The sequence below is a fragment of the Elusimicrobiaceae bacterium genome, assembly GCA_017520185.1.
GTDB lineage: Bacteria > Elusimicrobiota > Elusimicrobia > Elusimicrobiales > Elusimicrobiaceae > Avelusimicrobium.
Map to the genome: position 1 here is coordinate 1 of JAFXGO010000029.1, position 57,493 is coordinate 57,493.

The 57,493-nt window shown below is 42.1% G+C and carries 57 protein-coding genes, 1 tRNA gene and 3 pseudogenes (1 of these 61 cut by a window edge); 32 read left to right on the plus strand and 29 right to left on the minus strand.

Translation table 11 applies throughout. From position 1 onward, the window contains the following. On the plus strand, positions 1-271 hold a 271-nt coding region (gene rplS, locus IKL48_04025; protein MBR3603832.1), incomplete at its 5' end, for a 50S ribosomal protein L19. Between the two features lie 255 nt (positions 272-526). Here rplS and IKL48_04030 read toward each other — a convergent pair. The 14 genes and pseudogenes from IKL48_04030 to smpB all read right to left on the minus strand — a co-directional run bounded on the left by IKL48_04030 (position 527) and on the right by smpB (position 12,299). Then, positions 527-625: pseudogene (locus IKL48_04030) on the minus strand (prepilin-type N-terminal cleavage/methylation domain-containing protein). 120 nt (positions 626-745) lie between these two features. Further along, positions 746-2,935: an AsmA family protein gene (locus tag IKL48_04035; GenBank protein MBR3603833.1), complete on the minus strand. Its 2,190-nt coding sequence runs from the start codon at positions 2,933-2,935 to the stop codon at positions 746-748. Then, positions 2,919-3,479 (minus strand): epoxyqueuosine reductase QueH, encoded by a 561-nt coding sequence (locus IKL48_04040; GenBank protein MBR3603834.1) that lies wholly within the window; start codon positions 3,477-3,479, stop codon positions 2,919-2,921. The genes IKL48_04035 and IKL48_04040 overlap by 17 nt, the downstream gene beginning before the upstream one ends. 73 nt (positions 3,480-3,552) lie before the next feature. After that, the gene (locus tag IKL48_04045; protein MBR3603835.1) at positions 3,553-4,041 is read right to left on the minus strand and encodes a hypothetical protein; all 489 of its coding nucleotides are present in this window, start codon (positions 4,039-4,041) and stop codon (positions 3,553-3,555) included. A 115-nt stretch (positions 4,042-4,156) separates the two neighbouring features. Beyond that, positions 4,157-5,347, minus strand: a complete 1,191-nt coding sequence (locus IKL48_04050; protein ID MBR3603836.1) for a S1 RNA-binding domain-containing protein — start codon at positions 5,345-5,347, stop codon at positions 4,157-4,159. Between the two features lie 47 nt (positions 5,348-5,394). Continuing rightward, positions 5,395-5,988, minus strand: coding sequence for a 1-acyl-sn-glycerol-3-phosphate acyltransferase (locus IKL48_04055; protein ID MBR3603837.1), 594 nt, complete (start codon positions 5,986-5,988; stop codon positions 5,395-5,397). After that, positions 5,978-6,661: a (d)CMP kinase gene (locus tag IKL48_04060; protein ID MBR3603838.1), complete on the minus strand. Its 684-nt coding sequence runs from the start codon at positions 6,659-6,661 to the stop codon at positions 5,978-5,980. The genes IKL48_04055 and IKL48_04060 overlap by 11 nt, the downstream gene beginning before the upstream one ends. Further along, on the minus strand, positions 6,661-7,746 hold the full coding sequence (locus tag IKL48_04065; GenBank protein ID MBR3603839.1) for a PilT/PilU family type 4a pilus ATPase: 1,086 nt from the start codon (positions 7,744-7,746) through the stop codon (positions 6,661-6,663). Before IKL48_04065 ends, IKL48_04060 begins: the two co-directional genes overlap by 1 nt. 10 nt (positions 7,747-7,756) lie before the next feature. Beyond that, the gene (gene ftsZ / locus IKL48_04070; GenBank protein ID MBR3603840.1) at positions 7,757-8,911 is read right to left on the minus strand and encodes a cell division protein FtsZ; all 1,155 of its coding nucleotides are present in this window, start codon (positions 8,909-8,911) and stop codon (positions 7,757-7,759) included. Positions 8,912-8,930: 19 nt separating this feature from the next. Continuing rightward, the gene (gene ftsA / locus IKL48_04075) at positions 8,931-10,181 is read right to left on the minus strand and encodes a cell division protein FtsA (GenBank protein ID MBR3603841.1); all 1,251 of its coding nucleotides are present in this window, start codon (positions 10,179-10,181) and stop codon (positions 8,931-8,933) included. A gap of 43 nt (positions 10,182-10,224) precedes the next feature. Next, on the minus strand, positions 10,225-11,043 hold the full coding sequence (locus tag IKL48_04080; protein MBR3603842.1) for a hypothetical protein: 819 nt from the start codon (positions 11,041-11,043) through the stop codon (positions 10,225-10,227). 24 nt (positions 11,044-11,067) lie between these two features. After that, positions 11,068-11,150, minus strand: a tRNA-Leu gene (locus tag IKL48_04085). Between the two features lie 89 nt (positions 11,151-11,239). Next, positions 11,240-11,788, minus strand: a complete 549-nt coding sequence (gene pyrR, locus IKL48_04090) for a bifunctional pyr operon transcriptional regulator/uracil phosphoribosyltransferase PyrR (GenBank protein MBR3603843.1) — start codon at positions 11,786-11,788, stop codon at positions 11,240-11,242. A gap of 40 nt (positions 11,789-11,828) precedes the next feature. Then, positions 11,829-12,299: an SsrA-binding protein SmpB gene (gene smpB / locus IKL48_04095; GenBank protein ID MBR3603844.1), complete on the minus strand. Its 471-nt coding sequence runs from the start codon at positions 12,297-12,299 to the stop codon at positions 11,829-11,831. A gap of 146 nt (positions 12,300-12,445) precedes the next feature. Between smpB and IKL48_04100 the strand changes: the two genes are divergently transcribed. From IKL48_04100 to miaA, 14 genes are all read left to right on the plus strand, one after another. Next, a complete protein-coding gene (locus tag IKL48_04100; protein ID MBR3603845.1) occupies positions 12,446-13,429 on the plus strand; it encodes a MoxR family ATPase in 984 nt (327 codons plus the stop codon). 27 nt (positions 13,430-13,456) lie between these two features. Next, positions 13,457-14,347 (plus strand): DUF58 domain-containing protein, encoded by an 891-nt coding sequence (locus tag IKL48_04105; GenBank protein MBR3603846.1) that lies wholly within the window; start codon positions 13,457-13,459, stop codon positions 14,345-14,347. After that, complete coding sequence (locus tag IKL48_04110) at positions 14,344-15,261, plus strand: hypothetical protein (GenBank protein ID MBR3603847.1); 918 nt, start codon at positions 14,344-14,346, stop codon at positions 15,259-15,261. Before IKL48_04105 ends, IKL48_04110 begins: the two co-directional genes overlap by 4 nt. Continuing rightward, positions 15,254-16,384: a VWA domain-containing protein gene (locus tag IKL48_04115; GenBank protein ID MBR3603848.1), complete on the plus strand. Its 1,131-nt coding sequence runs from the start codon at positions 15,254-15,256 to the stop codon at positions 16,382-16,384. Before IKL48_04110 ends, IKL48_04115 begins: the two co-directional genes overlap by 8 nt. A 2-nt stretch (positions 16,385-16,386) precedes the next feature. Continuing rightward, positions 16,387-17,406, plus strand: a complete 1,020-nt coding sequence (locus tag IKL48_04120; GenBank protein ID MBR3603849.1) for a VWA domain-containing protein — start codon at positions 16,387-16,389, stop codon at positions 17,404-17,406. 15 nt (positions 17,407-17,421) lie between these two features. Beyond that, positions 17,422-18,081, plus strand: a complete 660-nt coding sequence (locus IKL48_04125; protein ID MBR3603850.1) for a tetratricopeptide repeat protein — start codon at positions 17,422-17,424, stop codon at positions 18,079-18,081. Positions 18,082-18,084: 3 nt separating this feature from the next. Then, a complete protein-coding gene (locus tag IKL48_04130; protein ID MBR3603851.1) occupies positions 18,085-19,917 on the plus strand; it encodes a protein BatD in 1,833 nt (610 codons plus the stop codon). Then, the gene (locus IKL48_04135; protein MBR3603852.1) at positions 19,914-20,633 is read left to right on the plus strand and encodes a tetratricopeptide repeat protein; all 720 of its coding nucleotides are present in this window, start codon (positions 19,914-19,916) and stop codon (positions 20,631-20,633) included. The genes IKL48_04130 and IKL48_04135 overlap by 4 nt, the downstream gene beginning before the upstream one ends. A gap of 11 nt (positions 20,634-20,644) precedes the next feature. Further along, the gene (locus IKL48_04140; protein MBR3603853.1) at positions 20,645-21,202 is read left to right on the plus strand and encodes a D-sedoheptulose 7-phosphate isomerase; all 558 of its coding nucleotides are present in this window, start codon (positions 20,645-20,647) and stop codon (positions 21,200-21,202) included. Between the two features lie 8 nt (positions 21,203-21,210). Continuing rightward, positions 21,211-21,657, plus strand: coding sequence for an RpiB/LacA/LacB family sugar-phosphate isomerase (locus tag IKL48_04145; protein ID MBR3603854.1), 447 nt, complete (start codon positions 21,211-21,213; stop codon positions 21,655-21,657). Positions 21,658-21,685: 28 nt separating this feature from the next. Beyond that, positions 21,686-23,350, plus strand: a complete 1,665-nt coding sequence (locus IKL48_04150) for a hypothetical protein (protein ID MBR3603855.1) — start codon at positions 21,686-21,688, stop codon at positions 23,348-23,350. Positions 23,351-23,394: 44 nt separating this feature from the next. Next, positions 23,395-24,624 carry a tRNA (N6-isopentenyl adenosine(37)-C2)-methylthiotransferase MiaB gene (gene miaB, locus IKL48_04155; GenBank protein ID MBR3603856.1) on the plus strand — a complete coding sequence of 410 codons (1,230 nt, stop codon included), beginning with the start codon at positions 23,395-23,397 and terminating at the stop codon, positions 24,622-24,624. A gap of 1 nt (position 24,625) precedes the next feature. Then, entirely contained in the window at positions 24,626-25,093 is a 468-nt protein-coding gene (locus IKL48_04160) for a PilZ domain-containing protein (GenBank protein ID MBR3603857.1), read from the plus strand. Between the two features lie 72 nt (positions 25,094-25,165). Beyond that, entirely contained in the window at positions 25,166-26,101 is a 936-nt protein-coding gene (miaA, locus tag IKL48_04165) for a tRNA (adenosine(37)-N6)-dimethylallyltransferase MiaA (protein MBR3603858.1), read from the plus strand. A 368-nt stretch (positions 26,102-26,469) separates the two neighbouring features. On the opposite strand, the pseudogene IKL48_04170 reads toward miaA, so the two are convergent. Beyond that, positions 26,470-26,577: pseudogene (locus tag IKL48_04170) on the minus strand (prepilin-type N-terminal cleavage/methylation domain-containing protein). A 133-nt stretch (positions 26,578-26,710) separates the two neighbouring features. Here IKL48_04170 and hflX point away from each other — a divergent pair. Further along, positions 26,711-27,955, plus strand: a complete 1,245-nt coding sequence (gene hflX / locus IKL48_04175; GenBank protein ID MBR3603859.1) for a GTPase HflX — start codon at positions 26,711-26,713, stop codon at positions 27,953-27,955. On the opposite strand, the gene IKL48_04180 is transcribed toward hflX, so the two are convergent. After that, complete coding sequence (locus IKL48_04180; protein MBR3603860.1) at positions 27,942-28,946, minus strand: trypsin-like serine protease; 1,005 nt, start codon at positions 28,944-28,946, stop codon at positions 27,942-27,944. The genes hflX and IKL48_04180 overlap by 14 nt on opposite strands. A gap of 118 nt (positions 28,947-29,064) precedes the next feature. Here IKL48_04180 and plsY point away from each other — a divergent pair, with 118 nt between their 5' ends. Genes plsY through IKL48_04195 form a run of 3 tightly spaced genes read left to right on the plus strand, consistent with a single transcriptional unit; the run spans position 29,065 to position 30,954 of the window. Beyond that, complete coding sequence (plsY, locus tag IKL48_04185; GenBank protein ID MBR3603861.1) at positions 29,065-29,691, plus strand: glycerol-3-phosphate 1-O-acyltransferase PlsY; 627 nt, start codon at positions 29,065-29,067, stop codon at positions 29,689-29,691. Continuing rightward, positions 29,678-30,682, plus strand: coding sequence for an NAD(P)-dependent glycerol-3-phosphate dehydrogenase (locus IKL48_04190; protein MBR3603862.1), 1,005 nt, complete (start codon positions 29,678-29,680; stop codon positions 30,680-30,682). Before plsY ends, IKL48_04190 begins: the two co-directional genes overlap by 14 nt. 8 nt (positions 30,683-30,690) lie before the next feature. Continuing rightward, entirely contained in the window at positions 30,691-30,954 is a 264-nt protein-coding gene (locus IKL48_04195; protein ID MBR3603863.1) for an integration host factor subunit beta, read from the plus strand. A 44-nt stretch (positions 30,955-30,998) separates the two neighbouring features. Here the strand turns inward: IKL48_04195 and IKL48_04200 are convergent, their stop codons facing one another. The 6 genes from IKL48_04200 to ileS are packed head-to-tail and all read right to left on the minus strand — an operon-like array spanning position 30,999 to position 38,426. Beyond that, positions 30,999-31,784 carry a hypothetical protein gene (locus IKL48_04200; protein ID MBR3603864.1) on the minus strand — a complete coding sequence of 262 codons (786 nt, stop codon included), beginning with the start codon at positions 31,782-31,784 and terminating at the stop codon, positions 30,999-31,001. Next, positions 31,756-32,175, minus strand: a complete 420-nt coding sequence (gene queF / locus IKL48_04205) for an NADPH-dependent 7-cyano-7-deazaguanine reductase QueF (GenBank protein MBR3603865.1) — start codon at positions 32,173-32,175, stop codon at positions 31,756-31,758. The genes IKL48_04200 and queF overlap by 29 nt, the downstream gene beginning before the upstream one ends. Next, positions 32,172-34,124 carry a cation-translocating P-type ATPase gene (locus IKL48_04210; protein MBR3603866.1) on the minus strand — a complete coding sequence of 651 codons (1,953 nt, stop codon included), beginning with the start codon at positions 34,122-34,124 and terminating at the stop codon, positions 32,172-32,174. Before IKL48_04210 ends, queF begins: the two co-directional genes overlap by 4 nt. Positions 34,125-34,130: 6 nt before the next feature. Further along, positions 34,131-35,123: a tetratricopeptide repeat protein gene (locus tag IKL48_04215; protein MBR3603867.1), complete on the minus strand. Its 993-nt coding sequence runs from the start codon at positions 35,121-35,123 to the stop codon at positions 34,131-34,133. After that, positions 35,120-35,614: a signal peptidase II gene (lspA, locus tag IKL48_04220; protein MBR3603868.1), complete on the minus strand. Its 495-nt coding sequence runs from the start codon at positions 35,612-35,614 to the stop codon at positions 35,120-35,122. The genes IKL48_04215 and lspA overlap by 4 nt, the downstream gene beginning before the upstream one ends. Further along, positions 35,607-38,426 carry an isoleucine--tRNA ligase gene (ileS, locus tag IKL48_04225; protein ID MBR3603869.1) on the minus strand — a complete coding sequence of 940 codons (2,820 nt, stop codon included), beginning with the start codon at positions 38,424-38,426 and terminating at the stop codon, positions 35,607-35,609. Before ileS ends, lspA begins: the two co-directional genes overlap by 8 nt. Positions 38,427-38,633: 207 nt before the next feature. On the opposite strand from ileS, the gene IKL48_04230 reads away from it, so the two are divergent. Next, entirely contained in the window at positions 38,634-39,947 is a 1,314-nt protein-coding gene (locus IKL48_04230) for a thymidine phosphorylase (protein MBR3603870.1), read from the plus strand. Positions 39,948-39,995: 48 nt separating this feature from the next. Here IKL48_04230 and IKL48_04235 read toward each other — a convergent pair whose 3' ends face one another. Continuing rightward, positions 39,996-40,583, minus strand: a complete 588-nt coding sequence (locus IKL48_04235; GenBank protein MBR3603871.1) for an ATP-dependent Clp protease proteolytic subunit — start codon at positions 40,581-40,583, stop codon at positions 39,996-39,998. 210 nt (positions 40,584-40,793) lie between these two features. Between IKL48_04235 and IKL48_04240 the strand changes: the two genes are divergently transcribed. Together IKL48_04240 and IKL48_04245 are read left to right on the plus strand one after the other, a co-directional pair. Then, positions 40,794-41,258: a hypothetical protein gene (locus tag IKL48_04240; GenBank protein MBR3603872.1), complete on the plus strand. Its 465-nt coding sequence runs from the start codon at positions 40,794-40,796 to the stop codon at positions 41,256-41,258. Between the two features lie 130 nt (positions 41,259-41,388). Then, positions 41,389-41,973, plus strand: coding sequence for a hypothetical protein (locus IKL48_04245; protein MBR3603873.1), 585 nt, complete (start codon positions 41,389-41,391; stop codon positions 41,971-41,973). A 52-nt stretch (positions 41,974-42,025) separates the two neighbouring features. Here IKL48_04245 and IKL48_04250 read toward each other — a convergent pair whose 3' ends face one another. After that, complete coding sequence (locus IKL48_04250) at positions 42,026-42,319, minus strand: hypothetical protein (GenBank protein MBR3603874.1); 294 nt, start codon at positions 42,317-42,319, stop codon at positions 42,026-42,028. A gap of 447 nt (positions 42,320-42,766) precedes the next feature. Between IKL48_04250 and IKL48_04255 the strand changes: the two genes are divergently transcribed. From IKL48_04255 to IKL48_04265, 3 genes are all read left to right on the plus strand, one after another. Next, positions 42,767-43,447 carry a helix-turn-helix transcriptional regulator gene (locus tag IKL48_04255; protein ID MBR3603875.1) on the plus strand — a complete coding sequence of 227 codons (681 nt, stop codon included), beginning with the start codon at positions 42,767-42,769 and terminating at the stop codon, positions 43,445-43,447. Positions 43,448-43,960: 513 nt separating this feature from the next. Next, a complete protein-coding gene (locus IKL48_04260) occupies positions 43,961-44,671 on the plus strand; it encodes a YggS family pyridoxal phosphate-dependent enzyme (GenBank protein ID MBR3603876.1) in 711 nt (236 codons plus the stop codon). Further along, the gene (locus tag IKL48_04265; GenBank protein MBR3603877.1) at positions 44,668-44,937 is read left to right on the plus strand and encodes a DUF167 domain-containing protein; all 270 of its coding nucleotides are present in this window, start codon (positions 44,668-44,670) and stop codon (positions 44,935-44,937) included. Before IKL48_04260 ends, IKL48_04265 begins: the two co-directional genes overlap by 4 nt. A gap of 428 nt (positions 44,938-45,365) precedes the next feature. Here the strand turns inward: IKL48_04265 and IKL48_04270 are convergent. The 3 genes and pseudogenes from IKL48_04270 to IKL48_04280 form a co-directional block, all read right to left on the minus strand. Next, positions 45,366-45,503: pseudogene (locus IKL48_04270) on the minus strand (prepilin-type N-terminal cleavage/methylation domain-containing protein). A gap of 98 nt (positions 45,504-45,601) precedes the next feature. Beyond that, positions 45,602-47,377: a glycoside hydrolase family 3 protein gene (locus IKL48_04275; GenBank protein ID MBR3603878.1), complete on the minus strand. Its 1,776-nt coding sequence runs from the start codon at positions 47,375-47,377 to the stop codon at positions 45,602-45,604. Between the two features lie 80 nt (positions 47,378-47,457). Beyond that, positions 47,458-49,209, minus strand: coding sequence for a threonine--tRNA ligase (locus tag IKL48_04280; GenBank protein ID MBR3603879.1), 1,752 nt, complete (start codon positions 49,207-49,209; stop codon positions 47,458-47,460). 80 nt (positions 49,210-49,289) lie between these two features. Here IKL48_04280 and IKL48_04285 point away from each other — a divergent pair, with 80 nt between their 5' ends. The 6 genes from IKL48_04285 (at position 49,290) to IKL48_04310 (ending at position 55,263) form a co-directional block, all read left to right on the plus strand. Beyond that, a complete protein-coding gene (locus IKL48_04285; GenBank protein MBR3603880.1) occupies positions 49,290-51,029 on the plus strand; it encodes a sulfatase-like hydrolase/transferase in 1,740 nt (579 codons plus the stop codon). Positions 51,030-51,118: 89 nt separating this feature from the next. After that, on the plus strand, positions 51,119-51,430 hold the full coding sequence (gene yajC, locus IKL48_04290) for a preprotein translocase subunit YajC (GenBank protein ID MBR3603881.1): 312 nt from the start codon (positions 51,119-51,121) through the stop codon (positions 51,428-51,430). Beyond that, entirely contained in the window at positions 51,430-52,845 is a 1,416-nt protein-coding gene (secD, locus tag IKL48_04295; protein ID MBR3603882.1) for a protein translocase subunit SecD, read from the plus strand. Before yajC ends, secD begins: the two co-directional genes overlap by 1 nt. Further along, positions 52,842-53,867: a protein translocase subunit SecF gene (secF, locus tag IKL48_04300; GenBank protein ID MBR3603883.1), complete on the plus strand. Its 1,026-nt coding sequence runs from the start codon at positions 52,842-52,844 to the stop codon at positions 53,865-53,867. Before secD ends, secF begins: the two co-directional genes overlap by 4 nt. Before the next feature lie 68 nt (positions 53,868-53,935). Continuing rightward, positions 53,936-54,571, plus strand: a complete 636-nt coding sequence (locus IKL48_04305) for a hypothetical protein (GenBank protein ID MBR3603884.1) — start codon at positions 53,936-53,938, stop codon at positions 54,569-54,571. Next, positions 54,571-55,263 (plus strand): lysophospholipid acyltransferase family protein, encoded by a 693-nt coding sequence (locus tag IKL48_04310; protein ID MBR3603885.1) that lies wholly within the window; start codon positions 54,571-54,573, stop codon positions 55,261-55,263. Before IKL48_04305 ends, IKL48_04310 begins: the two co-directional genes overlap by 1 nt. 36 nt (positions 55,264-55,299) lie before the next feature. Here the strand turns inward: IKL48_04310 and IKL48_04315 are convergent, their stop codons facing one another. Together IKL48_04315 and IKL48_04320 are read right to left on the minus strand one after the other, a co-directional pair. Further along, on the minus strand, positions 55,300-55,776 hold the full coding sequence (locus tag IKL48_04315) for a prepilin-type N-terminal cleavage/methylation domain-containing protein (GenBank protein MBR3603886.1): 477 nt from the start codon (positions 55,774-55,776) through the stop codon (positions 55,300-55,302). A 149-nt stretch (positions 55,777-55,925) separates the two neighbouring features. Further along, entirely contained in the window at positions 55,926-56,531 is a 606-nt protein-coding gene (locus IKL48_04320; protein MBR3603887.1) for a hypothetical protein, read from the minus strand. 55 nt (positions 56,532-56,586) lie between these two features. Between IKL48_04320 and IKL48_04325 the strand changes: the two genes are divergently transcribed. Continuing rightward, positions 56,587-57,493, plus strand: the 5' portion of a protein-coding gene (locus tag IKL48_04325) for an undecaprenyl/decaprenyl-phosphate alpha-N-acetylglucosaminyl 1-phosphate transferase (protein MBR3603888.1). It continues 122 nt past the right edge of the window; only the first 907 of its 1,029 coding nucleotides appear in the window; it begins with the start codon at positions 56,587-56,589; its stop codon lies beyond the right edge, outside the window.

Here is a 57,493-nt window from a genome sequence, read left to right on the forward strand (position 1 = left end):
GCAAGCTTTTGACGGCGTAGTTATTGCCCGCAAAGGCAGCGGCATCAGCGAAACTTTCACCGTACGCAAAACCTCTTTCGGTATCGGTGTGGAAAGAATTTTCCCCTTGCATTCCCCCCGCGTGGAAAGCATTGAAGTATTAAAACACGGCAAAGTAAGAAGAGCCAAACTCAACTTCTTGAAGAAGCTCTCCGGTAAAGCCGCTCGCTTGCAGGAAATTAAAAAACCGGTAGCCAAAGAAGCCGCCGCTCCTGCCGAAGAGGCCAAATAACTAGCCTTCGGGCCAATTATTTCCTCCAATTTAAAACCCCCGCATTAGCGGGGGTTTTTTGATGAATATTAGTAGGATATGTAAACCTAATCCATATAATAGCAAGTTTCACTGCCAAGTCCGCAGGTGACACAGGTTTGACCCGTTGCCGTATTTTTAAATCCTAATTCCTTACAAACAATAGGCATTCACAGCGGTACGAATGGTGGCCAAATTACTCCACGCTTCGGCAGTACGGATTTTCAGCACCGTTTTTTGATATTGCGGTAAGGCTACTGCTGATAAAATACCGACAATAAGCACAACTACCAACAACTCTATCAGCGTAAAACCGCCGACATTATGTTTAGACATTTTTTTTATATCCAAAACTCCTTTTTTTATTAACTTTTCTCGATAAAAAAAATTTAACAAAAAGAAACAATTCAAGAACTTTCACATTTTTCCAATGAAACAACGATCAATCAAAAAATTTTACTTATCATCACTTTCGTTCGTCTCTTTCTTCTTAAACAGAGAGCCAATACCGCTAAAAATCTTCTTTACCGAGCGGCTGACAAAATTACTCCCCACCCCTTGTGTCACTGTAGAAAACACAGATGAAGATAAATTCATCTTCCCTTCTGGAGAAGCCATTGTACCGCCAATATCTAATGTAAGCGGCATAATTCCCCCTTCATAGTGACGGCCGGGAGCGGCATTGACTTGCATATCCAAATTCTGGGTTTTAAAGTTCATCTCACCACGCAAATTAAACGAAAGCATATCTGACACAAAAGAGCCTCTTTCAATATCAGCAATACCATCATTAAACGTGATATCGGAGGCAAACTGCTCAAAGGCCCATCGTCCGTCTATTTTTTCGCTATCGTGTGGCATCATAATTTGTATTTCATTACCATTTTCATCCAATACCGTTTGCACCACCATATCGCCGGCACGCTCATCTTGAGTATTAGTCATATTATTACCGATGCTACTTAACACGCCAAAAACGTTTAAACTGTTTATTACATCGCTGACGACCTTTAAAGAGCTAAACATCACTTTAGTGACGGCATTGGCATTGGTGAGTTTATTCAAATCCTTAATTTCCCCCTGTCCCGCATGCAAAGACAGTTTTCCATATGCTTTGGAAAGGGCAGTTGTAATATGCTGCATATCCATTGCAAAATGAATATCTTTTCCATAAATAAACGGGGCATCCAAAGAAGAAATGTCTATATTTACTTTGGCATGAATCGGTGGAAAAACTACCGCACTGTCTTGCTTTTCTGTTTTTTGAGCGGTACTTTCTTTCTGCTGTTTGGGTGTGGGCAAAGCAAGACGGGCTGCTTTAAAGTTTGCCACAACCGTTATATCTTCCGGTGTTTTATCTACCGCCAAATCACCTTCAAAAGAGCCATCATTTAACAGTCCCGTAAATTTTTCTATCTTTAGTTTCTGCAAACTTTCCAAAACAATTTGAGTATTAAATTCTTTTAAAGTACCGACAATAGGCGCATATGCAGAGACGGATTTCAAAGAAATGTCTGCCTTAGCCTGTTGTTGTGTGGCTTGCGCCGCAGCCAACACTTCTCCGCCCAGTTGATAGGGTTGCAACAACGGCAAGGCTTGGGAAATAGAAGACAAGTTAAGTTTTGTCTCTGCATCAATGGCAAAATCAATTGCCTCCGACCACGAAAAATTACCCAGAAAAGAAATAAAAGAATCCAACGCGGAAAACTTAAATGCAGAAATATCTATACTCTCTTTTTCTAAATCAGCCGAAGCCTGCACATCTAAGGTAAATTTTTTAATAAGAAATTCTGCAATATCCGGAACCAAAAAATCGGCTATTTTTTGATTTACGTTTTTTCCTTCTAAAGTGAGTGTCATTTGAGGACGTTGGAAATTTTTTATTTTTCCTTCCAGTATCAACACGCCTCCTTCATGCTTAATAACCCCATGCTTCAGCCAAACTTCCGCCAATGTTAAATCCATTTTTTGCAGGTGGATTTTTGAGGTAAATCCCATTTCTATTTGTTGTAAGGGCAAATAAGCATTTTGATATAAAATATCGGCATTGATGCTGAGCGGAAAAAATTTATCAAAAGCAAAATCTTGTACAGAAACATACACATCGGACAATTCAACCTTTTCCCCCTTGTACTCATCGGAGAAGGAAAAAAATCCATCCTGAATGGTAAAATTGTTTAAACTAATGGAAGGAACCCAAACTTCTTTTTCTTCTTTTTCCTCTTTTTCTTTTGTTTCAGACGTGGCAGAAGAAGAAAATAATCCATCAAAATTAAAACTCCCGTCTGCATAACGGACAATTCGGGCCGATAATTGATCTAGTAAAACTGAATCTACCTGAATATGCCCTTTTAATAAATACCATAAATTCCAACGAATAAAAATTTCTTTAGCGGAGAACAAATCTTCCGTTTCCTGCATTTTCGACGAATGAGCCAAACGTACATCTTCCATCCCTATCCCCGAAAGGCGCAAAACCACCCGTTTCATTTCCACCGGTCTTCCGGCCAAGTCCGTCACTTTTTGTTGCAGGAAATTTTGTACAGGACGCAAAGGAACAATCCCCTTCAAAATTATTTCTGCATTTAACCATAATCCTCCGAGAATGGCTAATAAGATATATGCTCCGTTAAGAAACCTTTTCATTTCTCCCCCTCTTGCTATACACACAACCGCAATAAGTTTGATTGTACAGTTGCATTTGTTTGTTTACCTCTCGGCGCAAGTCTTCCAATCCCCCTTTGCGCCAGTTCGTTTCATCGTAAGGTATTGCTATCTTTTCGGCTGCTTTTTGGGCTTGCTCATTCACTTGGGCTAAATCTTTGTGGCGAGATATCCCCAAAACCGATGAAAAGGCCGTAAAACCGTTTTCTTTCGCATATTGCGCCGTACGTAGCAAGCGTAAATAAAAACACGCGCTACAGCGTTTTCCGCGCTCCGGTTCACATTCTAATCCTTTAATGGCTTCTTGCCATACCTCCGGCTCATAACCCAGATCCACAAAAGGCACCCCAAATTCTTCACACACTCTTTTATTTTCCAACAAGCGTGTTTGATATTCTTGCGCTTGGTCAATATTCGGGTTATAAAATAATACACTAAAAGAACGTCCTTGCAAGGCTAGTTTTTTAATTACACCGCAAGAACAGGGAGCACAGCAGGATAATAAGAGGAGTTTTTCATCGGACATAACTTAATTATAGCAGTTTCTTTTTAACATAAAAAAGCCGCCCCGAAAGGCGGCTTTTCAAAAAACTGTTATTTTACCAAGTACGAGCTAAAGTATATGTGGATACCAATTCTCCTTTAGCAGTCAACAAGTTCATTTTAATAATGAAACTTTGTGCCGTTTCAAAATTGCTACCGGTGTTCATCTGCCCCCAACCCAAACTCTTTCTATCAAACATCAGAATGTGGGAAGGAAAAGTTTCTTCTCCGTCATGCAATTTTGCTTCCACTTTCAATTTTCCATTAGCTCTGCTAAAAATAAGGTCATAAGAACCCATATTTAATTTTTCTTCCAAGCCGGCAATTTTTTGATAGGTTCCGACAAGATCAAATTCTTTTTGGGTATCTTTGCCTACTTCAAATTTGAAATTCTCTTTTTCTTGTGCAACACGTGCGTTCTCAGCAGCTTCAACTTCTGCATCAAAAACTCTATCAAATTTATCCGTTTCAACAAAAGGTTGGCGAGCAAAAAGCCCTAAACCGGCAAACATAAGAACAAATAACAACACTATTGTTTTTTTCATACTCTCTCCTTGAAACATTTTCTTACCATCCTAGTTAGTATAACAAAAAAAACATCTATATACAAGGCATAAAAAAGCCGCCCCGAAAGGCGGCTTTTCAATTACACTTCTAAACTTAGTTTTCTTCGGTCTCGGCTTCTTCGGTTTTGAAAGAATCTTCCAAGAGTTGACCCAAAGTCGGACGCGGGGCTTGTTTCAAGTACTGCGCCACCACTTTGCGGTTTTGAGCTTGGTCATATTTCTTAACGGAGAGGTTAACCGTAAAGGTTTCCGGATTGACACCCACCACCAAAGCAGTAATCACATCACCCACATTGGCCGTAAATTCGCGGCCCATTTCAAAGGGGCTGATAAAGGCTTTAGTATTGTTTTTACCGATGGTACATTCCACACCTTCTTCTTCGGAAATCTTTTCGATTTTAGCTTTAACGGAGCTCTTGTACGGATAGCGGCGTTTCAAAGCATCGGCCGGATTTAAGAAAAGTTGTTTCAAACCAAATTCGAGTCTCGGAGTTTCTTTGTCCAATTTTAATAATTTGGCTTTCAAGCGTTGACCGCGGCGGAAGTTGGCAATAGCGGTTTCGGGTTCTTTCCAAGCAATATTTTCTAAGGTGACGACACCTTCAATACCATGGAAGCGCAAGAATAAACGTTCCTTGTCTACTTTGGCTACAACAACGCGCAAGACATCACCTTCTTTAATTTGACCCAAAACTTCGGTGCGGCGCACGGCTTCATCTTCTTCCAAAACTTGTTTGCGAGAAACAATGAGTTTTTGTTTTTCTTTAGAAAATTCTACGATAACAGCTTTGATTTTGGCACCTACCGGCAAATAATGTTTGTAAGCGGTATGAAGTTCAGACAAAGAAAGAGGCATAAAGCCGCTAACGCCCAACACTTCCACAATATATCCGCCTTTTACCGTTTGCAAAATCACACCTTTTACACGTTCTTTGCTTTCATAAGCGGCCTTGCACAAGTCCCAGCCTTTCATTTCTAAGGCTTTTTTATGAGACAAGATAGAGTGTCTTTCATCGCTGCCGCGTTTTACGAGTACTGCAGAAACTTTTTCCCCCACGGCGGGCAAGGTTTTGCCGTCAAATTCAGAAACCAAGATGGCTCCTTCTTTTTTGGCACCGGTATCGACCAAAATATAATCACCAGAAATTTGTACAACCGTCACTTCCACAATCTCACGTTTATTCAACTGTTCAGATAAAGACTCTTGTTGAGCGATCAACTGGTCCATCGTCATTTCAGCTTCGTTGATCTCTTCCGTGGTTTTGATTTCTTCGTTCATTGTCATAAGTCCTTATTTACGCCACGCTTTTATGAGCAGGCGCGTTCCTCCGTTTAGATAGTAATTGAATTTATTTTGTCCATTATTTCACTGGCAAATTGTTTGTATTGGACCTTAGGTTCTAAGGTCGGATCCTGCTTTAAAATCATCGGTTCACCGAATTTGAGGCGAATTTTACGTACCCACGGCCAACCGAAAGTTCCTTCTATTTTTACGGGTAATACAGGAGCACCCGTTTTGTATACCAAAAATCCGATTCCGCTTTTAGGCTTTTGCGGTTTCCCTGTTTTGGAGCGTGTACCCTCTGGAAACATGACCACACTTTCTCCTCTGCTTAGAGCAGCGATGGCCCCTTCTAAAGCACCGAAGTCACCAATCGTACGTTTACGGTCAACAGAAATATAACCACAACGACGGAAAAACCAACCGAGCAAAGGTATTTCAAACAGTTCCTTCTTAGCCATAAAGCGAGAGTCACGCACCAACCCCGCAAAACCGCCAATGGCCGGAGGATCTGCATTGGATAAATGATTACCGGCAATGATCAACGCACCGGTTTTAGGAATATTTTCCAAACCTTCTACACGGAAATCATAAAAAACTTTAAAGAACACCCTTGCACTAGATTTTACCAAATTAAGAAGCATACTTGTTAATTTCCTTTAAAATTTCATCTATGACCTGAGGCATAGTCATGGTTGAAGTATCTATTTTTATAGCATCTTCAGCCGGTTTCAGCGGAGAAGCAGACCGCGTACTATCACGCAAATCACGCTCTTTAATAGAAGCCAAAATTTGGTCATAATCGGCCTCGTTTCCTTTGGCCAAGAGTTGTTTTACACGACGGTTGGCTCTTTCTTCAGCAGTCGCATCTAAATAAATTTTCACTTCCGCATCAGGAAAAACCACCGTACCGATATCACGTCCTTCCATGATAATTCCGCCATCGCGGCCGGCCTCTCTCATTTTTTCGGTTAAAACCGCACGCGCCGCCGCATGGGTGGACACTTTACTCGCCGTTTGAGCCACTTCGTCTAAATGAAGTTTTCCACCCAGATATTCGCCATCTACATACATTTTAAGCGTGGCATCAGGCTGGCGCTCAAAGGAGAATTGTATATTTTGAGCCGTTTCCAAAACGGCTTGTTCATCGGCCGGATCTACCTGCTTGGCAAAAACCTGATAAGCCAAAGCCCGATATAAACCGCCTGTACTTAAAAATCCATATCCTAATTTTTCCGCTACGGCCCTACCGACGGAAGACTTTCCCGTTCCGGCCGTACCGTCTATGGCAATCACCAAACCTTTGGCTCTACTCATTAGGCTGCCTCCAAACTGCTGGTGACACCGCGAATGGCCATCATCAAAGCATCGGGACTGCTGGCAGCTGCCAACACTTGTTCCATATCCACCTTGTTAGATTTATACAAAGCGGCCAAAGATTGGTCAAAGGTATTCATGCCATAAAATTCGCCGTTTTGCATGGCTTTAGTCAAATCACCTACGCGGTTTTCTAAAATCAATTTACGCGTTTGCGGAGTAGCCACCATCACTTCTATCGCAGGGGTCATGCCCGGCTTGATGGTAGGCAATAAACGCTGACAAATAATACCGCGCACCAATTCCGACAATTGTAAACGGACTTGGGCCTGTTGTTCAATAGGGAAAGCATCCGTCAAGCGAGAAAGCGTCTGCGGTACGTTAACCGTATGCATGGTAGAAAGGACCAATTGGCCTGTCTCCGCTGCACTAATCGCGGCGCGCATCACTTCAGTATCGCGCAATTCACCAATCATAATAACATCCGGATCTTGACGCATGGCAGCGCGTAAGGCCCCCGTATAAGACGGAGTATCTACCCCTAATTCCATCTGGCTGATGATACACTTATTTTCCGTATGTACAAACTCGATAGGGTCTTCAATGGTCAAAATATGTCCGTTGCGAGTACGGTTAATATAATCAATCATCGCCGCCAAAGTAGAGGTTTTGCCGGATCCGGTCATACCTGTCACAATAATTAAACCACGTCTGTTATCGGCAATTTTTTTAAGCACATCTTCCGGCAGGCTTAACTCTTTAAAAGTAGGAATTTTTAACGGAATATGGCGAATGGCCATCGCAATTTTAGTAGCTTGGCGAAATATATTAAAACGAAAACGCCCGTAAGATTTGGCATCCAAAGAAAAGTCTACCGTACTATATTGTTCAAAAATTCTGCGTTCGCGCTCACCCATACAGGCATAAGCCATCTTCTTTGCTTCATCATTGGAAACAAAAGAATCGTCAATCGGTTTTATTTGACCGTGCAAACGAACATAAGCATTGGAATTACCGCGAATATGCAAACCGCTGGCTTTATTATCAACCACTGTTCTAAGTAAACTTTGTAATCCTACGGACATGGTTTTCTCCTCAATAATTTCTGGGATTCTTTTTCCGACGTAAGAAAGCCGGTATCAACATACTGTCTTCCGACTCTGGCTTCATTTTAGGTTCGTCAAATGTAGCAAAAACATTTTTTTTCAAATCATACTGCGTAGTTGCTCCTTCCGGATTTAACGGACGACGAGACAAAAACACATTGGCTTTTTCTTCACTAAATCCGGTAGCAATGACCGTCACTTTAAAAACCCCTTTTAAAGAAGAATCATAAGAATGACCGAACATAACAATAGAGTCATTACTAGCATACTGACGAATCAAATTCATCACTTCTCCTTGCTCCATAAGGGTCAAGTCTTCATCGGCCAAAAAATGGACAATAAAACCTTTTGCTCCACGAATGTCGGCATTTTCCAGAAGCGGAGAAGAAATGGCCTGTTTAACAGCTGTCAAATGACGGCCCGGACCGCTGGCCTCTCCAATTCCGATCAAGGATTTGTGAGAATTGCTCATTACTTTACGGATATCGTTAAAATCGATGTTCATTTCTCCGGGTTTGGTGATTACTTCAGCAATACCTTTCACCGCCTGTAAAAGCACTTCATCTACCATATGAAAAGCATCACGAGAAGATGTTTCCGGATCAATATTGGCAAACAATTTTTCATTGGGCACAATAATCATAGAATCTACATGCTTTTGCATTTCTTTGATGCCCTCATCGGCTTGCTTCTCACGCACATACCCTTCAAAGTTAAATGGACGTGTCACAACCCCGATGACCAATAATTCATCTCCGTAAATTTCTTTGGCGATTTTGGCTAAATACGGAGCTACACCCGTACCCGTTCCGCCACCCATACCGGCAGTAATAAACAATAAATCAGTTTGACCGATAATCAGTTTTAGTTTTTCTTTGGATTCTTCTGCGGCACGGCGCCCCTTTTCCGGATCTCCGCCCACACCCAAACCCTTTGTTATTTTTTCGCCTACCTGCACCAAATAAGGGGCCTGGTTGCGGCGCAAATCCTGCGCATCGGTATTAACGGCAATAAAGTCAATATCGCGCAAGCCGGAATTTACCATGTGATTAATGGCATTACCACCACCACCGCCGACGCCGATTACTTTAATTTTGGCTTTCTTGGTTTCAAAAGAATCATTCGCCATAAACAATTCATTCATAACTCTCTCCTGCCGAATCTCAGCCGCCGAACAAATCCAAACCTTTTAAGAAACGGCCGATTTTGCCAAAAGCAGAACCACCTTTATCATAGCGTTCTCTGGCATAATCATCATAACCGGAATGGTCCGAAGCAGAAATAGCTAAGGCCAAAGCCGTACTATAAAGCGGATCAAAAAATTGTTCATCACAGGTGACCAAATCGCGCTGTACCGCTCCGCGACGGACCTCTTTTAAACCCAAAATATTGACCGCCTGATCGGTCATACCTGGCATCAAACTGCCACCGCCGGTCAACACACCGACGATTGCCAAATTCTTATAGCCGGAATTGGCCACACAGTGTTGAATTTGTTCAAATAACTCCTCAACGCGGGGCTGAATAATATCCAAAATATAACTCTTTTTAATATTATGCGTGCTACGCCCGTCCAAAGAAGGCACAGGTATTTCTCCTTCCTCATCTAAGAAAGTAGGGAAAGCAACACCGTATTTTTCTTTAATTTCTTTTGCATTAAAACGAGAAGTGTGTAATAAACGAGACAAATCACTCGTAATCAAGTCACATCCATAGGGAATATCTCTGGAAAACTTTAAAATACCTTCAATATAAAGCCCCACAGACATTGTCTCCCCGCCTAAATCAATAATCATGGCCCCGATTTCTTTTTCTTCTTGGGTTAATACACAATCACCCAGAGGCACCAAACCATAAAAAGTGCCGTCTATTTTATATCCGGGACGTTGAATGGCTTTGGCTAAATTGTTAATATGCGTAGAAGAACCGGTGGTAATATGTACGTCAACTTCCAACAAAGAGCCTTCCATCCCCTCCGGATTGGAAATACCGCGCAATTTATCAATAGCAAATCCTTGCGGAATAACATTGATAATTTCATTGTCATTTTTTATAGGCATGGCTTTGGCGTTTTCAATAGCCAAGTCCATATCCGCTTGCGTAATTTCTTTATCAATACGAGAAATATTATACGTACCATGATTGGAAAAGGATTCCAAATGGGCACCACGTACCCCAACAAACAAATTACTGATATCTCTGTTAAGTTCTCGCTCTATACCACCCAAAAGATGCATTACGGAGGCAGAGGTTTCCCGAATGTCAGACACCACCCCCCCACGTACACCCTTACAGGGAACGCTGCGTCCGGTTAAAACTTGCAAAGTATTGGTTTCAAAATCGTGAGCTGCGGCTACTGCCGTTAATTTGCCGCTACCGACGTCTAATCCTGCAACAATATTTGGTTTTGCCATAAAATCACCTGCTTATAAAATCTCTTACTGTATATTATAAAAATTAATGGGCTATCTGTCTTAAAAAAACTTTTCCGTCGTCAAAATAGGTAAAATCCAACTCGTGCGGATGAGGATATCCCTCTTTGCTGATTTTTTCTATTTGAGCAGCTCGGCGAGCCTTTTGGCGTAATTTTTTTGCCTGACCAAAATTAATTACACAGCCGTCCGGCATATGCATACGTACGGTATCACGCGCCGGATTAAAATGAAGAAAAGCAAAATCCAACTGGCTCTTAAGTTTCAACGAACTTTCCACTAAATCCACAAATTCCGTACCCAAATTTTCAGGCACAATACCTTCTATCTCTACATATGGAACGGTGGAAGAAGTATCCGGATTCGGATCATAATAAACCGTACTGTCTTGATCTATAAAACGAACGCTTTTATCCGATAATAAAAATTTTGCCACAGGCTTGCGTTTTTTCGCCGAAATTTTTAATTTACCGGAAAACAAGCCTCTCTTGACGGAAATTTGCCGAAGTTGAGGATATTTCCGGCTTAGGCGTGATTGTAAAAACACTGCTTTTGAAATAGAAAACTCTTTATTTAAAAAAGAATCCGTTTCCATTTGTATTTGCTTAGACAACGCTTCGTCTACTCCGGCCACCTCAACGGAAGTAGGTTTCCAATTTCCTAACCGAGAGTCCGAAAAAGCCCTGTATGTTTTGCTCACACCCACATAAGCGGCAAAACACAAACCGATAAAAACAAAAAAGAAAAGGATTGTTTTGAAAAAAGAAAAGGAATTCTTTTTACGGATTTTTCTCTTTCTTCCTAAAGAGGAAGCAGCAGGACGATAATAATCATATTTTTTCATACATCAAACCCGTAAAAAAAGAAATGGGCGGAAAGGGAGTTGAACCCTTAAGGACTTTCGTCCACACGGTCCTGAGCCGTGCGCGTCTGCCATTCCGCCACCCGCCCATCATGTATTTATTTTAGAATATTGTGGCCGTTTTGGCAAGACAAGATATTTTTGCCGACGAGAAGATTTCCCGTCGGCAAAACAGATTTTATTTCCCTTCTTGCTGACCGCCAATATTATGCACAATGCAGTCATCGCCGTCTTTTTCTTTTAAATGCACGTGGATAATATCATCGGCCTGCGTATGCACGTGACGACCGGTAAATTCGGAATAAATAGGCAGCTTGTGATGACCGCGATCCACCATCACCAAAAGTTCCACTTTTTCGGCTCGGCCGAATTGTGCCAATGCTTCCAATGCACACAAAACCGTACGACCGGAATAGAGCACATCGTCAGCCAAGATAACGGTTTTTCCCTCAATATCGGTCCCTAAAGAGGTACTTTTTAATTGAGGATCTTTCGCCACTAAGGTTAAATCATCACGGTAAAAAGTAATATCCAATTCTCCCAAATTAGGAGTTTTTCCCGTTAATTTTTCAATCCGCTCTTGCAAACGTTTGGCCAAGTGAGCACCGCGCGTCTTAATACCTACCAAACAATAATCATCTAAATTAGGATATCTTTCCACTATTTCACAGGCTAACCGGTCTAACATTGCTTTCACATCGTTTTCACTGCCAATTATTTTCTTCATAACATCCTCCCGTAAAATTAAAATGGAACGAGCCGACTCATCAAAACCGTATAGAATTTTTAAATCCTTTTTCCATTTCTCGGTTTAGATCCTTTTTCTTTAAACTTTCGCGTTTGTCGTAGGTATGTTTACCTTTAGCAAGAGCCAGCTTGACTTTGGCCCAACCGTTTTTAAAATAAACTTCTAAAGGTACCACCGTTTGACCTTTTATTTCCGCTCCGGCATATAATTTGCGGATTTCACGCTTGTTTAACAACAATTGACGCGCACGCACCGGGTCCGGCTCAGACAAAGAATTAAATTTATAAGGTTTCACATACATATTCAAAAGAGAGGCTTGGCCATTTTCAATACGCACAAAAGCACCATCCAAACTGACTTCTTTTTGACGGATAGATTTCACTTCTGCTCCAAGCAAAGACAAACCGGCCTCAAACGTTTCCAAAACAAAATAGTCGTGAAACGCTTTTCGATTTGTACAAACTACCAAGATACCCTCTTTTTTATTCATCGCTATATGATAGCAAATTTCCGTTTCACAAAAAATCCATTTAAAAATAAAAGCAAAATACTTACTTTTTTCCCCTCCCCAAAAATTTCCTTTTTAGATATAATAGGGAATAGAACCATTTTGAAGATGTGCCACGAGGAGGGGTTATGGATATTACGACACTTAACAAACAAGTGCAAACCGAAAGTTTGTTTCTACAAGATTTAAAAAGAGAAGTCAGCAAGGTAATCGTAGGACAAGAAAACTTAGTGGAAAAGATGTTGGTGGCTTTGTTAGCTGACGGACATATTTTGATTGAAGGTGTACCGGGCTTGGCTAAAACATTGGCGGTAAAAACTTTGGCCAGCGCGATTCATGCGCAATTTCAACGCATTCAATTTACCCCTGATTTGTTGCCTGCCGATATTACAGGCACATTGATTTTTAATCCGAAAGATGGCCTTTTCTATCCCAAAAGAGGTCCCATTTTTTCCAACTTTGTATTAGCCGACGAAATCAACCGTTCTCCGGCCAAAGTACAAAGTGCTTTGTTGGAATCCATGCAAGAACGCCAAGTGACCATTGGAGAACAAACCCACCAACTGCCTTCTCCTTTTATGGTGTTGGCCACGCAAAACCCGGTAGAGCAAGAAGGAACCTATCCCTTACCAGAAGCGCAAGTGGACCGCTTTATGCTCAAAGTATTAATCGGCTATCCCACCAAAGAAGAAGAAAAATTGATTTTAGAAAGAATGGCTTCCCATCAGCCCATCACTCTTAACAGTGCTGTGACACCGGAAATGATTTTAAAAGCACGCACGGTGGTAGATGGAATCTATGTAGATGAAAAAATTAAAAACTATATTGTAGATTTAGTTTTTGCCACGCGTGATCCCAAATCTTACAATTTAGAAGACTTGGTTTCTTTTATTAATTATGGGGCCAGCCCGCGCGCAACCATATTCTTAACGCAAGCTGCTAAGGCTTATGCGTTCTTAAACGGTCGTGGCTATGTGACACCAGAAGATATTAAAGCCATAGGAGCCGATGTTTTGCGCCACCGTATCCTACTCACTTATGAAGCCGAAGCGGAAAACATTACCTCTGATCAAATTATCAAACGTATTTTTGAAGCGGTAGATGTACCTTAATGGTATATTTGGGGGAACTGTATGCGCATGGATACCGCCGACATTTTAAAAAAAGTACGGCAAATTGAAATACAAACCGGCAAATTGGTGGAAGAAACCTTTGCCGGAGAGTATTTGAGCGCGTTTAAAGGGCAGGGGATTGAATTTTCCGAAGTGCGTGAATATACACCCGGAGACGATATCCGCTCCATAGATTGGAACGTGACCGCGCGCAGCGGCACGCCTTACGTCAAAAAATTTAATGAAGAACGTGAGCTGACTCTCATGATTGCCTGTGATGTATCGGCGTCTTTGCGGTTTGGTTCTTGGGATAAATTTAAACAAGATACTGCAGCAGAGCTGGCGGCTTTATTTGCTTTTTCTGCTTTAAAAAATAGTGATAAAGTGGGTCTTTTGCTTTTTTCGGATAAAATAGAACTCTTTGTTCCCCCTAAAAAAGGCAAGAAACATATTTTACGTTTGATTAGAGAGTTAGTGGCTTTTGAACCCAGCGGAACGGGAACAGATTTGGCTTTGGCCCTAAGCACACTGAGCAAACTAATTAAAAGACAAGGTATATTGATTTTAATCTCAGATTTTTTGGCACAAGCCAATTCTTTTACCAAACAATTACGTTTGGCCTCCAAAAAATTTGATTTAATTCCCATTATTTTGCAAGATCGCTTGGAGCATGCATTGCCTCGTCTTCCTATTTGTTTAGATTTGCAAGATCCCGAAACGGGAAAAGAAACTTTTCTTTCTCTGGCGGACCGAAATTTAAATGCTTTGTTGCAACATCACAAACAAACCCAACAAAATGAGTTGGCGGCTTTGTTTAATCCGTTAAAAATCGAGGCCATTTCCGTTTATACGGACCAACCGACAGCCGACCCTGTTATTCGATTTTTTAAACAAAGAGCCAAGAAGGTGCGCTTATGAAAAGAGGATTTTTTCTTTTAGTCTCACTTTTTATCTGTGTTTTGGCTTCCGCTCAAGAAATTCACATCTTGTCGGAGCAAATTCCGCAGCAGTCTTCTTTTGCCCAACCCTTTGATGTGCGTTTTGAGCTCGGCCATGCCTCCGAATATGTAGTGGAATTGGAAAAAGAGAGTTTGCCCGAAAATTTTGAATTAATCCAAGAAAAATCAGAAAAACTCTCCCCCGCCACACAAGCCTTTCATTTTACGTTTATCCCTTTTACCTTAGGGGCTTCTACCTTTACGGCCATCACCTTTCAATTAAAAGACCGCCTTTCCGGTAAAGTGTTGGCCCAAGCGCAGACATCGCCACAAACTATTCAAATTCAACCGGTTCAATTTTATAATGAAAAAACCTTGCGTGACATCCGCCCCCCTTATATTCCATCTAACCCATTGATTTGGTTGCTTTGTGCAATAGCGGCGGGGATTCTGTTTTTTATTCTCAAGCGGTATAGAAAAAAATTGCACCAGGATCAGTTGGCTTTGCAAGAGCAGCAGGATCATCGTCCTGCCGATGTAATTGCCTATTCTAAAATACAACTTTTATTACAAAGCGGATTGTGGGAAAGAAAAGAATATAAACTCTTTTATAGTGAACTTGCCGACATTTTGCGAGAGTATTTTTGGAGAAGATTTGGCTTAGATATTTCGGCCGACACTTCCGCCGAACTTTTGCGCCGCGCACGCAATATAGCAGAACTGACCCCTATACTGATGCCGTTGCGGGAATATTTAACATCTTCAGATTTAGTCAAATTTGCTCAAGTTTCCCCCACCTTGCAAACTATGCAGCAAGATGTACAGGTTGTGCAAGATTTGGTACGGCAAACTACCCCAAAACCTATTGTGCCAAAGGAGGAAAGCCATGTTTAATTCTTTCTTTCTTATATCCTTAGCAGGGCTTATAATATCACTGCTGGCCTCTATATTTTTACGTCGTTTTGCACGCATAACGGGGGCGGCTATTTTACTTTTTACTTGCACCAGCATATTACTGTTGGGCGGTGTAATTGCGGAAAAGATAACACACGGGCACTTTAGTTTTTTACAACCGACTTTCCTTTTTTTATTACTACTGCCTGTTCTGATTTTTGTCTTAAAATTATTTTGCAAGCAGGTTTTTACAAAATCCATTGCCTATCCGCTGACTCATCTTTTTCCAAGCGGACTTTCTTTTACGACATTAGCCAACCGATACTTACCGTTCTTACTTAGTTTGGCTGCTTTAAGTTTGTTTATTATTGCGTTGGCGCGCCCTGTAGCGATTAACACCACCAAACTCCCCCCCACGCAGGGAATTGATATTATGATGATCATAGACGGCTCTGCCAGCATGTCTAATCAAGACTTCTTTCCCAATCGTTTTGTGGCTGCCCAAAAAACCGCTATTAATTTTATTAGCAAGCGTTTTAATGACCGTATAGGCCTTGTTGTCTTTGCGCGAGACGTGGCATTATCAGCACCGCTAACTTTAGACCATGATGCCTTGCAAGAGTTGGTGGCTTCTTTGTTTGTCGGTATCGTCAATCCTCAGCTGACCGCTATCGGAGATGCTGTAGCAGTAGCGGCTAAACATTTAAAAGACAGTTCCGCCAAAAGCAAAGTAATTTTACTACTAACGGACGGTTCTAACAATGCCGGAACGGTGGATCCCATATTGGCAGCCAAATCTGCCGCTGCTTATGGTATCAAAGTTTATACTATTGCCACCGCCAGCCCGCCGGGCACAAACGTATTTTCCAGCGCGGAAGATGAAATTGACGAAGGCTTGCTGATGAACATCGCCAAAGAAACAGGTGGTGAATTTTACCGCGCCAAAAACGAGCTTGAATTGCAAACCATTTACGACAAAATTAATGAATTGGAAAAAACCGATTTCACCCAAACCGATATTGTCAGCCGAACCGATGTGTATCGTCCGTTCTTGTTAGTGGGGTTGATATTATTGCTTTTGGCATTTGTTTTACGCAAATTGATATTTATTAAGGTGCCCTAATTATGGAATTATTTGAACAACCTATCTATTTCTTGTACTTTCTAGGCACTTTAGTAGCCATAGCGGTCGTATTTTGGCTAGGTAAAAACCTAAAATCACGCATTATCGGTAAACTTTTTGCTCCACAGGCGTACCAACGTTTATTGGGCGGAGAAGATTTATTTAAAAAATTAAAAGTCATTTTGTTTATCAGCGCGGTTTTTTTCCTTTTTTCTGCACTGGCAAAACCGCAATGGGGATTAGAAATCGTAAAAGCGGAAGGGAACTTTATTCAAACCGTCATCGCTATAGACGTTTCAGCCTCTATGCGTGCTCGAGATGTGCAGCCTGACCGTTTGACCAGTGCCAAAAATATGCTCCGCATGCTGATTACTCATTTGAAAAAAGAACGCGTCGGCCTTATTGCCTTTACTTCTCAAGCCTATATTCAATGCCCCATTACCACCGATGAGGAGGCCTTAAAATATTTTATTTCTTCTTTGCATACAGATATGATGCCCTCTGCCGGCACTTCTTTGGCTGCACCGGTTAAACTAGCCTCTCACATGTTGGCTAAATATCCCGGTAAAAAAGCCTTGATTTTGTTAACCGACGGGGAAGACCATGAAGCACAAGAAATTAAAGAAGCCCAAACGGTAGCCCAAAAGGAAGGGATTAAAATTATTGCCATCGGCATAGGTACCCCGCAAGGAGAATTAATCCCACAAAGAACAGATGTTTCCGGCAAAGTATTGGAGTACAAAAAAGACCGTTCCGGAAAAACAATTGTCACTAAACTGGATGAAAAAAGTTTGGCTTCTTTGGCTTCGGCGACGGAAGGGGTGTATATTAAATACACTACCCCTGCTCAAGTGGCAGAAAAAGTGGAACAAGCCATGCGTAATTTGGACCGAAGCCGTTCGGCGGCATCTTCGCGCTCCGGGTATAAAAACCGTTATCAAATTCCATTGGCGATGGCTATTTTGTGTTTGGCAGCATGGTTATTGTTGCCTTATAAGCCCAAGCAGTCTCAAAAAAAGTAGAATAGAGTATAAAATATGAAAAAAGCACTTTTTCTTCTTATCTTTCTTAGCATTACACAGGCCGGCTACGGCAGTGTGTGGGGAAACTTGCGGCAAGGCGGCAAATTTTACAATGATCAAAAATATGGCTCTGCTTTAAACAGTTATACTGAAGTTTTAAAGAAAAACCCCAATCACCAGCAAGCTCTTTTTAATGCCGGAAATGCATACTACCGTTTAAACGAGTACACGCAAGCGGAAGAAGCGTATAAAAAAGCGTCACAAATATCTGAAGACTACGGACAAAGTGCTTTGTTTAATTTAGGAAACACTTATTATAAAGCCGGCAAAAAAGAGCAGGCCAAACAGGCCTTTCAAGCCGCTATTCTGCAAGACCCTTCAGACAAAGATGCTATTCACAATTTACAGCTGATTTTGCAAGAAGAACAACAACAAAACCAACAAAACAATCAGAACAACAACAATAATAATAACCAAAATCAAAACTCTGATAATCAAAATCAGCAAAATGATGATCAGCAAGCGCAATCTCCCGATCAGCAAAATGAAAACCATCAGGGTCAATTAAGCAAAAGCGATGCCGACCGCATTATGTCTATGGCTAGAGAAAACGAACAAAAAAGTAATAGCGGTAGTCGCGGACGGCCTGAAAAAATGGTAGATAAGGATTGGTAAACTATGTGGAAACTTCTTTTATTATCTTTTTGTTTATGGATATGTCCCCTTTCGGCACAAGCAGCCTTAGATTTAAACGGCGTATCCATGACCGCGTCTGTCAACAAATCAGTTATCACTATGGAAGATGAAATCATGTTGACGGTCACGATTGACGGAGCCGCAGGAAATGCGGTGCCGATGTTGCCCAGCATGCCCAATTTTAATGTTTATCAGAGTTCTTTTGTTCAACAAACTCAGAACTTTCACATTATTACCACATACCAATATGTTTTGTTGCCGCGTTTTGCCGGAAAAGCAACCATCGGCCCTATCACCTTAGAATATGGTAATAAAATCTACAAAACTGATCCCATTAAAGTTGAAGTATACCGTTCCGCCCAACCGGTAAATAAACCTCAAGCACAGGGGATGATTGATACATCCATGACGGGCAAAACCAACACAACCAACAAGAAAAAATTTGCCCAAGCCCCTCCTGAAATGCCGCCTTTGGAAAGAGAACTTTATAATCGGGCGGCTCGTTTGGGAGACAAAGAATATTTTATGGTAGCAGCCGTCAGCAACAAAAAACCCTATCCTAATCAAACAATTACCTTAGCGGTACGCTTTTATTACGCGCGTCCTTTTATGGGAACGGCTCCTTATACAGCTCCATCTATTAATAATTTATTTATGGAGGAAATCGGTCGTGCGGAAGGCAAACAATATATTGATGGAAAAAGTTTTATCTATACCGAAATCCGCTATGCAGTATCTGCCGTCACACTAGGGGAAGCCAGCATTGGCCCTGCCACCATTAAATATGTGCCGGAAACGCGGATAAACCTGTCCATGTTTGACAAAATGTTTGCCAGCATGGGGCAAGAACCTAAAACACTACAATCAAACTCCATTTCTTTACAGGTAATCCCGATACCAGCCTTAAATCAACCGAAAAGTTTTTATGGTGCTGTTGGCAGCGGGTATGCCATTTCTGCCTCTGTAGACCGCGAAAAAGTAGAAGCAGGAGATGCGATTAATCTAACCGTTAAAGTCAGCGGAAGCGGTAATCTTAAACCAACTTCCGATATCAAACTGCCGGCAATGGTCGGATTTAAAATTTATGATGTAGCCGCCACTTCCGGTGTTGTTCCCAGCAACGGCGAACTGAAAAGTTATAAAATTTTCAAGACTGTTTTGGTACCCTCCGCTTCCGGAAACTACGTTGTACCGGCTTTGGCTTGGTCCTTTTTTGATCCCACTCTTAAACAATATCGGACTTTATACACAGATCCCATTGATATCGAAGTGACCCCCAGCACACAGGAAGAAAGCGGTTTTGATTTTTCTGCACAACAAGATTTAGGCAACGGTTTTAGACAGTTGGGCAGAGATATTCTGTATTTAAAATCTACCATTAAACCTGATACGGATAATTTTTTAACCCGTATCGGAAAAATGAATTGGCTCATCTATGTAGCTTTGGCAGTATTGGCTTTGGTCGGATTTTTTGCTTTATCTGATAAAAAAACATGGGCACAAAAACATGCTTTGGCCAAAGCGAAAGCGCAATTAAAAAATGCTTATCATGAAGAAGTAATCTCAGATGCGCTCAGCACTTACTTACAGTTGCGCTATCAGGTGCATACGGGCAGTTTGCCGTTGCGAGATATTTCCGCTGCTTTAAAACAAAAATCTTGCTCTGCTGAGTTAGTCGCTCAATTTGAAACTTTATGGCAAAAATTAGACGCGGCCCGTTTTGCTCCGGTAGATATGCAAGGAGAGGGAACTCATGAATTGGCGCGCCAAGCCTTAGAACTGATAAAGGATATGGATAAGGAGAGTAAAAAATGAAAAAATATATTTTAGCTTTCTTACTGCCTTGTTTGTGGGTACTATCTGTTGGAGCGGTGGATTTACAACAAGCGGAACAATATTACAGAGAGGGCCGTTTTGCCGCAGCATTGGGCGCATATGAAAATTTACTTAAAAACTACCCAAACGACCCTTATCTTTACTACAATATAGGAAACTGCTATTTCAAAATGGGAAGTCGTGGCCTTGCTATTGCAAATTATTTTCGTGCTTTTCGCCTAGCACCCCGAGATGCAGACATTCGGCATAACTTAACTTTGACTTTGGATTCTGCCGGAGAAAAATTTGTACCTGCAGGAATGCCTGTCAGTTTGCATAAGGCGTTCTTTGCATTCACGACGTTAGAGCTAAAAGGCTTAAGTATTTTAACTTTACTTCTATGTTGTGCTTTGGCTGGATTTTGGCTATTTAAACGTCGGGCAGGAATTTTACTTGGTTTGTCTACAACCATACTTTTGGTATTGGGTGGCTGGTATTTGTGGCGCAGTCATATAGATGGGGTTTCTTTGGCGGTAGTAGCCGCACCCACTGCCGAACTCAGAAGCGGACCGGGCAACAATTTCCCCGCCAGTGCCAATGTATCGCAAGGGCATTTATTGACAGTGCTAGATAGCAAAGATCATTGGGACGAAGTAATTGTGAATTCCCAAGCTATTAAAGGCTGGATAGAAGCCAACGATTTAGAAAAAATATAAAGGATTTTTATATGTTTATACACAAAGAAGCTGATGAATTAATTGCCGCTATTACCTATGTAAAAGAGAATTTAGCCGGCCAAGTGGAAACATTGGCCAGTCAAATTATCACTGCTTTTAAGAACGGAAAAAAAGTAATTTTAATGGGAAATGGCGGAAGCGCAGCAGATGCGCAACACATCGCCGCTGAGTTTGTGGGACGTTTTAAAAAAGAACGCAAATCTTTTCCGGCTCTTGCCTTAAATACCAATACCTCTACTTTAACAGCTGTGGGAAATGACTATAGTTATGACGTTGTCTTTTCTCGCCAGATTGACGGTTTTGCCCAAGAGGGAGACGTAGTCATCGGTATTTCCACTTCCGGCAATAGTAAAAATGTAGAGTTGGCCTTAGAGTTGGCCAAAGAGCGCGGTTGCTATACGGCGGCCTTGTTGGGTAAAGATGGCGGAACTATTAAAAACAAAGTAGATTTGCCGATAGTGGTAAAATGGCCCAATACACCCCGTGTACAAGAGTGTCATATTTTTATCGGTCACAGTGTATGTGACTTGGTGGACCAAGCGTTTTAGGAGAATTTATGAAAGTAGCCGTTGCCTGTGATCATGCCGGTTTTCCGTTAAAAGAAACCGTTGTAAATAAAATCAAAGAGTTGGGACATGAGGTTATTAATTGCGGTACCGACGATACCCAACGGGTGGACTTTCCTGATCATGCCGCCAAAGCCGGCCATTTACTGCAAAGCCATGCGGCGGACCGGGCTGTATTAATCTGCGGCAGCGGGATCGGAATGTGTATCGCTGCCAACAAAATACATGGTGTGTATGCCTGTGTCTGTCATGATAGTTATTCTGCCAGACAAGGGGTGGAACACGACGCCATGAATGCTCTTTGCTTGGGGGCGATGGTAATTGGACCCAATTTGGCCGAAGTATTGGTGGAAGAATTTTTGAAAGCAGAATATTTCAATACCGGCAACTATAAAAAGCGTGTGAATAAAATTCTTGACTTAGAAGAAAAATTTTAAAACTTGTAAATAAGGATGTATGACCCATATGAAAATGAACGCAAACCCTATGGCGGAAGGGATTATCCGCGAAGGCATCATAAAGTTGGAAAATTTAGACTTTAACACTAAGTTTTGGTCTAAAGATCCTTCTTTGTGGAAAAAAGATCCCGAACACCAAAATTTGATTAAAAACTTCTTAGGTTGGCAAAAAGTATATGATTGGACGCTAGAACACATCGAAAATGTGCTTAAGTTTGCTCAAGAAGCTAAAAAAGATTATAAATATTGCGTTGTTATGGGTATGGGCGGCAGCAGTTTGGCGCCGGAAGTATTTCGTTCCTTATTTGGCAAGCAGGCCGGTTATCCGGAGCTTTTCGTCTTAGACAGCACAAACCCCGATTGGGTGGCTGATGTGCGCTGCAAAATCAACCCCGCCGAAACTTTGTTCATTTTTGCCAGCAAATCCGGAGGTACGGTGGAGCCTTCTTCCCAATTTGCCTATTTCTTTGATGAAGTCAAAAAAGCAGGCATTAAAAATCCGGGCCATCATTTTATCGCAATTACTGATGCCAACACCGGTTTGCAAGATTTAGCCAAGAAAAACAAATTTCGCAAAATTTTTACCAATCCGTCTGATATCGGTGGCAGATTTTCTGCCTTGTCTTTCTTTGGCATTATACCGGCTGCCATCATGGGTGTAGATGTGGTAAAAATTTTAAATTTAGCCAAAGAAGCGGCTGCCACCTATGTGCCGGAAGCGCCCGTTAAAGACAATTTAGCGGTTAAATTGGGTGCTTATATGGGTGCTTGCTACTCTAACCACAGCAAAGACAAAATGACGGTTTTGGCTCCGCAAGAGATCACTACCTTTGGTTTGTGGGCAGAGCAACTGGTGGCTGAATCTACCGGTAAAGAAGGCAAAGGCATTGTGCCGGTGGTGGCGGAAACCCTACACCGCAACTTTGACTATCGTGAAGATCGCTTTTTTGTATATCTTTCCACTGATACCGATGACAACAAAAGAGTGGCTGAAATTGCCAAAGATTTAGCCGAAAGAGCCTTCCCCATTGTCACCATTCATATGGAAGACTACTACCAATTAGGTGCTATGTTCTTGTTATGGGAAATTGCCACCGCAGCTGCAGGTGCCATTTTGGCCATTGATCCTTTTGATCAACCCAATGTACAAGAAGCCAAAACGTTGACTAAAAACGTCCTTTCCAAGTTAGCCGCCGGAGATATTCCTGCAGAAGTGACGGCACCGCTTTTGGTATCCAAAGATTTGATTTCTGAAGTAAAGTTAAACACTTTATCCCAAGATTTCTATTCTTTAATGGAAAGCAACGATTATGTGGCCATTTTGCCTTACTTGTGGCCTTCTAAAGAAATCGATGAAGCCTTGAACCAACTGCGCGATAAAATCTTATGCCGCACCAAGAGATCTGTTGTGTTTGGTTATGGCCCGCGTTATTTACATTCCAGCGGTCAGTTGCACAAAGGCGATAGCAATAACGGCGTGTTCCTTTTGATTTCTACCGATCCGGTAAACGACGTTAAAATTCCCGGTCAAAGTTATACTTTCGGACAACTTTGTAATGCGCAAGCATTGGGTGATTTCCAAGCCTTAGAGAACAAAGGTCGCCGCGTAGTAAAACTGCATTTACAACAGCCGGTTGCTCAAGCCATTAAAAAACTGAGCGACTCTTTCTAAATTTGCCACACAAGGCGGCGCCTATAACGCCGCCTTTTTTATTTATGAAAAAACTTTTTATTCAAACTTACGGTTGCCAAATGAATATCGCTGATTCGGAAGAAATGGCGGCGCACTTGTTAGAGCGCGGCTATATTCCTACAGAAAATTTAGAAGAAGCGGATTTGGCACTTATCAATACCTGTACCGTACGGGACCATGCCGAACACCGCGCCCTTTCATTTTTAGGCCGGTTGAGAAAATGGAAACGTGAAAATCCCCAGCGTATTATTATTTTTGCCGGCTGCGCAGCACAACGTTTGGGTGAAAGCCTCAAAAAAACATTCCCTTTTTTAGATTTGGTTTGCGGAGCCAAAGAAATAGACGGCTTTGCCGAACTCTTGGACAAAAGCGGCCTTTTTACCTTAGACCAAGCGCCTGCCGCACAACCCCCCACCTCTATTACCGGTTATGTGACGATTATGCGCGGCTGTGATTTTAAATGCAGTTATTGTATTGTTCCTTCCGTACGCGGGCCTATACAATGCCTACCCTCTGCCGAAATTCTGAAAAATGCCGCTCTAAAAGCAGCACAGGGATATAAAGAAATTGTCCTTTTGGGTCAAACGGTCAATGCGTGGAAAGAAGATGGCAAAACCTTTGCTGATTTACTTAATGAAGTTTCTGCTCTTGAAGGTGTAGAGCGTGTGCGCTTTGTCAGTCCGCACCCTATTTTTATTACGCCTGATTTTTTAAAAGCGGTGGAAAACAATCCGAAAATCGCAAGACATATTCACTTGCCGGTGCAGAGCGGTTCCAGCAAAGTATTGCAAGAGATGAAGCGCGGATATAACCGGGAAATTTTACTGGAAAAATTAGACGCATTAAAAGAGCGCGGTTTTGCCATCAGTACAGATATTATCGTAGGCTTTCCGACAGAAACGGAAGCAGACTTCCAACAAACCCTTTCTTTAGTAGAACGGGTGCATTTCTCAGCGGCTTATTGCTTTAAATATTCCCCCCGTCAAGGAACACCGGCCGCCGAAATGACTCTTTTTCCAGAAAAAATACTGGAAGAAAGACTGGATATTTTGTTAAATAAAGTAAAGGGTTTGGCAGAAAGTTCCTACCAAGCACAACTGGGTAAAACCGTACAGATTTTAATGCAAACCCCCAACAAGGGACGTACGTCGGATAATTTTTGGGCGCAAACCCGAAACTCCTATCCGGTGGGAAGCGTAATCAATACCGAAGTAGTGGGCGTAGAAGACACATTACTTTTAACGAGGGATTAATATGACTACTAAAAAAACTTTTTCTGAAAAACGCAAACATCGTCGCATGCCGGTTATTAGCAATCTAATTGAGCCGGTGAATTTGTATTACAAAACCCAAGACGGAAAAGAAACTTCCCTCGTGGCTATTTTGGCTGACCTATCTGCTTCCGGTATGCGTATGATTAGTTTTTTGGGCGCGCCGTTGGCGGATCATTTTTCTATCAGTTTACAACTTCCCGGTGTAGAAAAGATGGAAATTCAGGCTCGCACCGCTTGGCTTAAACAAAAAGAGAATGTTTTTACCGTTGGCATTGAATTTACGGATATGAAACCGGAAAATGCCGCTATCATCAGTGCAATGGCTGACGATTTTAACGACTGTGACACACGCGTTCTTTTGCGCTTGCCGGAAGTATGCGTAGGCACGTGCAAAGCCTGCCGCATCTGCAATAAAATTCAAAAAGATGAAACTTTGTTTGAAGATTAAATCTATCCGTCAAAAAAACCGCTCCGAACGGAGCGGTTTTTTTATGGCGAAGTAATTTACTAAAATATAGATATGAAACACATAGTGATAGCAGGCCCCACCGCCAGCGGAAAAACGGAACTGTCCCTTGTTTTAGCACGTAAATTAAATACGGAAATCATCTCTGCCGACTCTAGGCAAGTTTTCCGCAAACTCACCGTCGGTACCGCAAAACCGCAAGGCCATTGGCAAAACGGAAAATATTGGGTAAACGGGGTTGCTTATCACTTGGTAGATTTTTTAGAGCCTGCGGCAAGTTTTGATGTTTCTTCGTTTTGTAATCGCTCCCAAAAGTTGACGGACGGCACGCCCGATAAACCCTTTATTTTTGCAGGCGGTACGGGTATGTATATTCATGCACATTTCGTGGGGTTGGACCCACTTCCCCCCTCATCCCCTGCCTTACGCGCTGAACTCACAGCCTTTGCCGAAAAAAATGGCAAAGAGGCCCTGCATGAACGCCTTGCCCACTTAGACCCTGTTTCTGCCGCACAAATCCCCGCAGGAAACATTCAACGTGTCATGCGCGCGCTGGAAATCTGCCTGCTCTCGGGCCAAGCGGCCTCTGGCTTAAAATCGGGCAATTTCTTTGGTCAATTCCCTTCAGAAAAAGCACTTCTTGTGTATTTGAATTGGGATAAAGATATTTTAAATAAACGCATCGAAAAAAGAACTCAAGAAATGCTAAATCCTATGGCGGAAGAAACGAGGGCACTGCTTGCCAGCGGAGCGGAAGAAGACTGCAATGGCCTAAAAAGTTTGGGCTATCCTCAAATTTTACAGTGGCTCAAAGGTGAAAAGAGTAAAGAAGAAACATTGGAAAAAATTATCACGCTCACGCGTCAATATGCTAAGCGCCAGCGCACGTGGTTTAACAGATATAAAAATGCCCTGCGCGTAGATCTTTGTACCGCGCAGGACTTTGACGTAGAAAAAATTACGGATAAAATTTTAGAAGAGTATAATTAATTGTTTTCTCGGGAATCTTCTATCAGGTATCCTTGACTTTCCAAAGATTTACAAATTTTATAGCCAAAATCGGTATAAGAAGTACAATATTCTTTTTCCCCTGCCGCGATATATTTTACATACTCAGACCAATATCCATCTTGATAACCGATGTCGTAATTATCTTTTTGATCTCCGAAAGATACCCCTCCATCAAAAGCATAAACAAAATGCTGAGTTTCATAATATGCATTTCCGTTCCATTGCCCGCCACTTAATTCCAAATATTCTGGCACATTGGCTATGCATTCATTATTAAAATCACACTCCATAGCACGCACTTTTATTTGGTCTTTTATATATTTCATATTACTTAATGCTTCGGCCAGTCTAGACTTTTCCACCGCTAATTGATACTTAGGCAAAGCCACCGCAGACAAAATGCCGATAATTAGTACCACAACCAAAAGTTCAATCAATGTAAAACCTTTCTTCATAGGGGTTCTCCTTTTTTTGCTCCAATTTTTCCGTCCGAAAAAATTGTATCAAAAAAAAAAAACAAGTCAAGCAAAATTTCACGTTTTCCCACTTTGCCGACAAAACAACCAATAATTTATACAATTAAATTATATGGAAAAAGTGATTCTTATCGGGGCAAGTTTAAAAACGGATTTTACCCACTCTCACACATTAGAAGAATTGGCGCGCTTAGCCGAAACTGCCGGCGGACAAGTGTGCGCCGCTTACCATGTGCGCGTGCAAAACTTCAATGCCGCCACCTTAATCGGCACAGGCAAACTGCACGAAATTGCCGCCGAGTGCGAGAGCCGAGAAATAGACTCCGTTATCTTTGATGAAGAAATCACCCCCGCCCAACAAAAAAATTTAGAAGATATTTTACCCTCCAAAGTGATAGACCGCACGCGCCTGATTTTGGACATTTTTGCCCAACGTGCCCGCACGCAGGAAGGTAAACTGCAGGTAGAGTTGGCCCAGCTAAACTATTTACTTCCGCGCCTAAGCGGTAAAGGGGCCGCCATGATGCAACAGAAGGGCGGCATCGGTATGCGCGGACCGGGAGAACGCAAACTGGAATATGACCGCCGTCGTCTGCGCGCGCGCATCAGCCGCTTAGAGCAAGAAATAGAACAAGTAAAAAAAGAGCGTTCCCTACGCCGCGAAAAACGCCAACGTGTACCTCTGCCGCAGATTGCCCTCATCGGCTACACCAATGCCGGCAAAAGCACCTTGCTTAATAGCCTGACTCAAGAGCAAGCCGTCTATGCCGATGATAAACTCTTTGCCACGTTAGACCCTACCACCCGTCGCGTGCCCATGAAAGGCGGCGGCCAAATGTTATTTACTGATACGGTAGGATTTATCCAAAAACTTCCTCACTCTTTGGTTTCCGCTTTTCGGGCTACCTTAGAAGAAACGGCCTTTGCCGATGTACTGCTGCATGTGCATGACAGTGCCAGCGAAGAAAGAGAAATCCAAAGTCAGACGGTGCATCAAATTTTAAACGACTTGCAGGCTTCTCGCCTACCGGTTATTGACGTATTTAACAAAACAGATTTGCTGCCTCCCCAACGTTTGCAAGCATTAAAAAAGGCCTATCCACAAGCCATTTTTATCAGTGCACAAAAGGCCAAAGGGCTAAACCAACTGCTTAAATCCGTAGAAAAAGCACTTAAAACAAAATGGAAAGTCCGCCCCTTGCAACTCAGTGCAAAACAGGCGGACCTGATTGGACAAATCTACACGCGCTCTTTGGTGCTCTCATCTACCACCACACAAGACGGCGGTCTTAAACTAAAAATAATGGCCACAGACGGCAACTACGCAGAACTACTCAAAAAAACTACCGCGCCATAGGCACATCGGCTATTTCATCTGCCGACATATTGCCAAATACTTCTTCGGGCTTTACTTGTGTAAGTTCTGCCGTTTGTCCTGCAATTGCTACAAAACGCGGGCTGGGGCCGGATGATTCTTGAGAAGAGGCAATCGTTGCGCGAATAAAATTTACATTACTGCGACTAAACGGTGTAAAAAGAAAATAATCTGACGAATAAGGGATAGAACCGACTGGTTTATCGTTGGCATCGTATAAAGTGAGTTGTGTGGTACTGCCGATTTTGCCTGACACAATACCCACAATATCTCCGTTCGGCACTACGACACCGCCACCACTCATACCCTGAACCACACCAAAATTAGTTCCGATAAAATGGCGAAGTTCCGTAAAATAATAAAAATCATTGGTAAAACTTTCCTGATAATAAATACCATCCGGTTGTATGGTAGGCACCGCCAAAGGGTCCAAAAGATGTCTGGCGGCATTGATGGTTAAAAGTTTTGGGCGCGCATTAGCTAACTCTTGCCATTGGTAGCGTTGATCGGCATTTTCAGAAAGTTTTAATTTTTGCAAAAAAACTTCTTTGTCTATATATTCTTTTTCTTTCGCATCATAAAAAGAATATTGCACCTCTTTGGGATCAAAGCGAATCAGCGCCACATCATATCGCACGCTTTTACTGTTTCTGGGTACATACTCTCTCGGTACAAAAACTTTGGCATCAGAGGCCGTATGCTTAACCCGCGCCGAAGCCTGCAAGTTTCCTTTCGTTAAATCAAATGTTAAAATACATTCTTTATTGCAAATTGGATTTACACAATGCGCAGCCGTTAAATACCACTTAGGTAAAATGCGCACTGCATGACATTTACCGTTTTCTCTGGAGTTTTGTACCCAAAGCAAACTTTGAGTGACAAAATCTTCAGTCTCAAAAGCAGTGGGGCGCTCCTCTGCCCAGATGGGAAAAGTGCTGAGTAAAAATAATAACAATAAAAAATTTTTTAACATACTTCGTAAAATCCTCCAAACACCTACATCTTTTTTAGTCTATATAATAAAAGTCTTTTTGCCAAGACACTTTCTATTTTTCCCTTGCCCACTGCTCTAAACTTTATATAATAAATATATGATGATAAAAGTACTCTTATTGGCGTTGTTTAGTTATTTACTCGGTGCCGTACCTACCGGCTACCTGATTGCCCGCAGAGTGATGGGCATTGATATCCGTGAACACGGTTCTGGCAATCCCGGTGCAGCTAACGTTTACCGTACAGTGGGTAAATGGGCCGGCATTACTACTTTTTTGATTGACGGATTAAAAGGGTTTATTCCTGTCAGCCTTGTCTTACATGTGTTCCCCGGAGAATATTGGCAAGCCATTTTGTGCGGTACGATTGCCATTTTAGGCCACATGTGGACTATTTACCTTAAATTTCGCGGTGGAAAAGGCGTAGCCACCTCTGCCGGTGTGTTTGCGGCTTTACTTCCGATTCCGACCGCATTGGCATTTACGGCTTTTGTCATTTGTGTGGCCTTGTGGGGACGTATCTCTATCGGCTCTATCGCGGCATGCTTAGTCTTGCCCATCAGCGGATATTTTATTGGTCATCACAGCATCACCGTAGATATTATGTCTACGGCTATCGGGCTCTTGGTCATCTATAAACACGTACCCAATATCAAACGTCTCTTGGCCAAAAAAGAACTGGCTTTTGAAGACGGCTCTAAAAAAAGAAAAAATGAAAATAAATAAAATTACAGTTTTCGGTGCCGGCATTTGGGGCAGCGTGATTGCCCAACACTTAGCCAGAAACGGCTATAAGGTAAGTTTGTGGGAATATAACCAACAACTGCTCAATGTGCTTAAAACCATCGGCCGCCACCCGAATATTCCTAATTTTAAGATTCATGACAATATCGCTCTTACCGGCGATGTGGCTGAGGCGACGGAAGATACGGACATGATCGTTTTTGTCATATCTTCTAAGGCCATTCGGGCCTTTTGCCGGGAGCAATTAAAACCCTTACTCAACGGCAGAGTGTTGCCCGTTGTCAGTGCATCTAAAGGGATTGAAGATAAAAGTTTTAAAACCATTTGTGAAATCATTGAGGAAGAATTACCTCAACTCAAAGACCGCGTCTTGGCCTTTACCGGTCCGAGTTTTGCTTTGGAAGTGGCTCAAAATGTACCCACCAAAATTATGCTCGCCGGCAAAGATGCCGTATTGGTGGACGAAATACGCCAAGTGTTTGACGCAGACCCGATTATTATCGTACCCAGCTCCGACAGACGCGGAGCCGAGTATGGCGGTGCAATTAAAAACGTGTTGGCTATCGGTTGTGGCGTGATTGACGGTATTAGAGACGGTGCCAATTCCAAAGCGGCCCTGATTACCCAAGCCTTAGAAGAAATGAACGATATTATCGTCAGTCAGGGCGGACAAAATAGTACCGTATACAGTTTAGCCGGATTTGGTGATGCTATTTTGACGGGTATGTCTGCCATTTCCCGTAATCGCCGCTTGGGTGAAAAATTAGGCGCCGGTCTTTCTTTGACGGAAGCACAAAAAGAAGTGGGAACTATTGCAGAAGGGGTAAACTCTGTACAAAGTGTGTATGATATTTCTTGCAAGAACAATTTAAACACCCCCATCATTCACGCTATTTGGCAAATCGTCTGTCAAGGTGCTCGTCCGCATGCACTCTTGCAAGCGATGGGTTTTGTTAATCGTGGTGACAAATAAGGATTTTTATGAATAAAGATGATGTAATCAGACACCTGAGCCGACACGTGTTGGATAAAAAACAGGCCAAAATCTCTGTAGACAAAGTGTTTGAGATTATCAAACATGGCCTCAAGCGCGACGGTAAGGTGGTGATTAGCAACTTTGGCACCTTTCATTTAAAAACAGCACGCCCCGTTCAACGACACAACCCCAAAACCGGTGAAAAGGTGCAAGTGCCTGCCAAACAAAAGGTACGTTTCAAACCATCGGCTAATTTACTGAGCAAATAAAAAACCCCGAGTTAAACTCGGGGTTTTTTACTGAAAAATCTTTATTACAACACTTGCTTCAGTTCTACCGGCAGTTCTGTTTTATCCACCGCCAATACGGCATGGGTGTTGGTCTTTTTATCCAGGCCAAACACATTAACACGATAACTTACCAACAGTTTGCCGTCTTGGATTTCAGCGGAAACAATTTCAAAAATATTATCCGGCAAATTACTGTCTGACTCCAAAACAATCAACATTTTTTTATTAAAATCCACCTCAGGATATCCGCCACGCGCACGAGTTTTAAAGTCTTTATAATCCTGCGTGTTTTTAATTAAAAAGTTTTTTACCGGAGCGGCAATCAAACTAATACGGCTTGTTTCTTCTTCACCTTCAGAAACGGCCTGCTGAGTCAGCGAAGGCAATGCCACTGTTTCCGTACCTGTCAAACTAAGTTCAAGGGCTGCTTTTGGCAGTTGAGGAGTCATTTGTTCATCTTCCTCTTTTTCCTTAGCAACGATAGAAACAATCTCTGATAAATCCGACAATACCATCTGGCTGGGAACTTCATCTTCAGACTTTTTGAGTGCAGAACCCAACGGCTCCATTTGTAAGTTTAATGCTTCGGAGGCTACCGCTTCTGCTGCGGCCATATCTTCGGCAGGGATATCATCAAAAATACCCAAAGATTCCCCATCTTCTTGATATAATTGCTCCACTTCTCCTTTGGGGGAACGCGGATTGGGCAACTGATTAAAAAACCACCCCCCCGCCAAAAAAGCGGCCAACAAAAGCAACAACACACCCAGCCATTTAAACTTATTTCCCATAACCTTCCTTTTCATCATAGGAAGCGGTGATAATAGAGCGCAAACCGCCACGCGGTGTAAACTCACCGGTAATGGTGGCGCGTTTGGGTTTGCAGGCTTTTACCACATCGTCTAAAATTTTATTGGCGATATTTTCCATAAAAATACCCATATCACGATATTCCAATAAATAAAACTTTAAACTTTTCAATTCCAAGCATAAATCATTCGGCACGTAATCAATAGTGATCACACCAAAATCCGGCAAGCCCGTTTTCGGGCAGACGGACGTAAACTCCGGCAGTTCTATTTTGATATTATAATCACGTTTATACTGGTTGGGCCAGCATTGAATCTCCGGCAAGACCGCGTCCGCATTTTTGCGGGCATGGTCAGAAGTATATCCAAAATCAATATCTTTCGTCGTCATTTTATGTTTAACAACCTCGCTGAATTTAAAAAAATCACTACCACCGACAGCACCATCCCCACAGGGACCACACACCACATATACTCACGTGCAATCGGAGCAAATAATAATACGCCAACTAACACCACATTACAAAATATAGATAGCATTACATTGCCGCGTATACGAGCAGAAAGCCGATGATTCATACGGAACAAATCCGTAATGGCGGCCAAATCCGAACGTTTTAAAATGATATCTACCCAATTATTATATACATTTTTTCCGGAGGAAAATACTACCCCTGCATCTGCACGCAACAAAGCGGTAATATCGTTAAATCCGTCACCCACCATGACGGCTTTTTTACCCAATGCACTAAAATTACCCAAAATGGTTGCTTTCGTTTGCGGTAATACACCAAAATTATAATTGGTAATACCGATTTCCTTAGCAATACCAGATACAGAGGCTTCATTATCCCCTGACATCAAAATCACTTCTTTTCCCATTTTTTTCAGGTTTTCCACCATCTCCGTCGCACCGGGACGAAGTTTATCATCTAATGACACATACCCCAAATATTTACCGTTTTTCGCTGCGCAAATAACGGCTTGACCACCGCTGGGACGCTTGGGAATATTGATTCCTTGTTCTTTTAACCATTCAGGACGCCCCGCCAAGAAGATATTTTTTCCGGAGACTGCCTTCACCCCCAAACCAGGAAAAACGTCAAAACATAACAGTTTATGCGGCTCAATGCCCTGTTCTTTGGCATATATATTTACGGCATTGGCAAAAGGACCGTCCACCATTTGCTCCGCCGTTGCCAAACATATCAGCAAATCTTTCTTTGTTTTTTCATCGCCGGCACAGACTTCATGGATTCTCAACTCTCCATAGGTCAACGTACCTGTTTTGTCAAAAAATACGGCATCGGCTTTTTTTAATATATCCAATGCTCCCAAAGATTGCAAAATAATCTTTTTACGTCTGGCCCCTAAGTGAATAAACCAAGATGGTAAAGAAGAACAAAAGAAGAAACAAAGAGGACAGCCTACCCCCAATACCAACAAAATATATCCCAATGTATGCAGCGGTCTTTGATAATCGCCCGCCCAGTAAAAATAAGTATAAGCAGCAAAGGCCATCAATACAGAGATAAACAACAAATACGCAGCATAGCCATCCAACTCATCTTTTCGCACACAACGGCGACGTTCACTGCCTTTAATGGTATTAAGAATATTGGAAATAATGCTCTGATCCAACTTATCCGTGACCCGAATCATCACATCGGCTCCTTTGTTTAACGTGCCCGCATATACGCGACTACCGACCGTCTTGGCCGTAGGCAACATATTGCCTGTAATCAAACTTTCATCAATGGCGGTTTCCCCTTTGGCAATTTCCCCCTCACAAGGAATCCGTTCCCCTGCTTTTACACGAATAATATCCCCTTCTTTTAATTCCCGCGCAAAAATCATCCTTTCGCGTTGTTGGCCATTAACTAAACGTCCCGATTTAGGTAAAAAATCATCTAATTTTTTGATAAAAACTTTAGTCCGCTCTTTTCGACGGGAAATATGCCCACAGGTCCATAAATAAATCATCAATGTAGCCGAAAGACAAATATGCAAGTCCGGCACATTACCGGCTAAAGGATTGGGAAAGAAGGTTTTGGACAGACCATAACAAAAACAAGCCAAAACAGCTACGGACGTAAGCACAGAAAGAGAAAAGCGAAAAGATTCCAAATCTTTCCAAGCATTTTTAAACAAAACGTCCCCACAACACAACAAATTCAACAAGACCAATACAAAAATCCCCGTCGCGGAAGTTTCTATCATTAACGAATAAACTACCAACACCAAAAAACAAACAGACAAAAAGAATCTGTAAGAATATTTTTTAGCAGGGACAGACAAAGCGGCACTCTGTAAGGCCGTATTCTTGCGGGAAGACTTCATATAATCTTATTTATTGATGTTTAAAAAACGGTTGGCCACCACACGTTTGCGTCCGTTTTCCGTAGTCATCATGCGGATTTTGCCTTGATAACGGCGCGCATGGGCCGGATCTAAGCGGCTGGCCGCTAAATAGTGTTTAGTAGCATCTACCGGAGTTTCCAAAGCCAACATATCTCCTAACATATCATAAATGGGAGCATAGTTGGGCGCGTACTTTTTGGCCTGTTCGGCATAGGCAACACCTTGATCCGTATCGCCTTTGCTAAACAAAAGTTCCGCTGCGTAATAGTACGGCATGGCATAATCATTACGCAAGGCAATAGCTTTTTGGAAATCGTCCATCGCGTTTTGAAAGTGGCTCATTTTTACAAAGGCGCGACCTCTTTCCAAATAAGAACGCGGATTTTCAGGCTCTAGTTCCATCAAATAAGAATATTCCGCTGCCGCACTGGCATAATATCCGGCATCAAAGAAAGCCAAACCTCTATTCAAATACAACAACGGAAACCTTTTATCCAAATTTTCCACTTCGGCAAAATCAATCAAGGCTTTATTCAGATTACCCTGTTGACTGTAGGCTACTGCCCTGTTTAATAAGGCCATCAAATAATCGGGACGCAATAAAAGGGCTTGATTTAACTGTAAAATAGCCTCAGAATAGCGGCCTTGATCAATGTACAAAGCGGCTAAATTGTTAAAAATTTCAGGATGTCTGTACTCAATAGAAAGAGCTTTTAAATAGTCTCTTTCCGCCAATTGCTTGTTCTTTTTGGCTTGTTCGGAGTCTTTGGATTTTAACTGATCGTAAAGCAAACCTCTGCTGACAAACGCAGCATAATGACGCGGATTTTTTTTGATAATGGAAGAATAGGTCTGAATGGCTTTTTCAAATTCTCCTTTATCCGTTAAAATCTGTGCCTTGCGAAAAAGTTTATCCTCGCTGGCACTACAAGCTGCCATCAACATAACAGACAAACAGACTAATAAAACTTTTTTCATTTTTCCTCCTGTATCGGCTCTTGTTTATAAAACAAAAACGCCAAAGCGAGCATAATCCCGCCCACTGTAATAAAACTATCGGCCGCATTAAACACCGGCCACACACGCAAATCAATAAAATCCACTACAAATCCTAAGGTTATTCTATCATAAAGATTGCCCAATGCACCGCCCAAAATAAGCACAAGCCCCCATTTTACCAAAGGACCCATCGCGCAAAGTTCTTTCCAACTTTTAAGCAAATACAAAATAATAAGCAAGGAAACAAAAATTAAAATAAAGTTTCCCCCTTGCATCATACCAAACGCCGCTCCCGTATTTTCCACATAGCGCAAATGCAAAAACGGTGCTAATAGTATGTCTCTATTTTCCAAAAAAACAAGTGTCAACCGCTTAGTAATACGGTCCACTCCCAATAAAACTACTAAGGTGATGAGCACGGCCTTGTGATGCCGTGCCCAATCCCAGATAACGGAAAATATCTTACGCAACGGTCTGCTCCTCTGGTACAGTTAAACCTTCTCTGGCCAACACTTCCACGCAGCGGTCACACAAATCGCTATGGGTGCGCCCTTCGGTTCCGACTTCTTTTTTCCATTGCCAACAACGAGCACATTTTTGGCCTTCGGCATGTTCTACCACAATTTCCAAAGGCAATGTCCCCTCCGTCACTTCCACACAAGAGACGATGAAAATCTCAGACCATAAAGAGGCATTATCTTCTAAGAATTTCTTTGTTTTATCATCATTGGTTTTAAAAATCACCTTTGCTTCCAAAGAAGACCCGATGACACCTTTTTGACGGGTTTCTTCTAATGCTTTTTGTACATCTTCGCGAATTTGGCGGATTTTATTCCATTTTTCTTCCAAAGCCGCATCCGTGGTTAAAGAGGCATGCTCGGGCATATCGGAAAGGAAAATACTTTTGGGCAATCCTTTTCCGGCAGGGATTTTTAACAGTTCCTGCCAAGCCTCTTCACAGGTAAAGCACAGCACCGGAGCCGTTAATTGCAATAATGTGCGTACAATTTCCGCCAAAGCGGTTTGCGCACTTCTGCGAGCAGCAGAAGAAGCACCCAACGTGTACAATCTGTCTTTAGAAGCATCTAATAAGAAAGAAGATAAGTCCAAAATACAGAAATCTGTGATGGCACGCATAGCGCGGCGGAAGTTAAAGTCTTCATAAGCAGCGCGCACTTCAGCAATTAACTTATCCAAACGGCCTAACATATAGCGGTCCATTTCTGCTAATTGTTCGGTGGCAACGCCATGAACAGTGGGTTCAAAGTCTGACAAGTTTCCAAGCGCATAGCGAATCGTGTTGCGCAATTTGCGATAGGTATCAATCGGTCCGCCCAAAATTTCTTCAGAAATGCGCACATCTCCTTGATAGTCAGAAAAAGCAACCCATAAGCGTAAAATATCAGCCCCGTATTTATTGATCACATCTTCGGGGTCAACACTGTTGCCTAAAGATTTGTGCATTTGGCGACCGTCTTGTGCCAACACCATACCATGCGTCAAGATAGTTTTAAAAGGAGCCACCCCTTCTAAGGTAAAAGAAGGAATATAAGAGCTTTGGAACCAACCACGATGTTGATCTGATCCTTCGGAATAGACATCGGCAGGGAAACTAAGGCCTCTATCTTTTACCACCGCTGCCCAAGATACACCACTGTCAAGCCATACGTCTAAAATATCGGTTTCTTTGCGGAAATCATGACTGCCGCATTCACAAGCATATCCTTGCGGCATCAATTTTTCCACCGGATCAATAAACCAAAAATCAGAGCCCTCATTCATAGCGCGCTCTTTAATAAAGCTAAAGAGTTCATGATTAATTTGGGCTTTACCGCATTTTTTACAATATAAAATAGTGACCGGAGAACCCCAGAATCGCTGACGGGATAAACACCAATCGGGGCGCAACCCGATCATAGAACGCATGCGTTCATCACCACCGGCGGGATAAAATTTTACATTATCCAAATTATTCATCAGTTTTTCGCGCAAACCGTCTTTGTCAATGCTCATAAACCATTGTTCGGTAGCGCGGAAAATAATCGGGTTATGACAACGCCAACAATGCGGATAACTATGCACAATTTCTTGCTCTTTAATGAGGCTGCCCAATTCGTCTAATTTCTTTACCATGAGCGGATTTGCCTCAAAAACGTGCATGCCTTCAAAAACACCGGCATCTTTGGTATAGCAACCTTTTTCATCTACGGGGCAGAAAACGTCCAACCCCCATTGTTTTCCGGCGCGGAAATCGTCTTCACCATGACCCGGAGCGATATGCACCACACCGACCCCTGCATCCATCGTGACGAAATCCGTCCAAATAATCGGATTTTGTTTTTGGGTTAAAGGATGATAATAAGTCAAGCCGACCAAACTTTCACCACGTACAGCACTTACTTTTTTGGCGTCCAACTCGGTATTTTTCAAAAATTCTTCAGCCAATTCATCTGCCACCACATAATATTCGCCGGTTTTGTTATCTTGTAATACGGCATAGTCTTCATCTTTGTTAACAGCGGCAGCCATATTGGAGGGAATGGTCCAAGGAGTGGTGGTCCAAACACCCAAAGAGACAGGCTTTGAGAAGTCTAAATCCCCAAATACTTCGGTCGTAGGATTGACCAATTTAAAACGCAAATAGATGGAGGAAGAACTGACGTCTTTATATTCTGTTTCGGCATCGGCCAAAGCGGTTTCGCAATGAGAACACCACGTAATAGTCTTTTGCCCTTTGTATACGTATCCTTTTTCAATCAAATCCAAGAAAACGCCAATGGTTATACCCTCATAGCGTTTGTCCATGGTTAAATACGGGTTATCCCATTCTCCTTGCACACCCAAGCGTTTAAAGCCCTGACGTTGCAAATCAATAAAACGAGCGGCAAATTCACGTGCTTTTTTACGGAAAGCAGGCACGTCGGTAATGTGTTTTTTGTCTATTTTTAATTCTTTCATCAACGCCTGTTCAATGGGCAGGCCATGGCAGTCCCAACCCGGAATATACGGCGTATAATAACCGGTCATAGCGCGGCTTTTGAGAATAATATCCTTAATGGTTTTGTCTAGAGCATGTCCGATATGGATTTTGCCGTTGGCATACGGTGGTCCGTCATGCAATACAAAATGTTTACCGGCCTGATTTTTCTTTAAAATGGCATTGTACAAATCCATTTCTTGCCAAAACTCTAACATTTTGGGCTCTTTTTGAGTTAAGCCCGCACGCATCGGAAAATCCGTTTTCGGAAGTAAAACGGTAGCTGAATATTTATTTTTTGCCATGATACACACTCTCTCTATTAAGGATATATATTTTCATTATACGAAATATAAACGCAAAAGAAAAAAGAGAAAATCTAGTTTACTCTCAAGATAAACTTTTAAAATAAAGTTTGAAAAAATTTGTTTTATAAAAAACCTTTTCTTTTTCCGTCTAATATGCTATGCTGAAGTTCCACCCTATCTATGGCGTGGAGGAGGACGTACACTATGAGAATGTTGGACGTCATTATTAAAAAACGCAATGGACAAACGTTAAACGAAGAAGAATTTAATTTTGTAGCGCAAGCCGCAGCAAAAGGGACTGTACCCGATTATCAGCTGTCGGCTTTTTTGATGGCTTGTTTCTTAAATCCGCTAAGCGATAAAGAAACAGCCCTTTTAACCAAAGCAATGGCTCATTCGGGCGATAGATTAGATTTTTCAAAAATCAAAATGCCTAAAGTGGACAAACATTCCACCGGTGGCGTAGGGGACGGAATCTCTTTGGCATTGGCTCCGTTGGTGGCTTGTGCCGGTGTAGCCATACCCATGATGTCCGGACGAGGCTTAGGACATACCGGCGGCACTCTGGATAAATTGGAAGCGATGAAAGGATTTCAAATACGCATTCCCGCCAAATCCATTCATAAACAAATAGAAAAATTGGGAATGTGTATGTTCGGCCAAACCAAAGATCTGGCCCCTGCCGACCGGAAACTTTATTCCTTGCGGGATGCTTCAGGCAGTGTAGAAAGCCGTCCTCTTATTGTGGCCAGCATTCTTTCTAAAAAATACGCCGAAGGGGTAGAAAGTTTACTCATGGACGTAAAGTACGGCTCCGGTGCTTTTATGCAAAAACTGGCCGATAGCCGCAAACTGGCCAAAGCCTTAGTGGCTACCGCTAAACTTTTGGGTTTAAATTGCCGCGCATTAATTACCTACATGGACCAACCGTTAGGCCGCGCTATCGGCAATGCAAATGAAATTTATCAAACCATTGAAATTTTAAAAGGGAACCGTCACTTAGCACCGGATTTTTATGAGCTCTTAATTGAGGAAGGTGCTCATATGTTGGTTATCAGCGGTAAAGAGAAGAATTTAGACAAAGCCCGCGCATTGTTGGAAAAATATATTGAAGACGGCTCTGCCTTAGAGAAATTCCGTCAAATGCTTAAGTGGCAGGGCAGCAATCCCGACATTGCCGACCATCCCGAAAAATACTTACACAATGCCAAACTGAAATTGGAGTTTAAGGCTGATAAAAAAGGATATATCTCTTTTATTGATGCCAAAACTGCCGGTGTGGCAGGAGTGCTTTTAGGGGCCGGCCGCAACACGATGGAAGACGAGATAGACTACGGGGCCGGTATTTGGCTGAGCAAAAAAGCAGGAGAATCCGTACAAAAAGGGAATGTTATTGCCGTTTTGTATGCTTCTGACAAAAAACGCTTGGCCGCAGGAGCAGATCTTTTTGCCAAAGCAGTCAAAATAACCGCCACCAAACCTAAGCCTTATAAACTAATAGAAGAAGTAATTAAATAAAACAAAACCCCCGTCTATTTTCTAGACGGGGGTTTTAAAATCACTTATTTATTTTTTTAATTCCAGCACTTCATCAATAATGCCATATTCTTTGGCTTCGTGAGCAGAGAGGTAATAGTTTCTCTCGCTGTCTTGACGAATTTTTTCTTTGGGTTGGCCCGTATGTTTGGCCAAAATATCCAACAAATGTTCTTTATTGTCATGAAGTTCACGCGCCTCAATTTCAATATCTGTCACTTGTCCGGAAATACCGCCGCCCCAAATTAAGGGTTGGTGAATCATAATACGGCTATGCGGCAAAGCATAACGGCGTCCCTTTGAACCGGCGGCCAATAACACCGCACCAAAACTCATGGCCTGCCCCATGCAGATAGTGGTAATTGGAGCTTTGATAAATTGCATGGTGTCATAAATTGCCAGTCCGGCCGTCACCATACCGCCGGGAGAGTTGATGTAAAGGTTAATTTCCCGTTGAGAATCTTCCGCATCTAGATATAGCAGTTGGGCAATAATCATATTGGCGCTGGCGGTGTCCACTTCCCCCTCTCTGCCGCCTACAAAAATAATGCGGTCTTTGAGCAAGCGCGAAAAAATATCGTAGCCGACATTTTTTTCAATAATGGTAGGTATAATCATTATTTTTCCTCACAAAATATAGTCTTTTTTTTATTATACGATAATTCTATTTTTTTCGCACAGGGTTTTCTTCGTCGAAGGTCCTATAAAAAAATAGGTCCTATTTCCCCCTCCGAAATGGGTCCAAATTTCGCTTTAGTTTTCAGCATCTATTTTTATAAAATTTTAATTGTAGACAGTAAAACAAACCAAACAATGGAGAAAAAAACAATGAATATGAAAAAAATGATTTTAGCTACTTTCTGCATTTTGGCAGTTTCTTGCGTTGCGCAAAATGCTTATGCCAAAGAGGCTGCCGCTAACGGATCTGCCGTTTCTAATACTGCTGAAGTTGCTGCCCCTTCTGCCAACGCCAATGAAGATGGTTGGGATAAAGTTGTAGGATTTTTCAAAAAATGTGCTGATGCTTTCTGCCAATCTGCCAGCAACGGTCGTGTTTCCGGTCGTGAAGGTGCTATGATGCGTGCCGGCGAAGGTATGCAAACCGTCATCAGAGAAAGTGGCAAACAAAATGCTCAACCTGCCAAAAAAACTAATGCAACCCCCAACAATGCTTCTCAAGGCAGAGTATATGGTCGCGAAGGTGCCATGATGCGCGCTGGTGAAGGTTTTGGTGCTGCTTTAGATAGAGCCAATGCAAAAGCTGCTACAAGACATGCAGGCTCTGACAAATAAATTTACCTTAAAGAAACCCCGCGCTCAAGGTGCGGGGTTTTTTATAGCAAACTTTTAAAAAATTTTAATACTGTAGCAAAAAACTGTTTCTTAATAAAAATTGATAAAATTTGTTAAGGAGACTAAATTTATGATTAAAAAAATATTCCTATTACTATCGGTTGCTATTTTTGCAAACGTCGCCCAAGCAAAATCCCTACAAGCTGTTTCTTCTGCTTTTAATAACGCCATCGAAAGAGAAAATATTTCCGCTTCTCTTAAACATAGCCAGGAAACTTCTCAGATTTCTGCACAAACAGAAGCAGAGCCTCTTATGCAAGATGAAAATCCCGAAGATAAAAAAATGGTCATCTGTCCGGAGTGTGGCAAACGCTTACCCGCAGGCAGCAAATGCAGCAATCATCACAAACCCATTCTGTTAATGCCTGTCGAAGAAGAGCAATCTGTTCAAGAGTCTGCTTTTTGGAATTGTCCGGAATGTGGTAGAAAAGTATCTATGAGCAGAAATTTTTGTTCTCGGAACCATAAGGCTGTATACTATATGCCTCAAACCGAAGAGAATGCCTCTTCTGACCCCACCAAAAACAATTCCACAGTCTCAACGACTAAGGCAAATCAAGCAAATGTATCTTCTTGCCCTGCCGACAATACCCGTTGCCCCGATTGTGGACGCACACCGCAGCAAGTGGCATTAAGCGGCCATAATCACAAATAATTTGGATTTACACAGAAAAATAAAGCATCCTTTCCTATCTGGGAAGGATGTTTTATTTTGGGTTTAAGAAAAAACCGTTTAAAGTGGGGTTTTTATTTTTTTCCTCTTTATATTCTTTTAAAAATTTTTTCCGGATAATGCGGCTTTCCTCTATATCATCCTCAAGAAACTTTTTATTTTCTTGAGAAAAAATAAGATTATACACCTCAGCCAGTTTTCCCAGCAGGCCTTCGTCTTCTACCACCAAAATCCCCTCACAAGCAGTTATATTTTTACAAAAAATTTCTGCCTGATAAAATATAAGATTTTCTAGCCAAATTTTATCCCTCCGCTTTAAATATTTCATATCAAACAGATCAAGACATTTCTTGCCATTCATTAAAAATGGCGTAGACCAACCAACATAAAAACAAAATTTGTAGTAGTCGAGAAAATAAAATCATTTTTTGTGAAAAAAACTAACAGAGTTAGCAAAATGTTAAAAACAACTTAAGTTTTTTGATTACTTTTTTAACTTTGCTAACTCAAGTCAGTTTTTATTTGGTAGAATAAGACCGCATAGATTCGGAAAAATTATGCGGTCGGGACGTTGGGAAAACAACATATCACTAGGCTATGATACCAGAGCAGAGCCCTGCTCTTTTCCCGCTCACACAAAGGAAGTGTCCGTCCGAAGATTAACAAAACGCATATATACTTGCCTTGTATAATGTTAGCATAGTAAGTTTTGTTAATATTTGTCAAGTTTTTCTTATTATTTCATTTTTTCCGCTATCTATATTTGGAGGAACACATGAATAAATTCGAAAAACAATTAGAAAAATGGAACAACGGGGTCTTGCGTGGGGCACAAGCAAAGTTAGCAAAAAAACTAGGGGTATCCACCGCTACCACTGCATTATGGGCTACAGGAAAACGTCGCCCCTCCAAAGGATATGCCGCCCAAATAGCCACCCTGTTCAACATGGACATATATAATGTCTTTAAACTTTTTGAACCGCATAGCACCGTTTATCATATACCTTCATCTGAAATGCAACATTGCTTACGTGAAAAAGACTTCGATTCTTCTTATTATGGGACAGATAACACAACGAATTACTCCCCTGCTCAAAGCAATAGTGTACAGGTGCCTTTTTTTAATGCAATTCCCAAAGATTTCCCCCAATATAACGAAGATGAAGTGTTAGAATGGTGGAGCATTCCTCGCAGGTATGCATTGGGTACAAAATATATTATTCCCTCCGTCAAGGCTGGGTTTCAAGGGGTATCTGAAACAGAAGACCTGTGTTTTATCAAACCCTGCTCGGAGACCTCTATCGGCAATACGGTTCTTTATCTTTTAGAAAACGGAAAATATGTCTACGGAAAAATAACGCAACAAAATACCATTGAAGGACTTTCGGAACAGCAAAAAAAACAAATCAAAAAAACCGTTGGCATTATCGTTCGTCGCATTTCAACCCCCGAATAACCCTTTTTTGACCCCTTGTTTTTTTTAGAAAAACAATTATACTGTTAGTATCCTCAAAGAAGGGTTGGGGAATGTGGGACAGAAAATTGCAAACGGTGCCAGTCTTACCCAGTGATGTAAGGCGACAAAGAATGCACAAACTGATCGGGTCGTGCCGGTGGAGAGCGCGAAGAGCGCAGAAGCGTAAGTACACGGCTTTGAAACAGAAAAAATGTTCTTTTATTATGCAGGGAAGTGCTGAAAACAGAGTGGCCGGTTCACGCGCTCGAGTCCCGATCAATAGGGTCGGGGGTGCTTGAGATTTGGATCGGTGGTTTAGGCCTCTTTGCCAAGAACATGCCAACTGTTCTATGACCCTGATTCCTACTCCAGAGGAAGGAAAAAAAATGATAGAGTCGACCTAGAGTCCTCCGCAAGCGGTATATGCGGAGGGCTCTTTTTTATTTATCCTCTGTAATTTTTCTAAAAATTGTGGATTTAAGTAAATTTTGATATAATATGTCAAGGGTTTTTATGAATGCAGCGGAAAAAGTTAGTTATAATTTATCAAAAATTCAAACCGCTATAAGAGAATCTTGCCACAAAAGCGGACGTGACGAAAAAAAAGTAAAACTCTTAGCCGTCACAAAGTACGCTACAGACGCTGATGTTTTGGCCTTATTAGAAACCGGCAAAATTGCTCACATAGGTGAAAGCCGTGTGCAACAAGCGGTGGCTCGTTGGAAAAGTGCAGCCTTTAGCAAATATCGCGTTTACAAACACTTTATTGGCCATTTGCAAAAAAATAAAGTGGCACAAGCGGCCGAACTCTTTGATTTTATTGACTCTATTGACGATATAAAAACCGCCCAATCTCTTAATGAACAAGCGGAAAAATTGGGCAAGAAAATATTTGTCATGGTGCAAATAAAACTGACACAACGAGAAACACAGTCCGGTGTTAATTTGCAGCAGGCTCCGTCTTTGCTTCAGCAAATACAAAAGTTGCCTCATTTAATACCCTGCGGATACATGGCCATCGCTCCGCAAACGCAAGAGACGTGTTTATTACGTCCACTGTTTAAACAAATAAAAATGGCTTTTGATAGAGATTTTCCGCCCATGTTAGAGCACCGCTATCTATCTTTGGGCATGAGTAATGATTTTGATGTAGCTATTGAAGAAGGGGCTACATTACCAAGAATTGGCAGTATGCTGTTTGCCGAATATCGGGAGGAAGTATGATTATAAAGGTCCGCGTCATTCCTACTACAACTGGACGCAATGAAATTATCAGCCGTATTGGCAGTGTACTGCGCATGAAAATTAAAAATAAAAAAGTGGATGATGATCCGGCCAATGCCATCATGAAAACTTTCTTGGCTGATTTCTTTGCTGTAAAAGAAGATCAAATCATTATCTTAAAAGGTGCTAAAGGCAAAGAAAAAACCGTAGAAGTGCGCGACAAAAGCGAAGAAGAACTTCGCCAAATTATGGATTCTATTCCCTAAACAACACTTTTATTTCACTAAAAAAGCCCACATTAATGTGGGCTTTTTTTATTTAATATTTTTTAATCTACAAAACAGTCTGAAGTATTTAAATATGCCCCATAACCGGAAGTACAACCACTGCCGGCTGTAGAAAAACCTAAATCTTTACAATTTTCACCATAGCAGTATCTTTTTTCATCCAAAATGCTAAGCACAAAACCCAATCTATTATTAACAGCGAAAGAACCACTGTTTCTTCTTCCGGATTCAGTATTTTCTATTGTATATGAGTAGTGTTCCTTTTGAAAAGAATAGCCCGTAGCCGCATTGCCATTTTTATCAGTAAAGGATACAGACAACTCATCAAACGGATAACGTTGTTCAAATGTGCCCATTTCCATATTTCTAACACTCAAAGCATCGTTGATGGATTTGATGGTTGCCCACGCTTCCGTAGCGCGTGACTTCTCCACCGCTCTGGTATACTGCGGTAAAGCCACTCCCGCCAAAATACCGATAATAAGCACTATAACTAATAATTCAATCAAGGTAAAACCTCTGTTGTTTTTTAATAATTTTTTCATTTTTATCACCATTGCGATATTTTAAACAATAAAAAAAATTTTGTCTAATTTTTTCAGAAATTTCACTCAATTTACAAACTAATCAAGCAAGATATGCATTAAGGTTGGCGGAGCTCTCCTATTTGTTTTTTATCTGTAAAAATTGCTTCTTTACTAGTTAATTGAACCGGCAGTTTCCCGTTAGCTTTTGCATGCCCCAGCAGTATTTGGGCCGCAGTCTGCATGGCGGGTTGAGTTGCACCATATAAAGCAAAGACCGTTTGAGCCGTCGGATACAACGGAATTTCATACGGATTTAACAAAGAAATCAATACCACCGGTTGGGCTTTTTGTTGAGTTATCTCCAACAAAGAAAGTACCGTTTCATATTGTTTTTTGTCCATAGCACCGGTGCGTGAAGTGCCCACCACTACCATTTGAGCCTTGTCTACGCAAGCACCTATGGCTTGCTTGTTTTTTTGAGTAGGGGTGCGCGCGGCAAAAACGCTGGAAACATTTTTTCCGTTCATCATCAGATAATCATTAAAAGACTTCAGTTGTAAACTAAAAATACCGTCTGCAAAAAATACTGTGCAAATTTCTTTGATATCATCTTTCAGCGGAACTAAGTATTGCTCATCTCTTACCAGCGTCACCCCTTCTTGTGCCGCCAAAAGAGCCGCTTCCTCAAAACCCGTATCTTCATTGGCAACGGAGGGCAAATCAAACAATCCCATTTTCTTCTTCAAATCCAAAACTTTCTGAGCAGAGGATAGAATTTCTTCTATCGTCACATTATCTTCTTCTTTCCCTCCATTTTGTACGGTTGCTACGCTTTTCTCCACATAATCAGCCGCACGACGCGGATAAGTGCGCGCTTCTTTTACGTTAGAAGCATCTCCGCTCAACAAAAGGATATTATTGCCGGCTTTATAAGAGCGTAAGACCAAATTCTCCACCGATGCGCCATTTACCGCTCCCATATCCAGTCCGTCAGTGGCAACCACTCCCTTGAAATTCATTTTTTTCCGCAACAAATCTTTTAGAATTTTTGATGAAAAAGAGGCCGGATTTTCTGCATCTATAGAGGGGTATACCACATGCGCGCTTAACACACCTTGCGCCTCTAAAACAGAAGGTTGAAAAGCAGAAAAATGGTTTTGCCACAGTTGTTCAACGGGCATATCAGTAATGGGTTGCGCATAATGAGAGTCGGAAGAAGTGTCTCCATGTCCTGGAAAATGCTTATTAAAGGCCGGCACTCCCTCTGCCTGTAAAGCCCGGACGGCAGCAAGAGCAAATTGACCAACTTGCGTGGCATTGTCTCCAAAAGAACGGGTTTGAATAATAGGGTTGAGCGGATTTGAATTGACGTCAGTGACAGGGCCCAGTGCCACATTGGCCCCTACGGCTTTTATTTCACGGGCTTGAGCGGCGTACATCTGAGCCACCACCGCCTCTTTTCCACTGGCGGCCAACAACATATTAGAGGGCATTTGCTTCAATCCCATATACATAGGAGAAGTGACCGTCCCCCCTTCATAATCCAAAGCCAACAAAAGCGGAATTTTATGACGGGATTTTGAAGCCCATTTATTCAAATCGGAAATAGTTTTAAGAAATTTTTTTCGTTGTTTTTTGAGAAATTTTGCTTGATTTTTAGATGTAATATCAGGGTGAACCAACAGCCCTTCTTTTGCTTTGATAAAAAATCCTGTCACCTCACCGTTCAACACTGCTTTTTTAAATGCTTTTTGTTGTCCGATTAATATGCGTGGCATAATGGTTTGCCCCACTTGCTCACGCAAGGTTAATTCTTGCATTTGTGAATAGGCGGAAGCATTCAATATCCCCCCCAACAATAAAGAACCGATGATAGCCAAGCTTTTTTTCATAAATTCTCTTTAACCTCAAGTTTCTTTCATCTTATCAAAAAACCTCCGCTGTATAGCGGAGGTTTTAGTTTTGCTTACAATTATTTCAGCAGATTTTCTAAACTGAAAGTATCCACTTCTTCTTTCATCTTAGTAATCACTTCCGAAAGCGGCAAACCGTTTAGGTTTTTACCGTCGCGCAAACGAACGGTGACGGCTTGGTTTTCCGCCTCTTTAGCCCCGATAACAAATGTATAGGGAATGCGCTGTAAGTGAGCCTCACGAATTTTAAGACCCAATTTTTCAGGGCGCACGTCCAACTCAGGGCGCAAACCGGCAGCACGCATTTGAGCGGCCACTTCTTTGGCATACGGGATTTGATCGTCCGTTAAGGTCAGAATTTTGGCTTGTACGGGGGCCAACCACAAGGGGAACCAACCGGCAAAGTGTTCCAAAATTACACCTGTAAAACGCTCAATACTTCCAAACATCGCGCGGTGCACCATGATAGGGCGTTTGCGGCCTTCAGCGGCCACATATTCCAAATCAAAGCGTTGGGGTAAATTAAAATCAAACTGAATGGTAGACAACTGCCACAAGCGACCAATAGCATCCATCACTTTAATATCAATTTTCGGCCCATAGAAAGCGGCTTCTCCGGCATGGGTCGTATAAGCAATATTGTTGGCTTCCAACACGCGCTTTAAGGCACTTTCGGCACGGTCCCAATCAGCCACGTCTCCGGTAAAATGTTCCGGATGTTCGGGGTCTCGGGTGGAAAGTTCTACGGCATATTTTTCAAAACCGAACGTTTTGAAAATATGCATGGCAAACTCAAAACATTGCTTTACTTCTTCTTCCACTTGTTCAGGCGTGCAGAAAATGTGAGCATCATCTTGTGTGAATCCTCTTACACGCAAAAGGCCGTGTAAAGCACCGGAACGTTCATAACGATACACTGTGCCCAACTCAGAAAAACGCAAGGGCAAATCACGGTAGCTTCTTAAATGAGATTTATAGATTTCCACATGGAAAGGACAGTTCATGGGTTTAATTTGGTAATTATCTCCATCCACTTCCATCGGGTGGAACATACTATCGGAATAAAAACCGGCATGACCGCTGATTTCAAATAGGTGCAAACGCGCAATATGCGGGCTGACCACCAAATCATAACCGCGTTTTAGATTTTCATTTTTAATCCAATCTTCCAACACTTTGCGCAACATACCGCCTTTGGGGTGCATCAAAATAAGCCCCGGCCCCACATGATCATTGATGCTAAACAAATCCAATTCCGGCCCCAATTTGCGGTGATCGCGTTTGGCAGCTTCTTCTTGTTGTTTAACATAGGTGTTAAGTTCGTCTTTAGAATTAAAGCTCAAACCGTAAATACGTTGCAACATCGGTCTTTTTTCATCACCGCGCCAATAAGCACCGGCAATGGCAGAAAGTTTAAAATTATTGATTTTTCCCGTATGTTCTACATGAGGTCCACGACACAAATCAGCATAATCTCCGGTAAAATAGACCGTGATTTCGCCGTCGTTTAACTCTTCAATGAGTTCCAATTTATAGGTTTCACCGCGTTTTTCAAAAAAGTCTTTGGCTTCGGCTTTGCTCATCTGTTTGCATTCAAAGGGAATGCGCGCTTTGATAAGCTCTTTCATTTTGGTTTCGATGGTTTTTAAATCTTCAGGAGTGAATGCGTGAGTGCAATCAAAATCATAATAAAAGCCGTTATCTACGGCAGGACCGATACCGAGCTTGGTACCGGGGAACAACTGCTGCACCGCAGCAGCCATAATATGGGCGCAAGAGTGCCGTTTCATTTCCAATTCATTATTTTCCATAGTTTTTCCTTCAGCGGAGTGCCCGCTTAAATTTATATAATAAGTATATCAAATAAAGGACCTTACTGCCCAAATACATTATGAAAAGCATTCTCTCTTTTTTATCTGCATTTTTAAACAACTACAAGTTGCTTTTGATTATTTCATTGCCGGCCATAGCCCTAACCGCCTTTGGACTGCATCAACTAGGTGTAGAGGGCACCTTTGTATGGGTAGCTGCTTTACTGATGCGTTTGGTAGTGGAGTTTGCTTTTTTGGGTCTGTGTTTGGGAGTATTAAACGGACTAGGCATTAAAAACAAATGGGTTTTGGCTATCCTGCTTTATGCTTATTACTGGGCATGTACGGCAGATTTGGCCTTATTGCTATACTTTAAGGAACGTTTTGGTGCTAAATATTTGGAAACGATGGAAGGCGGAGCCGATTACGGCTTTTTGAAAGATTGGAGATTGATTTCTTATTTCACTTGTTTTCTACTTTTCTGCCTTTTCTCCGTTGGCAAACTTTTCCGCACGATGTCTTGCAAACAATCTTGGCAAAAAGTATTGGTTTGCGGCATTGTTTTGTCAGGATTAACATTAGCCAATCCATTGGCTTTACTTCCTAAGCCCAATGATTTTTTGACCACTTATTTCATGTCTCCCTCTCCGGTATACACCATACGTTCCATGATGGCCAAACCTCAACAGGCCACTGTGACACATACTCTTGACGATCAAACAACTGCCGTTGCGCAGAAATACCATGTTTTTAATGCGCAAAATACAGGCGTTGGAAAAGATTATAAACGAGTGATTTTAATCGCTACCGAAAGCATGTCCTCCAAATATTTGCACCGCTATAACCCGTTAATCCCTGCTTCGGCCAGCCGCAGTTATGATGAAATTTTCCAAAATAATCCCAGTACGACACTCCACCCCGTCACATTGTCTACTCTATACGGTTTAACCGTACTTTTTTCCTCCCACCCTCACGCCAAACTGGTGTATGAAAATCAATACCCCTTATCTTTGGTAAAAGAACTTAAGAAGCAGGGGTTTGGCACCGCATTTTTACGCGGCGCCAATGAAAAATATATGGATGAACATATTTTGTTTCATCAAGCGGGATTTGAAGACGTAAAGGGAAGCAACTATTTCTCCTCTCGCAAAGAGTATGCCCCTTATATCTCTTGGTGGGGACTGACGGACCGCAAACTTTTTGAGTATGCGCTAGAATATTTGCAAGAAAACAAAGATAACAAAACTTTCTTAACCTTACTCACTGTTGACACCCATGTTCCTTTGGGAAGATTGGACTATCTGGATCATACTTATCAAGAAACACAAGCCGAGTTTTATGACCAGCCCACTTTACCGCGTGCTTTTAGTCGGGCAGGGCAAGATGTGGAAATCTTCTTAAAAAATTTACAAGAAAAAGGCTTGTTTGATGATGATACCCTTATTATTTTAACGGCTGATCACCCCAATTTTTCCAACACCCCTACCAATAAACTCTTTAAAAACTTTCAAACGGTGTTTGACCGCGTACCGTTTGCCGTCATCACCAAAGACCAAATCAACCGCCCTTTGCTTCAAAACGACCTTACCAGCCAGTTAGACGTAGCCCCTACTATTTTGGACCTACTCAACTTACCGCAACCCAAAGGTTTTTTCGGGCATAGCCTGTTTGATATCTCCGCCAAACGCAGTATTTTTGATATCAAGGAAGATTATGTCAAAATCACTACAGCTGACGGAGAAAAGATTATCCCTCTTAATTCCAAAAAAGAAGCGGACCAAGCCGAGCTGAGCCTGATCGGCACCATGTGGGTTGACTAAAGGATTATTTGCAAAATATTCTCCGCCGTATCTTCGCCGAAATATGCTAAAATCATAATGTATTAGTATCTTTATTAATTGGAGGCAGTATGAATACAGCAGCACAAGGCGCCGGATCTGGCATGTTTATGTTCCTGATTTTGGCAGCTATGTTTATCTTCATTCTGTTTTCCGGACGCGGACAGAAAAAACGCGAAATGGAAAGACAGAGCAAAGTAAATGCTTTACAGAAAGGAGATGGGGTCATTCTCCCCGGTGGTATTATTGGCACCGTAGCAGGATTTAAAGACAATGCTATCGAAGTCAAAATCGCCGAAAATGTAAAAATTACCGTTTTGAAATCGGGTATTGTCGGTTTCACCACTGACATCACCCCCGTCAATCAAGGAGGAGCCAAATAATGTCCAAATCGCTGGCCATTAAATGGATTGTAATTATTGTTGTACTGCTTGGGTCTTTGGCATTAATTTATCCCAACTACAGTTGGTATTCCAAACCCAGTGCCGAACGCACCAAATTAGAAGCTATGGGCGAACGTCCTGAACGGATGCTTAATTTGGGCCTGGATTTGCGCGGTGGCAGCAGTTTGCTCTTGGAGTTGGATGTTTCCAAACTCAGCAACAAAGAGCCGCTTAACGAAGCTATGGCACGTGCCATCGAAATCATTCGCAACCGCATTGACCAATACGGCGTAGGCGAAACCTTGATTACTCGTCAAGGCGAGAAATGGATTTTGGTGCAGTTGCCCGGCGTGGCTAACCCGGAAGCTGCGGAAGCCTTAATCGGAAAAACCGCTATGCTCCAGTTCCACATCGTTAAAAACGACACGACCGGTGCTGAAAAAGCCATTGCCAAACTCGAAGAAACCGAAGAACCTTACGACCAAGATGGCGTATTAAAACCGGAAATTGCCAAACTTTTACCGGCTGGATATACCATTTTCCGTACTAAAGACGGCGGATATAATCTGGTGAACAAAGAGCCCGGTGTCACCGGTGCTGATTTGGAAAATGCCCGCTTAACCATGTATGGAGAAAACGGCTACCCTGAAGTATCCTTTAGTTTTAATGCTGAAGGTGCCAAAAAATTCGGTAAATTAACCGGCTCCAACATCAATAAGCAGCTTGCTATCGTCTTAGACAACACCATTCAATCTGCTCCCACTATTCAATCTCGCATCAGCAAAGAAGGCCGCATCTCCGGTACTTTTACCTTAGATGAAGCCAGACAGTTGACCATCATTCTTAAAGCAGGTGCCTTACCCGCTCCTGTACGCGTCATTGAAAAGAAAACCATCGGACCCACCTTGGGTGAAGACTCTATTAAATCCGGCTTATCGGCTTGTTTATATGCTTTAGTCGGTATTTTGATCTTCATGATTATTTACTACAAATGGGCTGGTTTTATCTCCAGTGTGGCTTTAGTACTGAACTTAGTCCTTTTGATGGCTGTAATGAGCTACTTCTCCGCCACGTTGACGGTACCCGGCATTGCAGGTATTATCCTGTCTTTGGCCATGGCCATTGATGCCAACGTGCTGATCATCGAACGTATGAGAGAAGAAAAACTCTTAGGCAAACCTATCACCACCATTATCCAACTGGGTTATGAAAAGGCTTGGTCTGCTATTTTTGACTCCAACATTACCACCATCATCGTGGGTTGCTGTTTGATGCAATTTGGTACCGGCCCCGTCAAAGGTTTCGCCGTGACCTTAATCATCGGTTTGACGGTCAGCTTGTTCACCGCCGTATTTGTGACACGCGCGATTTATGAACTGATGCTTACCTCTAATCCTAAGGAGATCAGCTTATGATGACATTCTTCCCTAAAACCAATATTGATTTCCTTAAATACAGGAAAGTATATTTTACCGTTTCAATCCTTATCTTTGTGTTAGGTATTTTCTTATTTGCCACCAAAGGGTTGAACTTAGGTATTGATTTTACCGGCGGTACGATGGTACAGGTAAAATTTGAACAAGACGTAGATATGGCCAAAATCCGCGAAGCATTGACAGCCACCGGTCAAGAATCGGAACTGCAAACCTATGGCCACAACACCTATGCCGTACGTGAAAAAGGAACGGAATCAAATGTGAATGAAGTACAAGCGCGCATTGAAACGGCCTTGAAAACCTTAAACGTACCGTATGTAGTAGAACAGACCAACTTTGTAGGTCCTACCGTAGGTCAAAACATGAAAGAACGCGCCGCATGGGCTATTATCCTTTCGCTCGTGTTCATCATTATCTACGTGGCTTTCCGCTTTAACAATATCTTGTGGGGTACCTCTGGTGTGGTAGCCTTGTTCCACGATTTATTTGTAATGGCGGTGGCTTTTGCCTTGACCCAACGCGAAATTGACCTCGTGGTTGTGGCGGCTTTCTTAACGGTAGCCGGTTTCTCTATTAACGACACCATCGTTATCTTTGACCGCATCCGCGAAAACATCCGCCTGCATCCTCGTGAAACGTTAGGCCAACTCATCAACCGTTCTATCAACGAAACACTCTCCCGTACGATTATTACTTCTATTACGGTAATCGGTGCGTTGTTTGTGTTGTACTTTTTTGGCGGAGAAGCCTTAAATTCCTTCTCTTTTGCCATGTTGGTGGGTTGTATCTGTGGTTTCTACACCACCGTTGCTTTAACCACTCCGTTGGTGTACGTATGGACCAAAGGTGCTTTGGAAGAATTACCCAAAGACTCTAAACCGGCTCCTAAAGCACGTACAACAGAAAAAAAGGCTGTAGCCGCCGAAACGGAAAAAAACCCCGTTCAGGCCAAACCTACCGCCAAAAAAGCAGTGCGTAAAAGCCGCAGAAACAGAAGATAGTTTTATGCCGGACGCATGAAAGTGCGTCCGGCCTTTTTACAAATCTCTATTGGGGATTTATAAAAAGTATGAGTACCCGTAAAATTAAACGTTTCAAAATCAGTACCCGACAAAAGGAAATCACGCGCAAGGTTTTACGACTTGGGTTGGACTTGCCGGCTGCCGGCATTGACAGTGAAATTGCTTTGGCCCGTTTTGTGGTGGAACTTGCGCAAAAGTTAGACCCCGGTACAGTGTACGAATTTAACGAAAATGTTTTATGGGATTTAGGGGCAGAAGTAGCATCTGCACAGGGTATGTTTAGTGCCTGTGCGGTGACATTGGGCAAAAACTGCACAGACTTTGCAGATTCTTTGTCTCCGGCTAAACAGCTCATTTCTCAAACTGTTTTATTTGAGTTTTTACGCACTGCTACTTTATTCGTAGCTGATTTAATCAAAGAACAGGCAGAAAAAGAGGAATGCGAAGCCTTAGAACCTCAATTCATTTATATACCCAAATTAGGGCTGGCACCGGAACCGAAACTTTTTAAGGATTCCCCCCGCCTTGACCTGCAAAGCGCAGAAAAAATATTACCCGAACTTTTAAAACAAGTACAAGCAGAAAAAATAGATGCCTCTTTAGAAAACGGCAAAATTCTTCCTCAAGCCACAGTGGTATTTATTATTCCTTGGCAGAAGAAGAAACGAAAAGGAAAAAAATAATGGCAAAGTCCAATCCTTCTGAAAACAAACAAGTCTCTTGGAAGCACGTCATCGGCTCTACCTTAGCCTACTGGTACACCCTGTTTTTAGGCTGGACAACACGTATATATTGGTTTAAAACCGAAGAATTTGAAATGCTAGAAAAAGAAGGCAAAAACTATATTTATGCCACGTGGCACAATCAGCAACTCTTTTTGCTCTATCCTTACCGCGGACAAAAAGTATACGCTTTAATCAGTTTAAGCAAAGACGGCGAATATATTGCCCGTATCTTGCCCAAATTCGGTATGAAGGCCGTGCGTGGCAGCACCAGCCGTGGCGGAGCAAGAGCCTTGATTAAACTTTTGCAACTCACCAGAGAAGGGTACCACCCCATGCTCACGCCGGACGGCCCGCGCGGTCCGATTTATCAGGTGCAACAGGGCATTTTATTCTTAGCCCAAAAAACGGGTTTGCCCATTATTCCGGTAGGAACGGCTTTGAGCCACAAAATCAAGGTAGGCTCTTGGGATAAAATGCGCGTTCCCCTGCCGTTTGGCAAGACGGCCTTAACATATGGAAAGGCTTTTTATATCTCTAAAGAAACCAACTTTGAAGAAGTAGCCCAAGAGATTAAGAAAGAAATTGACCGCGTGACAGACTTGTCCGAGCAATTTATCAATAAAAAACCTTTTGATAATACACAAGGATAAATAAAAACCCCCGCTCCAAAGAGCAGGGGTTTTATTTTAATAAGTATACCAAAAATCGTAAGAGGCCCCCTCAATAGATGGTGTATCTTTTTGTGTTTCTTCCATACCAACACTTTTGGTCTGCTCAAAAAAAGATCCGTTGCAATAAGCCACACAGTCCTTTTCTCCTGTATAACGCTCTATATAAGACATCTTGATTTTTTCATTTTTACAAAAAACATAATGAATTTGAAGTTTACAATCAACATCTGAAATTACATAAAGAGAAGTATCGTTGGCAGAAATTCTTCCTCCACTTACTTCAAAATCTAAATCTTCAAAAGAAGTGGTATAACTGCCATTGGCCATATAGTAAAGTTGCTGAGATTGCAGTAAAGACTTTGTTAAATGTTTCAAAGTAGCATAACGGCTTTTGATGACTGCTTTTTGATATTTAGGCACAGCCATTGCCGCCAAAATTCCTATGATTAAAACAACGACCAAAATTTCTATCAACATAAAGCCTTTTTTCATTGCTAAAAAAGAACCAAAATTATCGGCATTTGAACGGCGAAGGCGGAATCAAGAAACGTAAATATGGAAAACGCTTAAGCATAAAAGGCACACAAGGTAAAACTTTACGTTTTGCCCCGTGCCAGAAATACTGATAAGTGAAAAAGTATTTATCTAAGAGAAATCAGCACCATCTCCGCCTCAATTTCTCCATCTTGATACTTTAAATAATGCGGCAGTTGCCCCTGCTCGTACGGGGTGTATTGACTGTACGAAAGAGCTACACTGCCTAAGGTTTTTTTGTATGTCAATAAATACGGATATTCCTGCCCTGCTCGGTACTGATAGTTGCCACCGTCTGCGTAGACGGTCCATATACCGTTTTCTTCACGGCAGCTCTTTGCCCCTTGCGGAGGAAAAAGAAGTGCTTTTAAAAAAGTTTCCACCTTGCCACGCACAATGGCATAATCCGCCAACGGCAATACATACGTAAATTCGGCTCCTTTTTGGCTCACTTGTGCCGTCATCAGGCGGTAGGCACCCGTCGCGGCAAAAGCTATTACTTCAAAGTTTTCCCCCTCTGCTTTTTTTACTTGCAAGACTCCGTTTAAGCGGTACCCGCGCGCCTGTGCGCTAAAGCGAAAGGCGAGCAATTTTTGCCCTTCTTCAAAATAGGACACCGTTTGCAAATCTTGCTTGCTGCAACTCGGCTTTACCCCCAAAGAAGCACACGCACCTAAAAACAGACTTAAAACCAAAACCGTTATTTTCTTCATTTTTTCCTCTTTTTTATATTGGTAAGCAAGATAATAATATTATAATATAAGTTAGATGACTACCGTTTATCTTTACCTTCTTTCTGCGTTGATTGCTTGCCTCATTACGGCAGGCAGTTTGCCGTTTTTGCACCGTTTTTTGGCAACATTCTTTTTAGATAAACCGAATCACTTAAAAAAACATCAAAGAGCCGTACCCGTTTTGGGTGGTTGCGCTGTGTTGTTGGGACTATCGGCCAGTTTGATTTTTATCCGCTTAACCACAGATTTCCCAACAGGGACACTGCACAGTTTACGCGGTATATTGTTGGCTACAGGCGTTATTTTTTTCTTGGGTCTTGCCGACGATATCCAAAAACCAAAAGGCATCTGCGTTAGTATAAAACTTTTGGGGCAAGCCTTAGCAACAGCCATACTGATGTATTACGGGGTACGCATTACTTTATTTGATTCTGCCGCTCTCTGCTACCTGATTACTTTCTTTTGGGTAGTCGGCCTGACTAATGCTTTTAATCTGTTGGATATTCAAGACGGGCTTTGTGTCAGCCAAGCCATGATTTGCGCTTTGGGTTTGGCCCTTATAGCCCTACCCTCTGAAGTTATTTATATTAATTTTGCCGCATGGGCCATGCTCGGTGCGTGCGCCGCCTTTTGGCCCTACAATCACGCCGTACGTTTAAAAACTTTCCTAGGCGATAGCGGCAGTATGATGCTGGGGTTTCTCTTAGCGGCCCTCTCCTGCGGTATGGGATATAGCGAACATTCTTCTTTAGGATTTTTGACACCTTTGTTTATTTTGGCTGTACCTCTTTTTGATACTGCTTTTGTGGCTGTTATTCGCGCCTTGCAAGGCAAAAATCCCTTTAAAGGCAGCCCCGACCATGCCGCCCTGCGTTTGCGCCAAAAAGGCTTTTCACCCACCCATGTGTTAGTTTTATTTTCGCTTTTGGGCATAGCATTTA

Excerpts from the sequence above, each read along its gene's own strand:
- IKL48_04035 (MBR3603833.1), bottom strand. The coding sequence starts at position 2,935 with ATGAAAAGGTTTCTTAACGGAGCATATATCTTATTAGCCATTCTCGGA.
- IKL48_04040 (MBR3603834.1), bottom strand. The coding sequence starts at position 3,479 with ATGTCCGATGAAAAACTCCTCTTATTATCCTGCTGTGCTCCCTGTTCT.
- IKL48_04045 (MBR3603835.1), bottom strand. The coding sequence starts at position 4,041 with ATGAAAAAAACAATAGTGTTGTTATTTGTTCTTATGTTTGCCGGTTTA.
- IKL48_04050 (MBR3603836.1), bottom strand. The coding sequence starts at position 5,347 with ATGACAATGAACGAAGAAATCAAAACCACGGAAGAGATCAACGAAGCT.
- IKL48_04055 (MBR3603837.1), bottom strand. The coding sequence starts at position 5,988 with ATGCTTCTTAATTTGGTAAAATCTAGTGCAAGGGTGTTCTTTAAAGTT.
- IKL48_04060 (MBR3603838.1), bottom strand. The coding sequence starts at position 6,661 with ATGAGTAGAGCCAAAGGTTTGGTGATTGCCATAGACGGTACGGCCGGA.
- IKL48_04065 (MBR3603839.1), bottom strand. The coding sequence starts at position 7,746 with ATGTCCGTAGGATTACAAAGTTTACTTAGAACAGTGGTTGATAATAAA.
- ftsZ (MBR3603840.1), bottom strand. The coding sequence starts at position 8,911 with ATGAATGAATTGTTTATGGCGAATGATTCTTTTGAAACCAAGAAAGCC.
- ftsA (MBR3603841.1), bottom strand. The coding sequence starts at position 10,181 with ATGGCAAAACCAAATATTGTTGCAGGATTAGACGTCGGTAGCGGCAAA.
- IKL48_04080 (MBR3603842.1), bottom strand. The coding sequence starts at position 11,043 with ATGAAAAAATATGATTATTATCGTCCTGCTGCTTCCTCTTTAGGAAGA.
- pyrR (MBR3603843.1), bottom strand. The coding sequence starts at position 11,788 with ATGAAGAAAATAATTGGCAGTGAAAACGATGTGAAAGCAATGTTAGAC.
- smpB (MBR3603844.1), bottom strand. The coding sequence starts at position 12,299 with ATGAATAAAAAAGAGGGTATCTTGGTAGTTTGTACAAATCGAAAAGCG.
- IKL48_04100 (MBR3603845.1), top strand. The coding sequence starts at position 12,446 with ATGGATATTACGACACTTAACAAACAAGTGCAAACCGAAAGTTTGTTT.
- IKL48_04105 (MBR3603846.1), top strand. The coding sequence starts at position 13,457 with ATGGATACCGCCGACATTTTAAAAAAAGTACGGCAAATTGAAATACAA.
- IKL48_04110 (MBR3603847.1), top strand. The coding sequence starts at position 14,344 with ATGAAAAGAGGATTTTTTCTTTTAGTCTCACTTTTTATCTGTGTTTTG.
- IKL48_04115 (MBR3603848.1), top strand. The coding sequence starts at position 15,254 with ATGTTTAATTCTTTCTTTCTTATATCCTTAGCAGGGCTTATAATATCA.
- IKL48_04120 (MBR3603849.1), top strand. The coding sequence starts at position 16,387 with ATGGAATTATTTGAACAACCTATCTATTTCTTGTACTTTCTAGGCACT.
- IKL48_04125 (MBR3603850.1), top strand. The coding sequence starts at position 17,422 with ATGAAAAAAGCACTTTTTCTTCTTATCTTTCTTAGCATTACACAGGCC.
- IKL48_04130 (MBR3603851.1), top strand. The coding sequence starts at position 18,085 with ATGTGGAAACTTCTTTTATTATCTTTTTGTTTATGGATATGTCCCCTT.
- IKL48_04135 (MBR3603852.1), top strand. The coding sequence starts at position 19,914 with ATGAAAAAATATATTTTAGCTTTCTTACTGCCTTGTTTGTGGGTACTA.
- IKL48_04140 (MBR3603853.1), top strand. The coding sequence starts at position 20,645 with ATGTTTATACACAAAGAAGCTGATGAATTAATTGCCGCTATTACCTAT.
- IKL48_04145 (MBR3603854.1), top strand. The coding sequence starts at position 21,211 with ATGAAAGTAGCCGTTGCCTGTGATCATGCCGGTTTTCCGTTAAAAGAA.
- IKL48_04150 (MBR3603855.1), top strand. The coding sequence starts at position 21,686 with ATGAAAATGAACGCAAACCCTATGGCGGAAGGGATTATCCGCGAAGGC.
- miaB (MBR3603856.1), top strand. The coding sequence starts at position 23,395 with ATGAAAAAACTTTTTATTCAAACTTACGGTTGCCAAATGAATATCGCT.
- IKL48_04160 (MBR3603857.1), top strand. The coding sequence starts at position 24,626 with ATGACTACTAAAAAAACTTTTTCTGAAAAACGCAAACATCGTCGCATG.
- miaA (MBR3603858.1), top strand. The coding sequence starts at position 25,166 with ATGAAACACATAGTGATAGCAGGCCCCACCGCCAGCGGAAAAACGGAA.
- hflX (MBR3603859.1), top strand. The coding sequence starts at position 26,711 with ATGGAAAAAGTGATTCTTATCGGGGCAAGTTTAAAAACGGATTTTACC.
- IKL48_04180 (MBR3603860.1), bottom strand. The coding sequence starts at position 28,946 with ATGTTAAAAAATTTTTTATTGTTATTATTTTTACTCAGCACTTTTCCC.
- plsY (MBR3603861.1), top strand. The coding sequence starts at position 29,065 with ATGATGATAAAAGTACTCTTATTGGCGTTGTTTAGTTATTTACTCGGT.
- IKL48_04190 (MBR3603862.1), top strand. The coding sequence starts at position 29,678 with ATGAAAATAAATAAAATTACAGTTTTCGGTGCCGGCATTTGGGGCAGC.
- IKL48_04195 (MBR3603863.1), top strand. The coding sequence starts at position 30,691 with ATGAATAAAGATGATGTAATCAGACACCTGAGCCGACACGTGTTGGAT.
- IKL48_04200 (MBR3603864.1), bottom strand. The coding sequence starts at position 31,784 with ATGATGAAAAGGAAGGTTATGGGAAATAAGTTTAAATGGCTGGGTGTG.
- queF (MBR3603865.1), bottom strand. The coding sequence starts at position 32,175 with ATGACGACGAAAGATATTGATTTTGGATATACTTCTGACCATGCCCGC.
- IKL48_04210 (MBR3603866.1), bottom strand. The coding sequence starts at position 34,124 with ATGAAGTCTTCCCGCAAGAATACGGCCTTACAGAGTGCCGCTTTGTCT.
- IKL48_04215 (MBR3603867.1), bottom strand. The coding sequence starts at position 35,123 with ATGAAAAAAGTTTTATTAGTCTGTTTGTCTGTTATGTTGATGGCAGCT.
- ileS (MBR3603869.1), bottom strand. The coding sequence starts at position 38,426 with ATGGCAAAAAATAAATATTCAGCTACCGTTTTACTTCCGAAAACGGAT.
- IKL48_04230 (MBR3603870.1), top strand. The coding sequence starts at position 38,634 with ATGAGAATGTTGGACGTCATTATTAAAAAACGCAATGGACAAACGTTA.
- IKL48_04235 (MBR3603871.1), bottom strand. The coding sequence starts at position 40,583 with ATGATTATACCTACCATTATTGAAAAAAATGTCGGCTACGATATTTTT.
- IKL48_04240 (MBR3603872.1), top strand. The coding sequence starts at position 40,794 with ATGAATATGAAAAAAATGATTTTAGCTACTTTCTGCATTTTGGCAGTT.
- IKL48_04245 (MBR3603873.1), top strand. The coding sequence starts at position 41,389 with ATGATTAAAAAAATATTCCTATTACTATCGGTTGCTATTTTTGCAAAC.
- IKL48_04250 (MBR3603874.1), bottom strand. The coding sequence starts at position 42,319 with ATGAAATATTTAAAGCGGAGGGATAAAATTTGGCTAGAAAATCTTATA.
- IKL48_04255 (MBR3603875.1), top strand. The coding sequence starts at position 42,767 with ATGAATAAATTCGAAAAACAATTAGAAAAATGGAACAACGGGGTCTTG.
- IKL48_04260 (MBR3603876.1), top strand. The coding sequence starts at position 43,961 with ATGAATGCAGCGGAAAAAGTTAGTTATAATTTATCAAAAATTCAAACC.
- IKL48_04265 (MBR3603877.1), top strand. The coding sequence starts at position 44,668 with ATGATTATAAAGGTCCGCGTCATTCCTACTACAACTGGACGCAATGAA.
- IKL48_04275 (MBR3603878.1), bottom strand. The coding sequence starts at position 47,377 with ATGAAAAAAAGCTTGGCTATCATCGGTTCTTTATTGTTGGGGGGGATA.
- IKL48_04280 (MBR3603879.1), bottom strand. The coding sequence starts at position 49,209 with ATGGAAAATAATGAATTGGAAATGAAACGGCACTCTTGCGCCCATATT.
- IKL48_04285 (MBR3603880.1), top strand. The coding sequence starts at position 49,290 with ATGAAAAGCATTCTCTCTTTTTTATCTGCATTTTTAAACAACTACAAG.
- yajC (MBR3603881.1), top strand. The coding sequence starts at position 51,119 with ATGAATACAGCAGCACAAGGCGCCGGATCTGGCATGTTTATGTTCCTG.
- secD (MBR3603882.1), top strand. The coding sequence starts at position 51,430 with ATGTCCAAATCGCTGGCCATTAAATGGATTGTAATTATTGTTGTACTG.
- secF (MBR3603883.1), top strand. The coding sequence starts at position 52,842 with ATGATGACATTCTTCCCTAAAACCAATATTGATTTCCTTAAATACAGG.
- IKL48_04305 (MBR3603884.1), top strand. The coding sequence starts at position 53,936 with ATGAGTACCCGTAAAATTAAACGTTTCAAAATCAGTACCCGACAAAAG.
- IKL48_04310 (MBR3603885.1), top strand. The coding sequence starts at position 54,571 with ATGGCAAAGTCCAATCCTTCTGAAAACAAACAAGTCTCTTGGAAGCAC.
- IKL48_04315 (MBR3603886.1), bottom strand. The coding sequence starts at position 55,776 with ATGAAAAAAGGCTTTATGTTGATAGAAATTTTGGTCGTTGTTTTAATC.
- IKL48_04320 (MBR3603887.1), bottom strand. The coding sequence starts at position 56,531 with ATGAAGAAAATAACGGTTTTGGTTTTAAGTCTGTTTTTAGGTGCGTGT.